We start from the raw sequence: 57671 nt of genomic DNA, 5'->3' as shown, positions 1-57671 counted from the left end.
TTAGATTACCTGCGATGGTAATTTCTGATACTGGGTATTGGATCTCGCCGTTCTCAACCCAGAAGCCTGCGGCACCGCGAGAGTAATCACCCGTTACCACGTTCACACCTTGTCCCATAACCTCTGTCACTAGAAGACCAGTACCGAGCTCTTTAAGCATTTGCTCGAAGTTTTGGCCTGTCGACTTCACGTACCAGTTATGAATCCCACCAGCGTGACCTGTCGGCGTCATCTTCATTTTACGTGCGGCATAACTGGTTAACAGATAAGTTGCTAGCACACCGTCGGTAATGATCTCACGGTCTTGAGTGTACACACCTTCACTATCGAATGGACTTGATGCCAAACCACGCAATACATGCGGACGTTCTGAGATATTGAACCATTCAGGAAGCACTTGTTTGCCTAGATGGTCAAGTAAGAAAGAAGATTTTCGGTACAAGTTACCACCGCTGATCGCCATAACGAGATGGCCAATCAAGCCTGTCGCAACATCAGCCGCAAACATGATTGGGTATTGACCTGTTTTTAGACGCTGCGCATCTAAGCGGTTAACCGTATTCTCTGCCGCCTTACGACCCACCGTTTCTGGGGTCCATAAGTCATCACGATGACGTGCCACGGTGTAGCTGTAATCACGTTCCATCTCGCCGTTTTGACCAACGCCAATTACACAACAGCTAGTACTATGGCGGCTAGACGCATAACTAGCTAATAAGCCATGGCTATTGCCATACACTTTCACGCCATAATGACTATCATAACTCGCGCCATCACTTTGCTTGATTGCTCTGTCATAACTTAGCGCTTCTTTCTCAGCGGCAATCGCCACATCGGCAGCATAGTCTGGATCGGGTGCGTCAGGGTGGAAAAGATCAAGCTCCGGGATCTCTTGCACCATGTATTCTTTTGCTGCAGGGCCTGCAAATGGGTCTTCAGATGTGTAATGTGCAATATCTAGCGCCGCTATAACGGTTTGCTCGATTGCCGCTTCACTTAAATCAGACGTGGAAGCACTGCCTTTGCGTTGACCTCGGTAAACGGTAATGCCCAGCGCACCATCGCTGTTGAACTCGACATTTTCTACTTCACCCATACGAGTTGAAACACTTAAACCAGTGCTTTTAGTAATTGCGACTTCGGCGGCGTCAGATTTTGCCGATGCAAGCTTTAAGGCTCTTGCGACGGCTTGCTCTAGCTCGGTACGTTGCTCAGCAACCTGCTGTTTAATATCCATTGTCTTTCACATCTTGTCTTTGATGAACAATAGGATAACAAGAATTTCGCTTTCTCCCCATGATTCTTGTTAAAATAGTCATAATATTAATCAAAACACAGGCAACTGAAATGGCACGTAAGAATCAAAAAGCGCCATGGGAACCAGAAGAAGAGATCATCTGGGTAAGTAAATCCGAGATGAAGCGAGACATGGAAGAACTGCAAAAGCTAGGTGAGGAGCTTGTCGGCCTCAAACCTTCAGTTCTAGAAAAGTTTCCATTGAGTGAAGATTTGCGAGAAGCAATTGCTGACGCGCAACGCTTTAAAAATGAAGCGCGTCGTCGCCAATTACAACGTATCGGTAAATTGATGCGTTACGAAGATCCAGAGCCAATCCAAGCCGCACTGGATAAAATTCGTAATAAGCACTCTCAATTAACGGCGGTATTCCACAAACTTGAAGCGTTGCGTGATCGCGTAGTGGAAGAAGGTGACAAAGCCATTGATGACGTAATGGAAATGTACCCAGAAGCGGATCGTCAGCGTCTACGCCAACTTGCTCGCCAAGCAGCGAAAGAGAAAAAAGCTGGGAAACCAGCAAAAGCGTACCGCGAAATCTTTCAGATCCTTAAAGGTCTAAACGAAGAAGAGTTTTAATTCGACGGCTCAAGCAATGAGCATTCGATTTAAACGCAAAAAGCAGACGTCAATGTCTGCTTTTTTTATCTTTGGTTTTACTGTCAGCGTTACACTAAGCGATTCACGCGGTCTCCGCGCTCGAAAGCGTTAATGTTCTCAATCAAGATTTCCGCTAAACGTTGGATAGATGAGTCGCTGCCCCATGCAACATGCGGTGTAAGTAACAAATTAGGTAAACTCATATTGGCAATCAGCGGATTGCTCTCATCAGCCGGTTCTTGTGTAAAAACATCAAAACCAGCCGCTGCAATTTCTTGCTGTTTTAAGGCATCCACCAGCGCGCTCTCATCCACCAAACCTCCACGCCCTGTATTAATCAAAATGGCGTTGGACTTCATTTGTTGCAACTCAGCTTGACCAATTAAATTCTGAGTACGATCGTTGAGCGGGCAATGCAAAGTCAGCGCATCGGAGCGTTTTAATACTTCCTCAAACGGCACATAACCTGGTCTACATTCTGCCGCCCCTTTACGCTCAGAAAACAACACGGTCATTCCTAACGCTTGAGCCAGATTCGCCGTCGCTTGCCCTAGTGCCCCACTACCAACAACACCTAACGTGCTACCACCAATATCCCCGATTGGGTGAGTAAAAAAACAAAACTGCTGGTTACGCTGCCACTCACCTGCGGCAATATCTTGGTGGTACCCAAATAAATTCCGTCTTAAAGCGAATAACATTGCCATCACGTGCTCGGGCACCGAACGCGTCGCGTAACCACGTACATTAGCAACCGCAATATCATGATTAGCACAGTAGTTCACATCGACGTTGTTAAAACCAGTTGCGGCAACCGCGATCATCCGTAATTTTGGTAGTTGCTCTAATACATGTTGGTCAAGCAGGACTTTATTGCTAATCACGATATCGGCATCTGCTAACCTTTCTATTACCTGCTCAGGCGCAGTTAGGTCGTACTCACGCCAGTGGTGCGGAAAGCCAGGTCGTGGGACCTCAATATGTTCTGGGATGGTCGCTCGGTCTAAAAATACGATGCTTGGCAAAGACATAACAACTCCTTGTTCACGGCTGAAAGACAGGATACATCAACCACAGTAACGAAATAGCCAAAAATAGCGAACTAGAAAGAACCGCTGTTGAGTGCAATTGGCATTAAGGGTGTGGCAACGTTTTATAATCAGGCAATGTACGCTCTGGCGAAAAATAGTTAAAGATCATCGCCTCGGCTTCAGAATAAAAGTCACAGGGTACAAAAATACTGCTCAGCTGATCCGTAGCTGGATGATAAAAACTTAGCTCCGCAGCGTGCAACTCTAAACGTTCTGAAAACTGATACGCCTCTTCGCTTGCATAAAACTCATCACCCACAATCGCATGACCAATCGCCATCAAATGCACGCGTAACTGATGCGATCGACCAGTAATGGGGAGTAACCGCACAACGGTTGTATGGGTGCCATCAGGGTGCACTTCACGCTTCACTACTTGGAATAAAGTTTGAGATGGTTTGCCGTCGTCAAAACATACTTTTTGTCGTGGACGATTTGGCCAATCACAAATTAATGGAAGATCAATATTCCCTTCTTGCGGCTCAACATGCCCCCAAACACGTGCGTAATACACCTTGTGAGTGAGGCGATATTGGAACTGCTTTTTTAATGCTCGCTCCGCGGGTTTGTTTTTCGCCAGCAACATCAACCCTGATGTCGACATATCCAAGCGATGCACAACTTGAATTTCTGGATGCAACTCTTTGAGGCGGCTCCACATGCTGTCGTAATGCTCTGCAAGGCGACCAGGGACAGACAGCAGCCCTGATGGCTTATTCACTGCCAGAATGTCGTCATCCTCAAAAACGATATCAACCCAAGGGTCGGTGGGAGGGGTATATTCAAGCATTGCCATGGGAGATCTCTACAAAATAAAAACGCCACGATTATATACCCAAATAGCACCCAGATGCAGGATTCTGAAGAAAAGTTCAACCCAATAAAACAAAGTCAATCCTTTAGCATAAAAACTAAAAATAGCACGTTGTAAATTTAGTTTGACAACAAGACGCATAACTGAATAGAGTGCTAGATGCACACAGCATGATATTCGCAAAGAATACTTAAAATAAATACACCAAAACACAGCATTTAAAAGACATTACCGTTGCGCAGTATAGGGCGTTCGCTCAGCTTGTCATGTACTGCGGTATGTATCTCTTTAGAAAGATACATAAGATAAAAAGGACAATAAGCAATGGACTCCGCCGTTATAGATAAACCCCAATCCAAACTTTCCTTATTTTTTCGTTCGCTAGGCCCCGGCATATTAATGGCATCTGCTGCGGTCGGTGGCTCTCACCTCGTGGCATCAACCAAGGCTGGTGCGATTTATGGTTGGCAATTGGCTGCACTGATTCTGCTCGTAAACCTGTTTAAATACCCTTTTTTCCGAGCGGGCGTACAGTACACCATGGGGACAGGGCTGACCTTGGTTGAGGGCTACGCGAAATTAGGTCGGCCTTATCTATGGCTATTTCTATTTCTGAGCGTGGTATCGGCCGTCATCAATACCGCCGCTTTGTTGATGTTTAGCGCTAGCTTGCTGGGCTACTTCATTCCGTTTTCACTATCAATGGCATCACTCAGCATCATTGTGATTGTCACCTGCCTGATCATATTATTTGCTGGCCATTACAAAGCGCTCGATACGCTATCTAAGGTGATCATGTCGGTGTTAACCATCGCGACTTTACTCGCTGTTTCTATCGCCTTTGGTAACCCTGTTGAGCAAGTAGCCAACTTCGAGCCGCCGTCACCTTGGTCTATTGCGGCTATTGGTTTTATCGTCGTGACAATGGGGTGGATGCCTGCACCGATAGAGATCTCCTGTTTAACCTCAGCGTGGCTAAAACGCCAATCAAGCCAGCAAGAAGTAACATACCGCTCTGCTCTATTTGACTTTAATGTCGGTTATATTGGCACGGCGTTTCTTGCCATTATCTTTGTATCGCTAGGCTCTTTGATGCTTTATGGTTCTGGCGTTGCGCTTGAAAGCTCTGGCGTTGGCTTCTCCCACCAATTGGTTGGCTTATATGCGGCAACGATTGGCGAATGGTCTCGTTACTTGATCGCGGTAATTGCGTTTTTCTGTATCTTTGGCAGCACGATTACCGTTATTGATGGCTATTCGCGCGTTATTTCGGATTCTCAACGCTTACTGCGCTCGCAACCAGACACTAACCCTAAAACCACTTCAGCGATCATGCTGGTAGTCTCCTTACTTGCATTGGGTATTGTGGTTTTCTGGGCTTCTGCGTTATTGCCTATGCTGAACTTTGCGATGATCCTCGCCTTTATGACCACGCCATTCTTTGCTCTGCTAAATTACACCTTAGTGAGCAAAACTGAGTTACCTGAGCCTTTGGCTGTTGGACCTAAACTAAAGTGGTTGTCGATTGCAGGCCTGATTTACTTGTTTGGCTTCTTGGCTGTATTTATCTGGTGGAAGTGGTTGATGTAAATGAGGTAGCTATCAGTGATTAATGCATTCCGCATAAAGAAACTAAACCGTAAATAAAGAAAAAGGTCTTCAACTGAAGACCTTTTTTAATGAGCAATAAATACTTACTTAGTTGTGGCTCACCACAATCAAACGCAGCGAGTCGAGCTGAACCTGAGCTTGGTTGATGTAACCAGTGAGCTCTTTAATTTGTGCGTCGATAGCTTCAATTTCTTCGTCACGAATATTTGGGTTCACCGCTTTCAGTGCTTGCAAACGCTCAAGTTCTGCATTCAAACTGTGCTGCATATCTTGATGAGCTTGTTTGCGTACTTCTTCAACCTTCTCTTCAATAAGAACATCACCGGCTTCAATTAAGCGGTGTACATCTTTCTGTACCGACGTAACCAACTTGCTACCTAAGTGACGGTTTACAGGGCTGAGCTGGCGGTTAAAGCTTTCAAACTCCACTTGAGCAGACAAATCATTACCACGCGAGTCCATCATTAAACGGATTGGCGTTTTCGGTAAGAAGCGCGCGATACCACTGCGTTTTGGCGCTTGCGCATCTACCGCGTAAATCAACTCAAGAAGAATAGTCCCGACTGGTAACGCTTTGTTTTTCAATAGAGATACCGCAGACGTCCCCACCCCTTCACTCATAAGAAGATCGATACCACCCTGGATCATTGGGTGTTCCCAACTGATAAAGTGCATATCTTCACGAGATAACGCTGTATCACGATCAAACGTGATCGTCGCTCCTTCGTATGGCAGACCTGGGTAGCTTGGCACCATCATGTGCTCAGATGGGGTCACAATCAGGGCGTTTTCACCTTTATCGTCTTGATTCAAGCCAATCGTGTCAAAAAGAGAAAGTGCGAAGGTGACCAGATTGGTATCGCCGTCAGTTGATTCAATTTTCTCAACGATTTGTTGTGCTTTTTCCCCGCCATTTGAATGCATTTCTAATAGGCGATCACGGCCTTGCTCCAATTGGGATTTCAGCTCTTTATTCATTTTTGCTGACGCTTCAATGATCTCATCTAGCGTGCTGGTATCACCAGAGGCAAGAATTTCAATCAGATCATCGGAGTACTTATCGTAAACAGCACGGCCTGTTGGGCAGGTTTCCGCAAAAGCGTTCAGGCCTTCATCGAACCAACGTGCTAGGATCGCTTGCGATGTGCCTTTCAGGTAAGGAACATGAATGTCGATATCGCGATTTTGACCGATACGGTCCAAACGACCAATACGTTGCTCAAGCAAGTCTGGGTTAAATGGCAAGTCGAACATGACAAGTTGGTTGGCAAACTGGAAGTTACGACCTTCAGAGCCGATTTCGCTACAGATAAGAACTTGTGCTCCACCTTCTTCTTGCGCAAAGTAAGCCGCCGCTTTGTCACGTTCAAGAATCGACATACCTTCGTGGAAAACGGTGGCGCGGATACCTTCACGCTCACGCAGTGCTTGCTCCAATTGCAGTGCGGTACTCGCACGAGAAGCAATCACGAGGATTTTCTCGCTGCGCTTCTCTTTTACTTTTTCAAGCAACCAATTCACACGCGAGTCAAACTGCCACCAGCTCGCGTCATCGCCTTCAAATTCTTGGAAAATTTCTTCCGGGTAAAGGTTCTTCATCGCACGTGCTTCAGAACTCATCTTACCGCCAATCATTCCAGCAACACGCATTGATGTAGTGTATTGCGGTGGAATATCCATTGGCATCAGATGCACGTTACGCGTAGGGAAGCCTTTGATGGCCGCGCGCGTGTTACGGAACAAAACACGCCCAGTACCATGACGATCCATCAAGTTATCGATCAGCTCTTGGCGTGCCGACGCTTTAGCTTCTTCGTCCGCTTCACTTTCAATAATACGGAAAAGTGGTTCTACGTCTTGTTCAGACAACAACTCAGTGATCTGGTTTTTTGCTTCATTAGGTAGCTTTTCACCGGAAAAGAGTGAAGTAATCGCATCTGCTACGGGCGCGTATTGCTCTTCTTCCTCAACGAATGCTTCGTAATCATAGAAGCGGTCTGGATCCAACAAACGCAGACGAGCAAAGTGACTCTCACGACCAAGCTGCTCTGGCGTTGCAGTCAGTAGCAACACACCAGGAGTACGTTCAGCCAAGCCTTCTACCACTTGGTATTCGCGACTTGGTTTGTCTTGACTCCACTCTAGGTGGTGCGCTTCATCGACAACCAGTAGGTCCCATTCACCTTCCAGTGCTTGTTCAAAACGCTTGCGGCTCTTGCGTAGGAAATCCAAAGAACACAGCACATATTGCTGAGTATCAAATGGGTTTTCTGCATCCGCAAACGCTTCGATACAGCGCTCTTCGTCAAAGATAGAGAAATGCAGATTGAAACGACGCATCATCTCAACCAGCCATTGATGCTGCAGTGTTTCAGGCACCACAATCAAAATGCGTTCGGCACGACCAGACAGAACTTGTTGGTGGATGATCATGCCCGCTTCGATGGTTTTACCCAAACCTACCTCATCCGCCAACAAGACGCGTGGCGCGTGACGACGGCCAACTTCGTGCGCGATGTAAAGCTGATGAGGGATCAAACCTGCACGCATACCACATAGGCCACGCATTGGGCTCTTATGCTGCTCAAACTGGTTGGTTAGCGCACGGTAACGCAGAACAAAGTTGTCCATACGGTCGATTTGACCGGCGTACAACTTATCTTGAGGTTTGTTAAAACGAATTTGGTTGCTAAGGAAAATCTCACGCAGAACAACAGCGGTTTCTTGCGTGTCTTCACGAGTACCGAAATAGGTGTAAAGACCTTCATCTTCCAGTACTTCTTCTACTTTTAGAGACCAACCTTCTTGGCAATCGATGACATCCCCAACATTAAAGGTGACTCGGGTAACAGGTGCATCGTTACGTGCGTAAACTCGGTTTTCCTCTGACGCTGCAAACATCAATGTCACAGTACGAGCATCCATTGCTACAACGGTACCTAAACCTAAATCGCTTTCCGTATCGCTAATCCAGCGCTGCCCCAAAGCAAATGTCATGAATTGACTACCTCGTTATTAGTTCTTGATTCGTATTTCTTGTTGGTCTACTCATGCCCGTAGGCATGGATAATAGTTTAGATCTGATTCTGGCTTCTGCTATGCCGGTAGCATTCGTCATTCCAGTATGAGCTGAGTATTTTTTAAGCCAGCTCAACATGATAAATCGGACGTAGCCTATACGCAGAAAAAGGTCGCTAATCTTACTTGAAGCTGTGATTTAGGTCACGCCGAAACCGCACCAAGCAGAAACTTTTTTTCCCAAACTCTAAATGCAATCAAATTGTAAAATACTCATGCCAATTATTAAGTTGTAGAACGTAAATATTACGTATACTTCTAATGAGGGGCGTTTAAAACCATTGCATATGATTTAAGCGCGTTAGTACACGATTAGGATCAACACGGGTTTGCAGTAAGTTGTCTTGCTACTCGGTTGCACACTAGCCGACATCAGCCCGACAACCTCTATTGCAAGCAATCAGAGTTAGGTCACTTCACACCTATTTGGAAACGACCTAACAACTCGCATGCAGAGCCGTACTACGGCAAGGAGACGCTATGGGCGATACCGATCGGAAACTGTTTGTACTCGATACCAACATTCTTCTTCATGAACCCTTTGCCATCTTCTCTTTCCAAGAACACGATGTCGTTATCCCCATGACCGTGTTGGAAGAACTCGACCGAATCAAAGACAGTAAGCGCGACGTTGCAAGAGATGCGCGCGTGGCTATTCGCACCTTGGAAGATTTGTTTAAAGAAGCAACGCCAGATGAAATCTCTGAAGGCATTCCTGTTTCTAAAGACAACCCCGACCAGGGTACTATTTCCATTTTGGCGGATTTTGAACTGCAGGAAACCGTCAAAGCCTTCGCCGACAAAGCCGGTGACAACCGTATTCTCAACGCGGTGCTTTATCTGCAAAATAAACGTGCACCACGTGAAGTGGTACTGATCACGAAAGACATCAACATGCGTCTGCGAGCCAAAGGGGCTGGTGTACGCTTTGTTGAGGACTATAGAACCGACCAACTGATTGACGACATTCAATACCTAACCAAAGGCTTTCAATTGCGTGAAGGGGATTTCTGGAGCGGTATTGAGGAAGTAGAAAGCTATGCACTGGGCGGAAAAACTTACCACAAACTCAGTCGCGAACCCTTCGACCCAACCTTTATCAACCAATACGTTATTGATGAAGACAGTGACTTTGCTGGTCGCGTAGAAACCATCAATGAAGACAAGCTAACGCTTCTCGACCTGAGCCGCGAACGCCTAATGCATCGCAAGGCTTGGGACATCACACCTAAAAATATCTACCAGGGAATGGCGTTAGATGCCTTACTCGATCCAGAAATTGACTTGGTGATTCTAACGGGTGCGGCGGGTAGTGGTAAGACATTACTGGCAATGGCAGCAGCATTGGAGCAAACCATTGAAAAAAGCATGTTCGATAAAATTATCGTAACACGTAACACGCCAGATATCGGTGAATCCATCGGCTTCTTACCCGGCTCCGAAGAGGAGAAAATGATGCCGTGGTTAGCGGCGGTGACCGATACCTTGGAAGCACTACATAAACACGATCACTGCACTGAAGGCTCATTGAAGTACATCTGCGATAAAGCCAACATTCAATTTAAATCGATCAACTTTATGCGTGGCCGTTCGATTCAAAATGCGTTTGTACTGCTTGATGAGTGTCAAAACCTCACTGCATCACAAATCAAAACCATCATTACCCGCTGTGGTGAAGGAACCAAAATCGTCTGCTCCGGTAACTTGGCGCAGATTGACTCTCATTACCTCACCCCAGTGACATCAGGATTGACGTACATGGTTGAGCGCTTCAAGAACTTTGAAGGCAGCGCAAATATTCACCTCAACGGCGTGGTTCGTAGCCGCTTGGCGGAATTTGCTGAAGAAAACCTGTAATTGACACCGACTCACAAAGCAAAAGAGCGCTCTAATGAGCGCTCTTTTTATAACGATTCGACTGAGTTACTCAGTGCCACCCACTGTCAGTGAGTCCAGCTTCAAGGTCGGCTGACCAACACCAACTGGCACACTTTGACCTGCTTTACCACATACGCCAACGCCCTTGTCGATACTTAGGTCGTTACCGACCATAGACACTTGCTGCATTGCTTCGATACCTGAGCCAATCAACGTCGCACCTTTAACAGGGCGCGTAATTTTACCGTTTTCAATCAAGTACGCTTCCGATGCAGAGAACACAAACTTACCCGAAGTAATGTCCACCTGGCCGCCACCAAAGTTTGGCGCATACAACCCTTTCTCGACCGTCGAGATAATTTCTTCTGGCGTATGTTCACCTGGAAGCATGTAGGTGTTGGTCATACGAGGCATTGGCAAGTGTGCATACGATTCACGACGACCGTTACCCGTTGGATTTACACCCATTAGCCGCGCGTTTAGCTTGTCTTGCATATAGCCTTTCAGCACACCATTCTCGATAAGCGTGTTGTACTGACCGTTTACCCCTTCATCATCCACATTCAGTGAACCACGAAGGTCTTTTAACGTGCCATCATCGACGATGGTACACAGCGGAGACGTCACTTGTTGACCCATTTTGCCAGAGAAAACCGAAGATTCCTTCCGGTTAAAATCACCTTCTAGGCCATGACCTACCGCTTCGTGTAGCAACACGCCAGGCCAGCCAGAACCCAATACCACTGGCATCATGCCAGCTGGTGCTGCTTCTGCTTCAAGGTTGATTAACGCCATGCGAATCGCTTCGTCTGCGTAATGAAAAGCTTGTTTCACACCATTGCTTTCCGTTAAAAAGAAATCGTAACCGAAACGGCCGCCGCCACCAGCACTACCGCGTTCACGTCGTTCACCTTTTTGTGCGAGCACGCTAATAGACAAACGCACCAAAGGACGAATATCGCCTGCATAAGTACCGTCTGTTGCCGCAACAAGCATCTGCTCATGCACACCGCTGATGCTGATCGAAACTTCTTTAATCAATGGTTCTTTAGTGCGGATGTAAGCATCTAGAGATTTGAGTAATTCTGTTTTTTGCTGCTTTTCCCATTCAGCTAGTGGATTCACAGCCGCGTAGTACGCTTGGTTTTCGGTGCGTTTAAACGCTTGGACTTTGCCATTTTGCCCTTGCTGAGCAATACCGCGCGCCGCCATTGCACTCTGCTTCAGGCCTTCAGGCTGGATTTGATCAGAGTAGGCAAAGCCTGTTTTCTCGCCAGTTACTGCACGGACACCAACACCACAATCAATGTTAAAAGAGCCATCTTTGATGATGCTGTCTTCTAGAACCAGAGACTCATGCCAGCTGGACTGAAAGTAAATGTCCGCATAATCGATCTGGCGCGTCGCAATGCTGGCAAGCGTGTCAGCAATATCTTGTTCTGTCAGACCATTTGGGGCAAGGAGTGCCTGTTCTATTTGGTTTGTGCTCATAGTTAGCTCTTTTATTTCCGTCTCAATTCATTTTGAAAGCGACTGTGTTGAGTCAGCGGCATATTCTGCCTTACTTGTTGGCTTTGTGACAAATCTATCTCAGTCACCAATAAACCTACTTCATCCTGAAGCTGTTTATGGATACGTCCCCAAGGGTCAACGACCATTGAGTGTCCCCATGTTTTTCGTCCACATGGATGCGTTCCAGTTTGTCCGCTTGCCAAAATCCAACATTGTGTCTCAATCGCTCTAGCTCGCAATAATACTTCCCAGTGAGCTTGCCCCGTCACAGCGGTAAACGCAGCGGGCACCACAATGATATCCGCCCCTTCTTGACGCAATACTTTATAAAGTTCTGGGAAACGTAAATCATAACAAATACTCAATCCAACACTGCCGATATCAGTTTCCGCAACGACTATTTGATTACCCGCCATAAACGTATCCGACTCACGATAACTACCATAACCATCGGCTACGTCGACATCAAACATATGCAGTTTGTCATAGTGAGCAATGCATTTACCGTGCGGCGGAAATACAAGTGTTGTGGTGGTGACACCTTTTGCGGTTTGAATGGGCATGCTTCCGACAATTAGCGTTAACTGGTTCTTTCTAGCGATTTCACAGAGCCGCTGTTGAATCATGCCACTGCCAAGTGGCTCTGCATGTTGATGATAAGCTTCGCGACTGGAAAATAGCACTGTATTTTCAGGAGTAAGAACAAGTTTGGCACCTTGCTTGCTCGCTAAAGCACACTGTTTTTCAATGAAGTCCAAATTCGCGTTAATATCCGGACCCGAAGTCATTTGAATAATGCCAACACGCTCCATGTGTTTCCTCCCTATTCCATTATATTCGGTGAGTTATTTGGCCTGTTCACGCAGTTTTTCTGGCAGCTTATATTCACCTTTACTTCGCGAAATTTCTTTCACCGTTGGTGAATCTAGTGGGCCTTTCACTTCATAATTGACTTGAGTGAAGACCTCAACCACCGGAGATATCACCGTAGAGATGGCCAAGACATACAAAGCAGTTTGAGGCGCAACGGCAAACGCGGTCAGCATTGGTAGGCCTGATGTGATGTCTGGTGTGAATTTCACTTCCGCATCAACCATTCTGCTGTTCATATTAGCGATGCCGCGGATTTGCATTTCCCCTGCTAACGCATCCATTACGATATCATTGGTGATAAACACACCGTCTTGGATTTTGCCCGTTCCCGTGATAGAGTTGAATGCCATGCCTTTATCGAATACGTCGGTAAAGTCGAGCTGCATCTTACGGATGATAGAATCCAAGCTGAACAAGCCTAACAAGCGTGCCGCACCACTAACTTCACTGATCACGCCTTTACCAAATTCCGTTGAGACGTTTCCTTGCAAGGTTTGTGTCTTCATTGACCAAGGTGCGCCGTCCCATTCCATATTGGCATTGATCTCAAATGGTGCTTGTTGAATGCCTGATGTAATACCAAAGCGCTCCATAAGATCGGTGTTGTTATCACCTTTCATTTTCATGGTTAATTTGGAATGACTACTCTCTTTCGTCAGGTCCCACCAACCACTCATATCAATGCGGTTTTTGCCGCTACTAAAGGTGATATTTTTCCACTCCAAGCGGTTCTCGCGACGCTGCAAATCAACATTCACTTTGCCCACTTTGTAGCCTTGCAGCCAAAAATCATCAATGTTCAAAGTTAAGTTTGGCATCTCTGCGTGAAACTTGCGGTCAAAATTGGTAATCAAAGGTGCGTTTTGATCTTCACTCGCAAAGATTGAACTGCGCTCTTTGGTCATCTCTTCAAACCCTGGGATGTACAGATGCAAGTGCTCTAAAGAGACCGATAGATCATAGGGTTTCAGATAGTTAGCTTTCCCTTTAACCTCTTGACTGTCCACATCGAGTTGCCAACTCAAATTTTTCTTGCTTGCTGAAAAATCCACATCATGAAACTCAATCCCACCGAGCCGTAAGTTTGGCGTTTCAACTTCAATGCGTGTCGGCAATGGAATGGTCGGCGTTTTCATGCTTGCCAAAACAGACGATGAAGGCTTGCTCTCAGAGACCTGCGCAAGCTCCGCCCATTGGTCTAAATTCAGTTCTTCGACACGCACCGAAGCATCGTGCCCGACAATAGGACTAATCCGGAAGCCACCTTTGCCAACCATTAAATGAGTCGCAGTCAGAACCGGGACATCGCCAGCGATATCTATCTCAGTTTGATACTTCACATTTGGGATCTGTAGTCTTGCTGAAATACTCTCTTGGTTGCCGGATGCTTGCAGTTTCGCTTGTCCAGACTCGCCAATTTGTTTCGCTAAAGGATAAGGATATTGACTAGCCAGACGATTTAGCTGCGCCAGCACTTCAAGCTGATAAGTGAAACCAACATCATTGAGTTGCAAGTCAATGTCCATTTGCCACGGCGCATGGCCAGAAACAAGGTTTAACCAACGCTCACCGACATAGGGTTTGAGAGGCTCGACATCCCAATCTCCTAATGTATTAATTGTCACGTTGTAGCCTTGCTCCGCACTCTCTCCATGGAAATCAAGAGAGATAGGCTGTTGTAATAATTCGGCCGACAAACCCGATGTGGTAACCACATCATTGTCGAAGGTGATACGCCCTGTGGCGTTTTCAAGCGTCATTGGCGGCGCTTCAATATCAACACGATTTTCTGTTAAATCTGCATAACCCCAAGCGCGAGACTCTTTCTCAAAATCAAACGGTATATTGAGTTGAAACTCAGAGTAAACGGGACCACTCACTTGCAGCGCTGTCAATGCGGCACCGACTGAATCCACTAATGGCGTCGCCATCATGTAGTCACGGACTTCATTACCCGGCGCGCTTGCTTTCGCTTCAATTTCGATGTGTCCACCTTCTGCCAACTCAGGGATTCGCCCAGTGATACGCTTAGCATGAACGCCATTTAGTGTGGCTGATTTTGAATCCAAATACATGGCATCATTTTCAAACAGCAAGTCTAGCTGCAAATCCGTGATGGTTGGCCATGCCGTATCAAAGCTAAATTTCGCGTCTTTTAATCCAACCCAAGCTTGGAACATGCCATTATGTTCTTTGTAAGGAAAATCACCTAACTCGCCATACCACAACAATTTCGCTGTATTCACTTTTCCGCCCTGAATCGCGGTCGAAAGATAGTCGGTCAAGTCTTGTCCAAGTGCCAGAGTCGGTAGATAGCGCCATGTTTCACCCGCGTTGTAGAGATCCGCTTCGGCATAGAACGATAAAAATGGGCTTTGTTCTTTTGGAAAATCAAGACGGAATGCCCCCAAGACTTGAAGATCAGGCGTTGCTGCCGTCACTTTATCCGCCCACAAACGCCAACCCGCATCATCTTGCTGCCAGATAATATCGACTTCACCTTGTTTGATATTCAGCGGAGCTTGGAATACATCGCCGTACGGAAAGACATCATCAATGACGGTGACTTTTGCTTTAGCTTGATTCACATCCCCCGATACGCTGCCCTGTACGTGATGAAACCCGGGTAGGAGCTCCCATTGTGTCATCGCGAGTTCATCCAGTTCAGCCGAGTAGCGTAAGGTGTCTAAACCACCGTTCATTGACAATCGGACATCTTCGACCCGACCTTTCGGTGCTAGTTTGTTAATAAGGTCACTGGTCGACTCTGACTCTGGAGCCAGCTTAATGAGCGGAATGAGTGCTTCAATGTCGAGTTGAGAGAGATTAAGCATCCAGCCGTTTGGTTGCCAATCAAACGCGACGTCTAGCTCTGGCCAAGGGGTATTATCGGTTCTGATCTGAAGTGAGTGGCCATTTACTTTCCAGCCTTGTTTATCTGGTCGAAGATTGAAAATTCCAGACTCAATAAACAGCTCATGATGTCCATCTTCATTCCACACCAACTCGGAAGGCAGCAATTCAACATAAGCATCATGCGGTTGGCTATGTTTGAGCGTTAGCCAAGTATTTAAGCTGACTTTACCCGACTCTGCTCCTGACTCTTCTTGCATGTAAGTGGTCAGCCAAGGTGTGACCGAGACATCTTGAGCACTCACGTAAAACTCACCAGATACATCGCGCAACGAGCCATGATCTTTAAAGTTAGCGCTTACTAACAATGAGTTCAGGCGAACATCGGCAATGCTAACCGTGCCTTCGGCTACGTGACGTTTCCCTTGATTGCTCCAACGAAGCTGCTCAATATCTAAACGGCGAGTTTCACCAGACACCGACTTATACCAAATCCGTGAATCGCTAATAGTGAAGTCTTCGAACTGACGTAAAAGAAGTGAGTCGAGTTGGTCAATGAGTTTCACTTCGCTCTTATCCACTTCAGGCTTCGGATCTTGACGATGAGAAGTCGGCAGAATGTCTACCGTGTGAATGTCTAAAGCGAGGTTATGAATGGTAAGGTCTGCAACTACAGGTTTAAGTTGAAAAAGAGATTGAATAAGGTCGAACTCAATTTGGACTTCTTCAACAGCGAAGCGTGCATCTTGCACGTTTGGTAGATTTGCCTCTAAACCCAGTAACGCAATTGAGGGATGATTATTGCGCCACGTCCCTGCGACATTAGCAATAGAAACGTCAAAACCTGTGCCTTGTTTGACCCAGGTTTTGATCTCATCTTGGAAATGGTTAAGTTGCGGCAGTGTGACGCGAAGCGTGGTTACTAATATGGCTAATAACACCAATACAGTAACTAAACTCCACGCACAAAAACGCCCAAAACGGTTAACACCAGAATTCACAAATGTTCCAAATTACATCATTACGACGTCAAACTGTTCCTGAATGTACAGGGGTTCAGCCTGAACTCGCACTTGCTTGCCAATAAATACTTCGAGCTCTGCCAACGCATGAGACTCATCGCCCAATAGCGCTTCAGCAACAAACGGCGATGCGTACACGACAAAATTATCGGCGTCGTAAGCACGGTTCACACGAGTAATCTCGCGTAATATCTCAAAGCATACGGTTTCGACCGTTTTCACGCTGCCACGGCCTTCACAAGTAGGACAGCCAGAACACAAGATATGTTCAATACTTTCTCGTGTGCGCTTGCGCGTCATTTCAACTAAGCCAAGCTGGGTAAAGCCGTTGATGTTGGTTTTTACTCGGTCTTTCGCCAGCGCCGTTTCCAGTGAGGTAAGTACTCGCTGACGATGCTCTTCGGATGCCATATCGATAAAATCAATAATGATGATACCGCCGAGGTTACGTAAACGTAGCTGACGCGCAATAGCTTGCGTTGCCTCTATATTGGTATTGAAGATAGTCTCTTCGAGATTACGACGACCAACAAATGCACCCGTGTTGATGTCGATGGTGGTCATGGCTTCGGTTTGATCGATGATCAAATAGCCGCCCGATTTTAGCTCGACCTTGCGCTCTAAAGAACGCTGAATTTCGTTTTCGGTGTCGTACATGTCAAAGATTGGCTTGTCACCTTCGTAAAGCTCAAGCTTATCTGTTAACTCCGGTACATACTCAGAAGTGAATTCTTTCAGGTTCTCGTATTCAAGGCGGGAGTCGACCATGATCTTATCGAGCTCTGTGCCAACAAAGTCACGCAGAATGCGTTGAGCTAAGCCGAGTTCACCGTAAAGTGTTGAACGCGTTTTGTATTTTGAGCGACGCTCCATGACTTTTAGCCACAAACGCTTTAGAAATGCCGCATCTTGAGATAGCTCTTTTTCATCAGCGCCTTCTGCCGCGGTACGAATGATAAAACCACCGTGCTCATCGCAGTAATGGTTCACCACCTTTTTCAAACGCTCGCGCTCTTTTTCACTTTCAATACGCTGCGAAACACCGACATGGCTGGCCCCCGGCATAAAAACAAGATAACGCGAAGGTAAGGTGATATCCGTCGTTAAACGCGCACCTTTCGTGCCGAGCGGATCTTTGACCACTTGCACAACAATGTCTTGTCCCTGGCGTACCAGTTCAGAGATATCACGGACTTGAAACTGCTGTTTTTCGTTTTCTGCCACACATTCGGTATGAGGAACAATATCTGACGCATGTAAAAACGCCGCTTTATCTAAACCAATGTCGACGAAAGCCGCCTGCATACCTGGTAACACTCGGCTTACTTTGCCTTTGTATATATTGCCTACAATACCGCGACGCGATTCGCGCTCGATATGTATTTCTTGTAGTACTCCACCTTCAATCATGGCCACACGAGTTTCACTCGGGGTCACGTTAAGCAGCAATTCTGCACTCATGTGCACACCTCAAAACAATTATAAAAATTCTTGAATTAGCTGATCGGTTTCGAACAAAGGTAAGCCTACTACAGCGTGATAACTGCCTTCGATTCGGGTGACAAATCGCCCTCCGAGTCCCTGAATACCATAACTTCCAGCTTTATCGCATGGCTCTCCTGACTGCCAATATTGTTCGATTTCTTCGTGAGTCAGTGGTTTGAACCACACGTCAGTGGTAACGACCACAGAATGTTGTTGTTCCGATGATACAACGCTCACCGCAGTCATCACTTGATGACGACGACCCGATAAGTCAGTAAGCATACGCTTTGAATCTTCAAAACTTTTTGGTTTTTCTAGCACACGGTCATCGCATACTACGACCGTATCAGAGCCCAATACAACGGAATCAGGCTTAGCCAACGCTAAGCCTGCCTGAGCTTTTTCCAAAGAAAGACGCAACACGTAATCTCGTGCTTGCTCATGAGCCTGTTTGGCTTCCTCAATATCAGGCAATACGATCTCAAAATCATAACCCAGTTGAGCAAGCAGCTCTTTTCTTCTCGGAGAACCCGATGCGAGAACGAGAGATAAGCTTTTCTTCACCGCTTTACCTTACGTGCCATGCACGACGAACTCGTCGCATTAATAAAAACATCCATGGCCAAAGTATACAGTTTATTGCCGCCGTCCACAGAGATAATGGATTAAATACTACGTCCTGGTTCAAATATTCCCCACAGAATATCAAAACTTCTAATAACGCAGTAAAAAAGGCAATTAAAATCGACTGTTGCCACAAAGCCATGTTACGAATCAACAGGAAATTCAGCGCCACGAGGTAGATAACGATCGACATCATCATGCCACGAATTCCAAGCGTTGAGCCGATCAAGATATCCCACAATAAGCCCAACACTAGCGCAGTTCCGACGTTCACTCGGTGCGGTAGTGCCAACACCCAATAACACGTAACAAGGAACAACCATGAAGGGCGTAACACATCTAACACACCTGGCCATGGAATGGTTTGCAGTACCAGCGCAACGAAGAAACTGACGCCAATCACCATTCGGCTGCTCAATACATTATTGGCCATCGGTTACCTCTTGTTCTTGCTCTAACCCTTCATCTACATTGGACCGCAGTACTTTGTGTTGACGGTCTTCATTCGGCCAAATCAGCAGTAGGTAGCGTAAGCGATCAAACTCCACAACCGGCCCAGCCTTGATTGAAGCGAACTCTTGACGCGTATCGTGATCCACATTGGTAACCGTCGCGACTGGGTATCCCTCAGGGTAAATACCACCTAAACCGGATGTCACCAATAAATCACCAACCTGAATATCTGTGCTGGTTGGAATGTGCTCCAGTTGGATTTCATCCATTTCACCATTGCCCGATGCGATCACTCGGATATCATTGCGGATCACCTGGACAGGAATTGCATTTTTCGCGTCCGTTAGCAGCAGAACACGTGCGTTGTGCGCTGCGACAAACGTAACCTGACCAACGATGCCTTTCTCGTTGATAACAGGCTGACCAACGTAAACACCATCAATACGGCCTTTATCGATCACCACTTGATGACGATAAGGTGAAGTATCAACCGCCATTACTTCTGTCACGACTTTCTTTTCATCACGGACAAATGAAGATCCCAACAACTTACGTAGGCGTTGGTTTTCTTCTTTATATTGGTCGAGCAAGATAAGCTCGCTTTTCAGGCGTAACACTTCTCGCTTTAAGCTGCGATTGCCTTCAACTAATGCCTGATGAGAATTAAAACGTTCAAATACGCCATCGAACATACTACGAGGCAAATTCGCTGCGTACTGAATCGGTGCAACCATACTGTTTAGTAGGTATCGAACGTTGGAAAACGTATCTAGACGACTATCGGCCAGCATTAAGCTCGCCGACACGATGACAGCAAAAAACAGACGTAATTGCAGAGACGGACCTCTGCCGAAAATCGGTTTCATCTTGTTTTTGACCTGATTGCTTCCATGATTATTGAGCCTTACTTGGCAACCTAAAAATACTTAACTAAATACTTTTAGGTATGGAGCATGTTTGAATTACAGAGAGAGCAGAAATGAAGGTGAAGCCCGACATGAGCTTCACCTAAACCTTTATTCTTCAGAGAACAGATCGCCACCGTGCATGTCGATCATTTCTAGTGCTTTACCGCCACCACGCGCAACACACGTTAGTGGATCTTCCGCGATAACCACAGGAATACCAGTTTCTTCCATTAGTAAACGGTCTAGGTCTTTAAGTAGTGCACCACCACCGGTTAGTACCATACCGTTTTCAGAAATGTCTGAAGCAAGCTCTGGTGGACACTGTTCTAGTGCAACCATGACTGCTGATACGATGCCAGATAGCGGCTCTTGAAGCGCTTCTAGGATCTCGTTTGAGTTCAAGCTAAAGCTGCGTGGTACACCCTCTGCAAGGTTACGACCGCGAACTTCAATCTCTTGAACTTCATCACCAGGGTAAGCAGAACCGATTTCGTGTTTGATCTTTTCAGCCGTTGCTTCACCAATCAAGCTGCCGTAGTTACGACGTACGTAGTTGATCACTGCTTCATCAAAGCGGTCACCACCGATACGCACAGACGATGAGTAAACCACACCGTTTAGAGAGATAACGGCAACTTCAGTTGTACCACCACCGATATCGACCACCATTGAACCTGTCGGCTCAGATACGCGTAAACCAGCACCAATTGCCGCCGCCATTGGCTCGTCGATTAGGTAAACTTCACGCGCACCAGCACCAAGTGCTGATTCACGAATTGCGCGACGCTCAACTTGGGTAGAACCACAAGGAACACAAACAAGAACACGTGGGCTTGGCTTTAGGATGCTGTTATCGTGCACTTGCTTGATAAAGTGCTGAAGCATTTTTTCGGTTACGTAGAAGTCAGCGATTACGCCATCTTTCATTGGGCGAATAGCGGAAATGTTGCCAGGTGTACGACCAAGCATCTGTTTTGCTGCGTGACCGACTGCAGCAACGCTTTTTGCAGAACCTACACGATCTTGACGAATAGCAACTACAGAAGGTTCATCAAGGACAATTCCTTGCCCTTTTACGTAAATTAGAGTGTTGGCTGTACCTAAATCGATAGATAGATCGTTAGAAAACATGCCACGAAGTTTCTTAAACATACTCTTCGCTCATCCTGCAAAAATATAGAAGACAAAAATTGCTCTAAATGTACCAATGCCTCGCTGTCACAGCAAGGTATTGGTACACAAACATGAGCAGAAAGCCTCAATTTCTTGCAGTTTCCTAACTTAAGGGCAAAAACCTAAGTTGTTACTGTCCGGTTAACCCTGGCTCACCACGGTAAATCACACGGTCATTACCACGGTGAATACCAAAGGTGACGACGGAGGATGGGTTTTCTTCACCAGCTTTCTTATTGTCCCAGTTGTACTTGAGCCAAGGTAAGCCATTTTTTGAATCATCAAGATCTAACCAAACGCGCGTTTGCTGGCGATATGGTTCAGCTTGAGTTGCAGTAATAGAGCGAGAAGAACCTGAAGCAACTTCTCCACCAGCTCCTAACGTGACTGCTTTGGGAGTGGCTCCAGCACCTGTTGGCCAAATATGCGTTTCAGCGGCAGTGACACCTTTCACATCGGTTTGATTGTCATTAGGGTTGGCGATAAAGCGGCTACCATTCCAGTATTCGATTCTTAGAGGAATATGTAAGGTCGTCCCCTGATTTCCACCAACATCATCTAGGTCTACACGACCAAGCCGGATATCAGGTTGTGCCAGCAACACTTGTGCCACGCTGGTAGTCAATTGTTCATTGCCGTTAACGCTACTTTTAAACCTGAATAATGTCGGGTCAACATAGCTACTGGTTTTACCACCAGAATTGCTCAGTGATAGGCTAATCGTGGTACTGGTAGATTTGTCCGCCACCACTTTCGAGTTAAACGGCCCATCGGGCAAAATTGGTTTGCTCCATTGAACCGAATTATCCCACTGCTTACGCCACACCGCGCCGCTCCAGTTTTTATCGCCGAGATCCGCATTCGCGATATTCAAGCGATCCGAATGTTCACCGGACAGATAGAAATCGGCTTTTAATCCACTAGCAAACAAACCGTAGTTTTGTGTCGCGCCGCCACTGGCATTATAGGCGGTCACAGCAAAGCTTACCGAATCGAAAGCCTGCCCCATGTAGGCCGACTCGCCCTGGTTATCCGGATAGTCCCAGTTGGTTTCCGTAACGTTAAAGTAAGCCGGATAGAAGCGACCTATTGTCGCTATTGCATCCTTAATTTTGAACGCGCTACTACCTAAATAGCTTGAGGTACCCAGCGGTTTGCCGTTTTCATCACTCGCAACTGGTGCAGCTACGCTAAATTCAAATGCGCCGACTTCCGAGACCGACTGCGGCAGCATCACCTTACCATTGGCCCATTTGCTCCCCTCCGGCAATGAGGTATTCAACAGCGTGGCTGACGCCCCCTCAGCCGGGTATTTCACGCTGTTGGCGATGGTAATGGCCGGCTCCTGGTAGTTTTTGGCGACCTTTTCTGTATTTTCATCCGCCGCCTGATAGGCGGTCACGGTCAGGTCAAACAACTCACCAGCGGCAACAAAACTGTTGCTACAGCCAGAAATGGCCTTGGTGCAGGTACCGTTTTTATCCGCTTTGGTTGCTGTTAGCTTCAGATACTCAGGGAAGCTGACAAAGCTGGCAAAGCCAGCAGAATCGCCCACACCATCGACGCTCGCATTGAGCTTCACTTTACCTGCTTCCGGATACTTAATTTTAAAGTACGCCTTGCCCTGCGAGTCAAAATACACATTATTCAACACTGTACTTTGTGTCTTAAGTAAAGTTGGCTCACTTGTCCAGTCGACCGTGTTGTTGCCGACCTTTCTCTTGTACCAGATCGACACCGACTGAGTTTTATCAACCGGTGCAACTTCATACGCCATCGACATTCTCACGTTGCGCGACTCACCGTCCGCATCTGCCTGAGCAGAACAGAACGACAAGTGATCCTCACCCTGGCTCTGGCGGTTGGCCACCACATCGGCCACGTTGACCGCTAAAACATTCTTAACGAAAGTCACCTCACAGTTCTCTGCCAAGAGCTCGCCGCCATTAATACGACAGCGTGCACCTTCAAAACCAAACTGCGGTACCGAGCTGCTGGCCACGCCCATGGTAATAGTGCCAGATTCCGAAGCCTGTAGCGCTAATTCCTTCTGGTTTTGAACAGTTACCTGTGTACCACCGACCCAGTTAGCAATGTCATGCCCCGCCGAAGGCGTCAGCGTCACATTGAGTGGCTTAAGCATCCCGTTATTGTATGCGTCGCGCGGATAGCGCTTGCTACAGTCCGCATTCATGCACGCTCGCAGCTCCACTTGAGAGGCCTGACAAGTGCTGCCTGAGCCCGAATAATCAAACTCAAAGTGGTGGATGCCTTCGGTCAGTGGGATGGCCTCATCGGCACAAACCTGGAAGTTATCAATCTCATGAGTATTGGTCGACCAACCGGTTGATGCGGTGACAGAAAGGCGGAAGTTCTCTGGCACCGTATTAAAGCTGCCCTGCTGAAGTACATCAAACTTCTCGATTAGTGTTTTCCATTCTCCTGTATCTATTTTTCTTTCGACCGTGAGATAATATTTACCTGACTCACGTGAGTTGAGCACGATTCTGTATTTATGTAAGCCACTGCGGGGACCATCAATATCTTCAACTGGCAGATCTTTTCGACTAGGTTCATAGCCCTTAATGTATTTATAGCCCTTAAGCCACTGACCATTTGAGTCCGTGTAGCCGGGACCACGAACACCTATCAAGTTCTGTTTTCGTGGTGAATATTTATCAACAACCTCTCCACCAGTACGATAATAGTTACCGTATTCATCAAGACCGATTCCTAGCCAACCTCCAGCAAAGCCTTCAATGTCTTTAGTCACTTCTTCGCTGTGGTTTTTCTGCAGCTTCATCCCGTAGCCCAGCGGGCCGCCAAAGGCACCGGTTTTCGGCAGCACATTGGCATCCGACAGCACCAGAGCTATACCATCAGCACCATCACCACCAAAGGCGTAATGATCAAACTCAATCTGCAAATAGTTTTGTGCCGATGGAAAGACATAATTGTAGGCCGACGCCGTGGCCTGACGACGTATACTTTCATTCAGCCTGAAACGCCCATTGTTCGTCTGCGGCTGGGTACTGCTTTCAAAACCCATCACTGACCAGTTGGCCAGGCTGCCGTTATCGAAGTTTTCGGGTGGTAATGGCTTACACTGCTTAGGCTGAGGAGGCGTCCAGCACGGCTGCGGATAGTCCGGTTTGACAACTTGAGTTGAGCCTCGCATATCAAGCCAACGGCTTGTGACTGCACCATAAATTTGTTCGCCGGTATCCAGCACCAGGCTCTTGGCAAGAATAAAGCCTTTAAACTGTTGTGACGTGGTGGTTTTGAAATGCACACTCGCCTGTGGCCCATAGATCACCGGCAATACCAAATCACTTTGTGTGGTACGGTAATCAAAATAGGCATCTTCGAGTTTAAAATCAGCATTGTTGCCGGCATACGAGCCGGGCGTCTGATTCGTACCCACCACATTCCAGGTAACGTTGCTACCAAAAATCAGCTTCGGCTTGGCGCCTAAATTTTTGAAAGTTTTCACTGTCAGGTTGGTGTTATCGGCCAAATATAGTGAGAGATTGGACTTAGACTCGTAAACCAACTCTTCTATTTTGCGTTCACCAGCGATCTTCAGCTCAACCTTTTGACTGTTTGCACTTTCAATAATCTTTAGTCGTTTAAGGTCGCGCTTCAAGCTGATGACAACGCGATCGCCGAATTCTTGGTAACTACAAACATCTGAACCATTACCACAAACCTTGCCATAGTATTTTTTTGCACTTGGATTCGTACGAATAACCTGTTGTTTAGTGGCGTTAAAGGTTGCGTTCAGAGCACTCGGTTTTTCCGCTTTGCGTCGCTCTGTCAGGCCATCACCACCCGCCAAACTGCCATCTCCCGCCAAACCATCTTTCGGGAAACAGCCAAACTCGTTATTACAGATATAAGGGGTTTTGTCCTTGTACAACTGTGAGGCCTGCTCACCGCTATCAAAGCCCACGCGCAGGTTGCGCCACTCGCTGCCGCTGTCCCAGTTCTGTTTGTAGGTGTAGAAGTTGCGGCTGTCCGCCAGATATTCGTCAGACCAGCCCAACGCCCTGACAGTTGAATTAGTCACAATCAGTTTGCTTTCTTCCTGCTGCCAGCCTTGGACAGGCTCAGGGAAAAGTTGACACACGTGATCCGGTACAGCAAAGCTTGATGCTGGAGGGATGGGAGGAGTAGGCCTTGCCCCAGGCTCACAATCTAAATCAGATAACCCATTACCGATTTCAAACAAAACGTCAGCGCTATCTGAAACTTGTGAAAAAGATTGGCCTTTAGCAGCAACTTCTTTTATAAGCAAGCCTTCTTTATAAAGCAGATAAGCCAAATCCGCCGTATACGTATGCCCGTGCTTCGTAACGTTATCATATTCAATACGAACTACGTACTTCTGGCCGGGTTCCAGGTCCTGCTCATGGAATATTCCTCGGTAAGAGCTGCGGGAGTAGTTTTCAACGGACCAGAGCGGATAGAGAGTGACGTTGCCCTTTCCCTGCTTTTTCAAGTAAATAACGCCATCACTCACTGCCACCTGGTAATTAGCTTCGACCGAAAATGACTCTTTTAGATGGACCGAACAAGACTCCGTAGCTTGCCAGGTATCCGCGTATGAAAAGGCAGACAGTGATAGCGAAATTAAAAATAGTATGGTCTTTTTCATTATTCTAATCCTTTACCCAAACCTCTTGCTGACGCTGTACCTGTATAACTCCAGAACCACACGTTGCCGTGGCCTGCACCTTAAAAAGAGATTCAGCGTCAGGGGCACCCTCATTGAAAGTACCTATATTTGTACATGCCATCGCATTAACCTCGCACCTACTTCCCACAGCTACCGGCGGAATGGCACCGCTGACCTCCCCACTGCATACGGCCGCGATATCTGTTGTACTGGCATTTAACGGATACATCTTGGTCAGTGCCCACTCATTTGCAGACTGAGCAACAAACCAAGCTTTTGTTCCCAAAAACTCTCTTGTTAATCCGCTTTGATTCGACCATGTCACTTTCATTAAAGAGGAAGCCAAATATCCCATTACAATAATGACGAACAACACGATGATTAGTACATTTCCGCTGGAGTTTCTTCTATGGGACATTGAGCACCTGCACATCTTGTTGATACACACTACGTTCACCATCCTGCTCAAACTCTAAATTGATATGAACTAAACCACCTCGTTGCAGAGTTGGCTCTAGATAACGCATACCACTTACGGACGTATCGACACTATCCGCAACCGTAATACCATTTCGCGTAACTCGCTTGGTATCAAAACAGTAGCGAATCTCCGACTTCTCTTGATAAATATAAAGACGGCTAGAAACAGAGGATCCCGTAATCGTACTTGCCCCCCCACTAACAACAAAAACCTTACCTGTTTTAGCTAAACCACCAATGGCTATATTTCGCGAAGAAGTTGATTGTAAATCTTCATATCGGCTCGGATTTATCACCATCCTGCGATTCGCAGGAATAGGATTAAGCGTTGAGTCATTACCTAGCAAAAACTCTAAGTCGTTATTCTTAAACATGTAAAAACCAGAATATTCAATCGGCACAAACTCTAGACAATTAGTTGTTCCTTTTGGCACATGAAAACTATTAGGTACAGCATGGCGGATTTCACGCGTCATCTTTTCTAAAACAAACTGAGCCTGTGTTTGTATTCGTTGGCGATCGATAGTATCAGCGTAACCTTTCATTCCTAACTGGACATACCCAGCTATCCCCAACATGATGAAGCTGCCGACCACAATCGTAACTATCATTTCCATTAAGGTGAAACCACGATCTTTCATCAGTAGTTCCCCTTAATAGCTGTTAAAGTAAGGGGCTGCGTGTTCCCCGCAAAAATCCTTAATGTTACTTTTTTGTATTCGGTTATTTCATCGGGAGCTTTATCCGTCAGATCATCATAGGCAACGCTAATTTCTAATCTAAAGTTTTTGTACTGCTCAGTACTGTCCGCACCAAGTACATCACTAATATTCCCTCTAGGGATACCATCACACTGAGAAACCGTTGTAGATGTGCTCCAACACCCGATATAGTCATCGACATCATTGAAATCACTAGGCGTTGTTTCCAAGGAACCGTCTAGTTTTTTATCCGCACCTAATTTATTTACGTCAGTGCAGCTCACTCCATTCTCACCACACCGAACGGTGCCACCATCAAAGTCGCTGTTTTCATCGAAGCCTCGCGCCAATATCTGAGACATGAAACCTTGGCCTAATGCGGCCGCGCGGGTTTGATAATGAGGTATAGCTGAGTCTCGAATTTGAGGGACAAGAAAAGAAGTAAACGCCACCATCGCAATGCCCATTAAAACAATCGCGATGATCATTTCTATTAAAGTCATGCCACTAGATTTCTTCATGAGCATGTACCTTTAGAAACATAACCTTGAGAATTAATTTCAACTTGGCAGCGGCTTCGACCATGTTTATCTTCAATTAAGATGTTTACAGCACCGCTTACAGGATTGCCGAGAAGGTTAAAATTAACTGTATTTGCGGCACCGCTGATAACAGAAAAATTTGCGGACTTATCGATAACCACATCACTACGAGCATCTTGTACACTGCCTGTTAGTGCGCAGGCAGCAACTGAACCAACACATGAGCTAGAAACTAGCAAACGAAAGTTGTTATCCGGACTTGCAACATTCGACTGCATACGATTCACCTGCACTTGGCGAATTACAGAAATCACGCGTTCTTGTAATGCATATGCAGAGAAACTGCCAGAGCCCATAAAACGGCTGGCTGCAAAAAGTGAAAGGATAGAGAGGAGAACAATCATGAGGATTAACTCCATTAACGTGAACCCTAATGCAGAGCTGCGAATTTTCATAACCCAACCTTAGGCTTAGAACAGGCGAGATAAGTATACGATGATATTATGAGATTAATGATAGGTTTATAATTTTTCGATTCGAAATGTGAACAGACGAACAAATGACCAATATCTAGTTATTTTGCCCTTTTGAACGGCCAATCTCTTCTTCTATTCGATCTTAAGTTTCTTTATTGCTCAGCGTCTCAGAAACATGCTCTGCGGTCTGCTTAGTTTTCTCCCACTTCGCTTCGTAAGTTTCTGGCTCAAAGCTGATAAATCTTGGTAATACCACATAACCGACACACCTAAGATCATCAGCACAACTACAAACTCTATTGCACTAAGACCCGATGATTTACGCATATGAACTATTCCGAAATTCACCAAAGTAGAGAGATAAAGGCCAGACTAGCTGGCCTTTTATCAATGTATTACTTAGTACATACTGCAGAACTAGCAACAATCTCAGTTTTCGCTGGAGTGTTATCACCTGTAGCAGCAGTGTATCTAACACAGCTCTTACTGTAGCCTTTAATGCCGTATACCATGTTTGCAGGATCTTTATCGCTATTGTCTGCAATAAGCTCCCAGTCTCCAGAATCAATACCATCGACCGCTAGCTTAAGAGCCTCTGTAGTTGCTTCAGGGTAACCATAATCCAGCTGTAAAGTTGAGCCAGCAACACTAATCGCTCCATTTTCACCAGTTTCTTGGCTCTTGATTGCTGCCTTACCATATACAATGCCTGAAGCCCCATCAATCGCGCCTTTCAGACCTTGAAGTGCAGAAGCTCGAGCATCATCTTGTAGGTTAAGGAAACGTGGTGCTGCAGTTACCGCTAGAATACCTAGGATTACAATTACCACTACCAATTCGATAAGGGTGAAACCACCTTGTCTTTTCATTGTTTACTCTCTCTATGTAAGCATGCAGTACAACTGCAAAGTTTCGTTTAGGTCACGCGACCATTTTGGATATTGTCAAAACGGTTTGGGGCAGCAACGTTCACTAAAACTGACCGTGAAGTGGATACTGTATCTACCGCTTGAGCAGAATGACGATTCGCCATTATTCAGTTCATGCTGCAATGAGAAAAACACATTATTGTTTACCCACTATTACAGCCTGTTACTTATGGTAATGATTGCATTATACCGACTTTCATTACCAATTATAGTGCTTAGGTGTCAAAAAATTCACTCCGCCGACATTTCGACGTCTATTTTCAGTTGATTAGCAGTTGAGATAACTACAATCGACTGACCATTTTCATAAGTGTAGTGACAGACATAACGATCAGTTTTGATGGCTCCACTGATATCTATTAACTTGTTGGTCATTATTTTACGTTGGGGGTAATGCACCGCTAGCCAATAACCACAATCTAATACACCTTGCTGAGTAAAGGGAGACACTAACCCGTCCTCAGTCATAGTAAGGTTAAAACCATCCATCAGCATATGTTCTGGCTCGCCTTGTACTAGCCAAGCTTGACGATAACGCTGAACACTGTCTTGCATCCAAACTCTCGCTAACTTCGCTCCAGTTACTTGTGCTTGCTCGGTAACAGGACGTAATTTGACCGCCAAACCCACCGCCATAATCGTAGCAATAACCCCAAACACAATAAGCGTTGCTCGGCTTTGATTTTCAACCACCTATTAGCCGCCTTTGATGATGTCGAGCATTCCCCACATTGGTAAGAAGATACCCAATGCCAGCACCATGACCATGCCTGCGACAATCACCAAAAGTAATGGTTCTATTCTTGCGGTCAGCGTTTTTAGATCGTAATCGACTTCTCGATCGTAAAAGTCCGACACCTCCAGCAGCAACTCATCAATACGACCAGTTTCTTCACCTACTGCAATCATCTGAATCACCAATGGGGTGAATATTTTACTGTTGATGGCCGTCACTGAAATGGTGCTACCCGCTTCAATTGCGGACTTCATCTCAAGAATTCGGTTTTCTAAAAAACGGTTCCCTAAGGCTTCCCCGGCCAAAGCCAAAGACTGGTTAAGTGGCACACCTGATTTCAGCATCAACGAAAAGGTTCTGGCAAAACGAGAAAGCTGCGCACGATTAACGATATCGCCTACAATTGGCAGCCGAAGCCGAAACTTATCGAACTTCTCCCGACCATCAGCCGTCGCCACCCACGCTCTGAACACCGTAAACGCGCCAATCATTGCCACAACCAGCAACACCCAATAATTAACAAAGAAATTAGAAGTCGCGATCAAAATACGCGTCGGCAATGGTAGCTCAACACCAAAGCGCGTGAACATCGATGCAAACTCAGGGATCACCAAGATATTCAATACAAACATGGCGATGGTGATAAAGATAATGACAAACGTTGGATAACGCATCGCCGCTTTAATGCGTTTGCGAGTCTCAAGTTCCTGTTCGTAGTAATTCGCCAGTTGCAATAGCGCTTGGTCAAGCCGACCCGTATTCTCACCGACGTTGATCATAGAAACGAACAGTGGGCTGAATACTTTACTGTGTTGCTGCATCGCAGAAGACAAACCTCGGCCATTACTCAGTTCAGAAACGACATCTTCTAGCGCCTCTTTGAGCTGTTTGTTTTCGCAATTTTGCAACAAGCCACGCATAGAGCGCAGCAAAGGTACGCCAGCTTTAGTCAAACTAAACAACTGACGAGAGAAAAGAATAATTACTTCCAACGGAATAGCAGGCACAAACAGCTTAGACAAGCTCACTTGGCTTTTTGCCGACTCTTTCTCTAACCGTACATTGAGCGGGATGACCCCTTTGTTCATCAATGCTTCCGCCGCAGCTTCTGAGTTCACTGCTTCGATTTTGCCGTTAGTGGATGAGCCGTCTAGCGTGCGACCTTGATAACGAAAAGTTGGCATTCACTTACCTATATGAAAATGGGATCAGTCTTACCAGAAGCATCACCCTCACCTAGGGTCATCACTTCATCCAAACTGACGGTGCCTTGTAGCGCCAGTTCCATTGCAGAAGCAAGCAGTGGCTTATAGTTTTCTGAGCGGCGCGCGGCTTGCGCAAAGCCAACCGCATCATTGGCGCGCAATTTATCCATCATCTCTTGCTCAAGTTCGAGCATTTCAAACACACCGATCCGGCCTCGATAACCAGTCAAGTTACAGTTTTGGCAACCTGCGCCTTTATAAAAAATGGTGCTAACTTGATTTGGGAAACGCCCAGCTAACCACTGCTGGCGAGACTCATCTAAGTGGTCTTCTGTTTTACAATCAGGGCAAACTCGGCGCACAAGACGCTGCGCCACCACGGCTCTGACTGCACTAGCAACCAAGTACCCCGGCGCACCCATATCGATCATACGTAACGCACTGTCGACAGCATCGTTGGTGTGGAGAGTACTCAATACTAAGTGACCCGTTAATGCAGCTCGCAGACCAATTTCTACCGTCTCTTGATCACGCATCTCACCAACAAGAATGATGTCTGGGTCTTGACGTAAAAAGGTTCTAAGAACACGCGAGAAAGTTAGATCGATCTTACTGTTAACCTGTACCTGAGTGATGCGAGGCAGACGATATTCAACCGGATCCTCTGCTGTAATGATCTTTTTCCCAGGTTCGTTGAGCTCACTCAATGCACCGTAAAGCGTGGTGGTTTTACCGGAACCTGTCGGCCCGGTAACCAAAATCATGCCGTGCGGACGCGCCAACTGTCGACGTAAGCGAGCAAGCAAGTCTGGCGGCAAGCCCGACTCTTCTAACGGACGCAAACCAGCGGACTGGTTAAGCAGACGCATTACCACAGATTCTCCGTACTGCGTTGGTAACGTCGACATACGAATATCAATTGATTGCCCACGAACTTTGATATTGAATCGGCCATCTTGTGGCAAGCGCTTTTCAGAAATATCTAGGTGTGCCATCAACTTCAGTCGAAGAACCAAAGCCGATGCAATGTTTACTTCATTTAAGAGCGTTTCATGCAATACGCCATCAATACGCTGGCGCAAACGCAATACTTGATCGTCTGGCTCAATATGAATATCCGAAGCTCCAACCTGTACCGCATCCTCAAACATGGAATTAACCAGCTTTACAACGGTAACCTCTTCACTGTCGGCCTCATCAATACCGTAATCAAAGCTTTGTACATCTTTATGCTCTTCATGCAGCTGCTCAGCAAAGGAGGCGATCTCTTTAGTACGGCGGTAATAACGGTCAAAGCTTGAAATAAGCTGACGCTCTGAAGCCACAATGAACTCAAGGTTGTATTGACCTAACAAGTTCATCAATGATTCTTGGATGAACAAGTCCGCAGGGTCACTCATAGCAACGCGCAGTGTGTCCCCATTTCGAGCAACGACCATCGCACGTAAGCGACGTGCGTGTACCTCAGGTAGAATCTGCACGGCTTCGGCATCCACAGGCGCACGACCAAGATCGATCAGTGGCAAGCCAAGCTGCTGAGACAAGAAGTCCAACATCTGCTTTTCGGTAATAAAACCAAGGTCAATTAACGCATCCCCTAGCTTCTGCCCGGTACTGCGTTGTGCGTTTAGTGCTTGCTGGATTTGTTCTTCAGAGACGATACCTTCCTCTACCAGAAGATCGCCCAAGCGTTTTCTCAACTGAATTTTCATTGTGCGCTCTCCAACTCTTTCAAGATGCTCAAACGGTCACGGATAAATGCTTGCGATTGATTCGAAATGCCAACTTTACCCAGAGCTTGGTTGTAAGAGTTGATCGCGGTAGTAAAAGCCAGGGCACGCTCTTGTTGAATCGCTAAACCTAACCACCAGCGCGCGTTTTCCGGTTCACGCTGAGTGAGGAGTTGATAGCTCTCAAGCGCAATGTCATTTTGCTTGTGTTTTTGTGCCAATGCCGCACGCATCGCCAAGTAATCTCGACTTGGTACTGGAGGCAAATGAACAAGCGGGCTCAGCGCCGCTTCAGGTTGATTAGCTTTCACTAACAACTTAGACAAGGCCAAGCGAAGTACTTGGTTGTTCGTATCTAGGTTAATGCCTTCTTGAATAATCTCATATGCTTTACGCGTGTCACCTTTACCAAAGTACAACGCTGATAACTTTTGACGCGTGTCTGCATTCATTGGCTCATAACGCAACGCCTCGGCATAAGCCGACAACGCTGTTTGCATATCGTTAGCATCGAGTGCTTTTTCCGCTCGACTAACTGCCTTAAGAGAAAGCTGACGATGTGTAAGCTCAACCTGCTCAATACGCATTGAGCTGTTTTCTGATGTCGTGCGGGTTACGTGATTAGATTGTTCCTCGCTCGGCATCGTTGCTAACTGCGCGAGTAAAACTGCATCTTCAGAGGCGATATTTATCTCAGCTCTTGGCGTGAACCTATCAGTCTCTTGCATGTGAAGCTGTTGCGCTACCGGCTGTGTGGTTGGTTTAGTGTAAACCACTTGAGTTGTATCGGGCGTCATTTTACTCGTTGGCGAGTGAGTGCGCTCCGATGAAACAATTGGTGAGACATTCACAGACGACAGTGGCATAGCGTCGGTTTGAAACTGTGATAGCTCGCCTGAAGGGACAGGACCGCGAGAGACCGCCCAGCTACCAACCGCAAGGCTTAACGAAAAACCGGCGACAAGCCAAAGCCAAGGTTTACTACGTGAGACACTTGGAATCTCCGCACGAGTAAGCTCTGACGGCGATGTTTTTTCAGCAAGTTCTGATAATGCTTTATTGATGGCACTCAAGGTTGACTCCATCCCCAAAATACGGGTGTTTTAAACTTAGGTTTACGGGCATCAAACGTATCGTGCATAGCGGCGTAAACGTGATGATTTTTCAATAGTGTGCAACGCTCATTAAATGCAGCAAGCAACGACTTGTGGCTAATTTGGTTTATCAAGCGCGGAATCCCCATGGATGAACGCCAAATCGCTTTTTTCTGTTCAATAGAAAAAATGTGCGCCCCATTGCCTGCTTTATCTAAACGATTATTGATGTAAGCCACGCCTTCATCGATAGAGAGAGGACGTAACTGGCAGCTAAACGTAATGCGTTGACGAAACTGCCTTAGCTCATGGTTAGCCAATCTTTCATCCAACTCAGGTTGTCCGAATAACACCAATTGAATGAGCTTATCTTGTTCCGTTTCTAGGTTGCCAAATAGACGCAATGTTTCTAAAGCTTGTGGGGAAAGAACTTGCGCTTCATCAACGATCAAGACGGTTTTCTTTCCCAAGGCATGTACTTGAATCAAGTGCTCTTGAATGAGGGAAACGATGCGCAGCGGATCATCGTTCTCGATACCTAACTCTCTGGCGACAGCAAACTGCAACTGTTCCCCATTCAACACTGGATTGGGTAAGTAAATAAGCTCAACTTCAGATTCAATCTGCTCGATCAGCTTACGGCATACCATGGTTTTTCCAGTGCCGACTTCTCCCGTCACCTTAATCACCCCTTCTCCCATTTGCACGGCGGCTAGGATGGTTTGGATCGCCTCATAGTGAGGGACTAACCCCAAGAACATTTCTGTATTTGGGGTTAACGAAAAAGGCTGAACTCGGAACCCAAAGTGTGACAAGTACATACTCGAATCACAAACCTATTGAAAAACAGAACCTTTCCCAGCGCTTATTGCGCATCTGGGAACCACTCTTGCAGCAGATCACGAGAGCGCTCTAGCTCTTTCTGCCAAGAGTTCACGCCAACTACGGTCGGTTTTAGCAAGATGACCAATTCTGTTTTCTCAGTTACGTTATTCACGTTGCGGAACAAATGCCCCAGTGCTGGTACATCGCCCAAAAATGGGACTTTAGAAACAAGCTCACGATTTTGCTGTTTCATCAACCCACCGATAACCACAACATCGCCATCTTTAGCACGAATAACCGAGTCTGATTCACGAATAGAGCTTTTCGCTAATGGCAGTTGGATGTTTTGGAAATCTCCGCCCAAGTTCAATTGCTTCACTTCTTCCGTGACTTCAATAACTGCGGGGTGAACATGCAGGAACACATTGCCTTTGTTATCAATTTGCGGAGTCACATCAAGGGAAATACCCGAGAAGAATGGCGTCAGTTCCACTTCAGGAACCGCATTTGAGTTTTCACCGTTGCCTGCATTGCTCGATAGCTCGGTAACAAAGTACTCATCGGTACCCACTTTGATAACAGATTTTTGGTTGTTGGCAGCGGTAATACGAGGGCTCGAAAGGACGTTCAAGTCACCTTGCGTAGACATGAAGCTCAATACAGCATTGAAGTTACCATCCGAAATAGTCACGTTAGTTTGACCGCCCAATAGCGTGCCAATCGCATCCAATGGTGGTAATGTCGACGCAGGGCGGTTGACTACGATACTACCCGAGTTACCAATTGATGCCGATAAGTTTGACCAGTTGATGCCTTGTTGGTAGCCATCATTCAACGTCACTTCTAGGATTTTAGCTTCAAGAATGACCTGGCGCTGCATGCGCTCCTGCGATACACCTAAGAACTCGCGTACTTCGCGAATATCATCTGGAAATGCTCGAACCGTAATAACTCCCGCTTGTGGCGTTACAACCACACTTTGCCCTTTGCCTGAACCAATTAGATTCGCAACGGCTTGCTGTAGCATAGGCCAGAAGTCACTTTCAGTGATGGTTTCGATGCGTGTACCACCCGTAGATGTGGTTGAGCTATCGTTGTTGTTTCCATTGTTAGAGTCTGACGAGTCAGAACTGTCTGAGCTACCACCAGAATTAGACGTACCAGCCGAGGTTACAGAGCCCGTAACAATGCTGGTTAACGAGCGACCAGAACGCTTGAACTGTAGGTAATCGACTGGAATGGTCACAGTACGCATACCTGCTGGGTAGATTTGAATAACTTTGCCAGACTTCACCACGTCATAGCCATACATATTCTGTACGACATTCAGAACTTCATCCAATGTCACATCTGACAAGTTGACGGTGATATTACCTTGTACCGATGGGTGAATCGCCACGCTGTACTCTGTGCCTTTCACCAACGAGGCGAAAAAGCTTCTTGCATCGACCGCATTCGCTTGAATACGAAAACGCTTCGAGGTGCCTTGCTCTGATGCAACGTTCGAGTCTAAATTTGGCATCAAGTCTGCCTCAACAGAAGAAGGGATTTCTTCCAATGTGCGGCTGTTCGCTTGATTGATCGATTCATTGAGCGCTTCTTTAACTTCCACTGGATTCCGATGACCCATTGAACATCCCATTAAAGAAGCAATCGTTATTCCTACAACTAATTTGCGCATATCTGATCGGGCTCTGGTTATTATTGTTTTACGTTTAAATCAAAAAGCTCTAGGTCCCACTGACGGTTACCACGCTTTAAAGTTACAAATTCACTATTAATGCTCGCGACGCGATAACCCTTAAATAGCTCGCCTTTTTCGACAAGTTTGTTATCCATAATCGCAATACAATCAGTACTTGGCTTACACACAATACTGTTGAGCTTAGGCAGTCGATACCGTTTAACTTTTGGTTTCGCTGACGTTTCAACCGCTGGCTTTTCCCAACCAAGTGGGGCCGTTGGGTCCTGGTTTGCCCAAGCGGTTCCTGCCGCTGCCATAACAAGCAATGAGATGATGAGTTTGTTAACCACCAATAAACTCCTCTCTAGATCCTAGTGTGTAGACTTCTAACACAAGCTTCGCTTTCGGGTACTTTTCGACTTTATAACTAAAGCTGCGCCAGTAATAACTCGCAGGAAGGCTCTCCAATTTATTCAGATAATTAGCAATAGAAAAATAGTCACCAGTCAGTTCCATACGAACAGGATGCACGTAGTAACCAGAGTATTGCGATGCTTCTTTATCTTCCGTTATTGGCTCAGATGGCAAGGTTTGCAGAGACAAAAGGTGAATGCCACTTTGCTGCTCCAACACATTTTCAAGCAGCTCAGCCATTTGCGAAGGTGTAATAAGATGCTCGATGATCTCCGCTAATTGCATCGAAAGATGCTGACTCTCAGCTAACAGATTAGATATCGCGCGATCAATCTCAGCATTTGGATCTTTCTTAAGTTGCGCCTGAATACGTAGCGTATCGATTTCAATCTTTTGATTGGCTTGCTTTAAATTACTTAGTTGCCTCTCATTACTGATGATCTCGTTAAGCTTTGGCTCCAATACCAGCGTAAAGAGCAACATGATCACAACAACTAAACCGCACAATGCGGTGAGCACTTTTTCACGCGTACTCATTTCGCCAAAGCGCCCTTCTAATGAGAGCCAGAATTCGTTCATTTCTCTTTATCCTCGCGCGTTTTTAGTTCAAACGTCACAATATCCTTATCATTTCGACCTATTTTGACGTCGTCAAACGTTCGACCAACCAAGCTAATTTCGTTTTTAAATTGGCTGACCCAATTTGGCACTGAGCTCGGTTTTTTCGCTAGCCCCTTCAGGTCTAAGGTATGGGTATTGATTCGAATTTCGGACAAAGAAATTTCTTGGTTTCCTAGCTTCGCTAATGATTGCATCACGCCAGAGTAACCCGTGCGTTGCGAGTCATCGTATTTCCCGACAGCTTTAAGCGAGTCTCGCTTCGCCTTGACTTCACGCTCTAAGCGGGCTTTAGCTGCCAGCTTATTATTGTCAGGTTGATGTTTACGTAGCTTGACTTGATAACGTTCAAGCTCTGACTTCATGATATCGCCTTTACTTTTTACAATAGCAATCTCATCTTCCAAACCGCTGCTCTGCCAAGTGACATAACCGTAAGAAAATAGAATTGCAGCCGCCGCAACGCCCCAAGATAACGCGATATTTTTTAGCGTCAGGAGCTCTTTTTTCGGCTTTAAGTAATCGGGATATAAGTTGACGCGTCGAGTATTTGAAGTAGCCGCAGTGTCAGCCAAAACATGTCCTGATAGCTCATGTTCTGGTGGTAATAACGGTGAAACCTTAGTACTTAAACGGTAGTTCAGAGCCTGAACAAGCTCGCTCTCATCCTCTTCATCACAGCACACTTTCAATTGATGTAATTGCACGTGGCGTAACTGAGATGAAAGATAGTCAATCGAACGTTGCAGTTCTAACGACAGACTGTCCATCTGTAAATCGCTAGACGGAACCCCCGTTAACGGTGGCGTCACACTGCGAATAGAGCGGTGGAACGCAATAGTATTTTCGACAAAAGCGCTTATACGGAAATGACCACGCACACTGCGTTGTAATAATAGGAAGTTTCCTAGTTCACCAGCAGTCTCTCCCCAAATATCGTCTTCAGGAAGAATGGCTTCTAATGGTAACTGGGCTCGACTGGCCAGTAACACAATCTTATCCAATATTTTTCGCGATAAGACGTATGCTTGCACTTTGGTTGAATTCGGTAACTCGACCGCATCGGCAATAATGTCGATAGCACGCTCAGAGATCAGTTCTTTCAACAAAAACGGTAATGCGGCTGGCCATTCTTGACGCGGCATGACCGGTTTGTCGATTTGGTACATCTGGTAATAGTTATGAGAAAGAATAACCGTTAATGAATCATACGCACTCGCTGCAACGCTCAATGCTTGCTCAACGGCTTTTTCCCAATTGGACTCAGAAATATCAAATTGGTATGGACGACTACTTTTGATTGAAGATGATAAATAAACGGCGTCTGGCTGAATAACCAAAAAGCAGGAGCGATCACCACTAGATGATCGCTTAAGCTTGTCGAATAGTGCTTTGAAATCCATGATTATTATCTTTATTTTTTCCGCCAGCGATTTCGTCTTCCCAATTTAACTTGGGATTCTGATTGAGAATTCGGCAACGCTTGGGGACGAGGAAGAAACTGCTGCTCCGCAGAAAAGTAACGCCCTTGACCACCATAAACCCCGAGCTCAATTAATGTGTTGAGCTCGTTCTGATTCTCAATTCCCACTGCTATAATTTTAGTTTTACTGTTTGCCGCCGCACCTAGCATACTGCGGACAAATAGCTGGTTTTCATGTCGTTGGTCGATTTTTGCTACTAAACTGCGATGAAGTTTAAGGTAACGAATATCCACTTCTTTTAAATAGTGAGTGCTGACGATGGTACGCCCAGCCTGCCCAACCATTAAGTGGCACCCCAAACCGGCCAGCATTTTAGCGACTGGTCGCATAAAGTCTAAGTGTCTTACAAATTGTGCTTCAACAAACTCAAAACTGAGACACTTTCTCTGCTCACGTGACAACTGTAAGAGTTCATCACGAAACCATTTAAAGTACTCTCGGTTAGAAAATGGCGTTACATTCAAATTGAGCGCATACGATCTTGAGTTATCAAAATTATCCTTAAACTCTCTTAAGAATTTATTAATAACCGACTTATCCATTTGCGCTTCATAACCAACCTGTCTGATCGCAGAAATGAACCGAGACGCTTTAACAATCCCATTCTCAGGATCGCGAATCCGACATGTTAACTCTTCATATAATGATTTTTTATGCGTCGCGTCACTTATTGGGTGCACAGATTGTGCGTAGAGTATCACACTTTCAGGTGTAAGTGCTGTGTCAAATAACGTTCTCCACCTCACACTTCCGCGAGCTTCTTCATCGTGGTTCCATTTTTTGAAGCGACTCCAATTATTGTTATTTTGTAGTTGCGCACTACGCAAAGCAGTCTCGGCTTCATCAATGATTTGGCTGTGTCGCTCACCTTCTTTATAAGTGGTGATGCCAATATGGCACCAGTTGTCTGGATCAAGTGGCTCTGGCGGCATTAACTTTTCTAACTGGCGAATGCATTGCGAGGCAAGGTTAGCCACATCTTTCGCACTTTGGTGCGGTAGAAAAAGCGCAAAATCAGCATCGTAATAACGGGAAAATACAACATCTGGGTATCGTTGAACTAAATTGGACAATAAACTCCCAACTTCAACAATAAACTCATCCGTAATTTGCTTATCTTGCTCTTCTTCAACCAGTTTCCAGTCTTGAATACGCACTAGCAACACGGCGCCGCGAGCCCCACTTTCTAGTAACGCCGATTCCAACTTGCTATCAAATAACACTCGGTTAGCGGTACCGGTTAGCTTATCAAGGAAGGTTTGAGTTCGAATAAAGGTATCAAATCGGCTTCGCTCTTGACGCGCATCTTGTAACTCTTCGATTAATACATCGAGCGCTTCACTGGCGGTGTAAGGCCATTCTTTTTTGTCACCTTTGGCATACTGCTCCACCCTACCAGCCAGGATCATTCTGCCTCGCTCTTCGAGCATTTCAGAGCCTTCTAATTGCTCTTTAAGCCATGCCACGCCGCGCATTAAGCAGAAGATGATCAATATAACGGCAAGCGTGATCGACCAAAGCGCCTGCATTGAGTAGCTGTAACCTAAGTAAGGGGGAATTGCTTTAAAGTGAATCGTGTAATCTTGATTGTGAGTCAACTGGTACTCAGCCTCAAACAAGACTGACGCTTCCATTTGATGAGAAGTATCTTTGAAGCGATAAACAACGGCGTTGTTGGTCGACAACGTCATTTCGACAATATTGGAAGCCTGCAGCATTTTCGGCATCCAGCGCTGCATAGAATAAGCGGCGTCAGGATCTTCCATCTCCTTGTCGACCACCTCTACGATCCCTTCTAAATAATGGGTGAGATATTCCTGCCCAAGACGTTTAAAAGAGAGGGTGCCACCGACAAACAAGATAAACATGGCGCAGATAACGATCATGGTGACAAAGGCCACCAGCCGTGTGCTTAACTTAAGAGTTGGGGTATACCTCATGAATACCAAATTCCTTTTTTATTCATCATATACCTTATTGAAATATTTATACTTGATAAGAGTTCATCAAACAATCGGATTAGTCTGATAGTGAGAGGCTGGAGCATAAAGAAAATCACACTCATTGATAAGTTTTATTGTTACGCCTAACCTTGCCAAGAGAAGCCTGTGAAATCATTAGATTGCGACAATAAAAAAGGCCGCGATATTCGCGGCCTTTTCGATTCAAGCATAAGCAGAATTTAGAACGGGATATCGTCGTCAAAATCCATTGGTGGCTCATTGTACTGCTGCTGTGGTTGCTGCGGAGCCTGTTGTTGTGGTTGCTGTTGCTGAGGCGCATTGTACTGCTGCTGAGCTGGCTGTTGAGGCTGACCCCATCCACCTTGTTGCTGCTGTTGACCGCCCATTGGTGCGCCGCCACCTTGAGCACGACCGCCAAGCATTTGCATAACACCATTGAAGCCTTGAACAACTACCTCAGTTGAGTAGCGATCTTGGCCACTTTGATCTTGCCATTTGCGAGTTTGCAGTTGCCCTTCAATGTAAACTTGAGAGCCTTTACGCAAGTACTCACCTGCTACTTCCGCAAGTTTGCCGAACAACACAACACGGTGCCATTCCGTTTTTTCGCGCTGTTCGCCAGTCGCTTTATCACGCCATGAATCAGAAGTCGCAATAGTAATGTTTGCTACTGCACCGCCATTCGGCATGTAACGAATTTCAGGGTCGTTACCTAGATTCCCCACCAAAATAACTTTGTTAATTCCACGGCTGGCCATGATGTGCTCCGTTTCACTCTGGATATATAAAATTTTAGCGCATTAGAATAGCACGCTTTAATGTTTTGATTAAAGTCTAATACCATTGTGATCTATTGAGTCATCCTCTAGAACCCAAATCGTATTTCAACTTACGTGTGTAGCATTTTTGATTCGCGTTGCAGACATCGTTTCGTGAAGCTTTGAATTCGAACGCATTTATTCAGTAAAGCGATGGTTATGGCCTCTCTTTAATGCCAGTTTATGGCTTCTATTGAACCCAGGGAGATTGGAACACGTGAGAAAGTCGGCTTACGCAAGAAAGCTATTTCTGATCAGTATGGAAGATAATGCGCAAAAAAAAGTGGCGGCACTCGAAAAGTACGTTGATATGAGCATCCCGGTGATTTCAACCGCAGCACTCATGGAAGCCAAGCCACAACACCGTAATAAAATTCTACTGATCGACTTCAGTGAACATAAATCACTTGTTCAATCGATCAAAAATTTGCCTCTTGTATGGAAAAACTTTGAAACCGTTGTCTTCAACGTGCCTAAAAGACTAACCACAGATGAACTTCTTTCATTTGGTCAATTAAAAGGTGTGTTTTATTCTGAAGATACGCTAGAGCAAATTGGAGAAGGGTTAAAAGGCATTGTTAACGGTCAAAACTGGCTGCCGCGTAATGTAACCAGTCAACTTTTACACTATTACCGCAATGTCATTAATACTCATACTGCACCAGCTACGGTAGACCTAACCATTCGTGAGCTACAAGTACTGCGTTGCCTACAAGCTGGCGCCTCGAACAGTCAGATGGCCGAAGAGTTATTCGTCAGTGAATTCACCATCAAATCGCACTTGTATCAGATATTCAAAAAGCTATCCGTAAAGAACCGAGTACAGGCAATCGCCTGGGCAGACCAAAACTTAATGTCGTGATGCAATGTTAGCGGCTCTGATAACTGAAATGACGAGTCGCTCATCTTTTTTCCGCACCGAGTCTCACATTTTTTCCTACTTTATTCATGATTCATTGATACCTCTCGTGTTAAAGTTATGCGCAGATTCTTGATAAAAACGAGATAGGATATTCCCCCAATGATAAAAAAATGTCTGTTCCCTGCTGCAGGCTATGGCACACGCTTCCTACCGGCAACGAAATCTATGCCAAAAGAGATGATGCCAGTCGTTAACAAACCGCTTATTGAATACGGTGTCGAAGAAGCAATCCAAGCTGGTATGAACGGCATGTGTATTGTGACAGGTCGTGGCAAGCACTCGATCATGGACCACTTTGATAAGAACTACGAACTGGAACATCAGATTAGCGGTACCAACAAAGAAGAGCTGTTGGTAGATATCCGTGAAATCATTGAATCTGCAAACTTCACTTATATACGTCAACGCGAAATGAAAGGCTTGGGCCACGCGATTCTAACTGGACGAGAATTGGTAGGCGATGAGCCATTTGCTGTTGTTCTTGCTGATGACCTTTGTGTGAACGAGCAAGAGGGCGTACTGGCTCAGATGGTGGCACTATTTAAGCAGTTCCGCTGTTCTATCGTTGCAGTACAAGAAGTACCAGCCGAAGAAACGCACAAATACGGCGTTATCTCTGGTGAAATGATCAAAGACGACATCTATCGCGTAGACGACATGGTAGAAAAACCAGAGGAAGGCACGGCGCCTAGCAACCTTGCTATCATTGGCCGCTACATCCTGACTCCCGATATTTTTGAACTGATCGAAAACACCGAACCTGGTAAAGGTGGTGAAATTCAAATCACTGACGCGCTGCTGAAGCAAGCAAAAGCGGGCTGTGTGTTGGCTTACAAATTCAAGGGCAAACGCTTTGACTGTGGTAGCGTTGAAGGTTACATCGAAGCAACTAACTATTGTTTTGAAAACCTGTATCTAAAAGATGAAAAAACCTCTGAGCTAGGTAAGCACGCAACACAAAAAGCTGTATAAAGCATCGTCGTAGTACGAAATTACTGTATCGAAAGCCCAGCACAACGCTGGGCTTTTTACTTTACTGTTTTTTTATCCAGTAATTTTCTTTGCACATTTCTCACACTATGTAATACTTGCCCCACTTGGTTATACATAGAGCAAAAACGATGGATAAAATAGAAGTTCGCGGTGCCCGAACCCATAACCTTAAAGACATTAATCTTACAATCCCTCGCGATAAACTGATTGTCATTACTGGACTAAGTGGCTCCGGTAAATCCTCTCTCGCTTTCGATACATTGTATGCAGAAGGCCAACGACGCTACGTAGAGTCTCTCTCTGCCTACGCTCGTCAGTTTTTGTCTCTGATGGAAAAACCCGATGTCGACCACATTGAAGGGTTATCACCCGCGATTTCTATTGAACAGAAGTCTACTTCTCATAACCCGCGTTCAACCGTCGGTACAATTACCGAAGTCTACGACTACTTACGTCTATTGTATGCTCGTGTGGGCGAACCCCGCTGTCCAACGCATCATGCTCCTCTTGCTGCGCAAACCATCAGCCAAATGGTGGACAAAGTCCTAGAGATGCCGGAAGGCAGCAAAATGATGCTATTGGCACCTATTGTCAAAGAACGTAAAGGTGAGCATGTTAAAACGCTTGAGAACTTAGCGGCTCAAGGCTTTATTCGTGCGCGTATTGATGGAGAAACTTGCGATCTTTCCGATCCTCCAACCCTTGAACTACATAAAAAGCACACCATTGAAGTTGTGGTAGACCGCTTTAAAGTTCGTCCAGACTTACAACAGCGCTTGGCCGAATCTTTCGAGACAACACTCGAATTATCAGGCGGAATTGCAGTTGTCGCGCCAATGGATGGCGACGGTGAAGAGATTATTTTCTCCGCCAACTTCGCTTGTCCACAATGTGGTTACAGCATGCAAGAGTTAGAGCCGCGACTTTTCTCATTCAACAACCCTGCTGGAGCATGTGGCACTTGTGATGGCTTGGGTGTTCAACAATACTTCGATCCAAGCCGAGTCATTCAAGATGATTCATTAAGCTTGGCACAAGGTGCGATTCGCGGTTGGGATCAAAAGAACTACTACTACTTCCAAATGCTCACCTCATTGGCCGATCATTATGGTTTTGACCTCCATGCCCCTTTTAATTCTCTGCCAAAGAAAACGCAAGATGTCATTCTAAAGGGCTCTGGTCGTACTGAGATTGAGTTTAAATACATCAACGATCGTGGCGATATTCGCGTTAAGCGCCATCCATTCGAAGGTATTCTGAATACCCTAGAACGTCGCTATCGTGATACAGAATCCAACTCTGTCCGTGAAGAGCTCGCGAAATACATCTCCACTAAATCTTGTTCAAGCTGTGGCGGTACTCGTCTACGCCTTGAAGCACGTAACGTGTTTATTGCTGATACGACACTACCTGAGATTGTTGAACTCAGCATTGCTGATGCATTGGAATTCTTCCATTCCTTGAAACTGGAAGGTCAACGCGCCCAAATCGCTGAAAAAGTGATGAAGGAAATCAACGACCGCCTGCAATTCTTAGTTAACGTCGGTTTGAACTACCTAAACTTATCACGCAGTGCGGAAACCTTATCAGGCGGTGAAGCTCAACGTATTCGTTTAGCAAGCCAAATTGGTGCAGGTCTTGTTGGTGTGATGTATGTTCTGGACGAACCGTCGATTGGTCTCCACCAGCGTGATAATGAACGCTTATTAAAAACGCTCACTCACTTGCGCGATTTAGGTAATACCGTACTTGTGGTAGAACACGATGAAGATGCGATTCGCTGTGCAGATCATGTCATAGATATTGGTCCTGGTGCTGGCGTACATGGTGGTAATGTTGTTGCGGAAGGCACCATGGAAGAGATAGTCGCGAATCCGAATTCTCTGACAGGTCAGTACTTAAGTGGTGTTAAAGAAATCGCAGTACCGAAAGATCGCACGCCGCGAGATCCGAAAAAAACGGTTGAGCTATTAGGCGCAACAGGTAATAACCTTAAAAACGTTAACCTTTCAATTCCTGTTGGGTTATTCAGCTGTATTACAGGGGTATCTGGCTCAGGTAAATCAACGCTGATTAATGATACTTTCTTTAAAATTGCGCATACCCAACTTAACGGAGCGACAACGGCTCAGCCTTCACCTTATAAATCGATTAAAGGTCTAGAGCACTTCGATAAAGTCATCGATATCGATCAAAGCCCAATAGGCCGTACACCTCGCTCTAACCCTGCAACCTATACGGGGATCTTTACACCAATCCGTGAACTGTTTGCAGGAACACAGGAGTCGCGTTCTCGCGGTTACAAGCCGGGCCGTTTTAGTTTTAACGTACGCGGTGGTCGTTGTGAGGCCTGTCAGGGTGACGGTGTTATCAAAGTAGAAATGCATTTCCTACCAGATGTTTATGTGCCATGTGATGTGTGTAAAGGTAAACGCTACAACCGTGAAACGCTCGAAGTACGTTACAAAGGTAAAACTATTGATGAAGTGCTAGAAATGACGGTCGAAGATGCACGCACCTTCTTCGATCCAGTTCCTGCCATCGCTCGCAAACTACAAACACTGATGGATGTGGGTTTGTCGTACATACGATTGGGTCAAGCGGCAACAACACTCTCCGGTGGTGAAGCACAGCGTGTGAAACTGGCGCGAGAGCTATCCAAACGTGATACAGGAAAAACCTTGTACATTTTGGATGAACCAACAACCGGCCTTCACTTCCATGATATCCAGCAGTTGCTCACTGTACTGCACAGACTTCGCGACCACGGAAATACTGTCGTGGTGATCGAGCATAACCTGGACGTCATTAAGACTGCGGACTGGATTATCGATCTTGGTCCTGAAGGGGGTCAGGGTGGCGGCGAGATAATCGCTCAAGGCACTCCGGAAGATGTGTCGCAAATCGAGGGTTCGCACACAGCTCACTTCCTCAAGCCTATGTTGAAGTAGAAAAAACAGGTAAAGTATCGAGACCAGCAAGTGCTGGTCTTTTTTCATTCAAAACAACGCAATAACTATGGCTACTATACATGTAAGTGGAACAAAGCTTTCTCCCGAAAAAGTACAGGTTCCCCTCAATCGCAAGTTTCTCATTGCCTTGGCAACACTATTTGTGTTGGCAATGCACTTTTTCATGCCCAACCCCGGCGGTTCGGGGCTTTCGCTTTCGTTCAATGCGACAACTTGGATTGCTTTTAGCTTTGCATTAGGCATTGGGTGTTACCAACTTGCGAATAATCGAGTACTACGTTACTCAAAACTAACCATCGGCTTGTTCATTAGTGCTCTTATCATGACGGTGCCCATTCTGTACCCAAATGCGAATAGCAGTTTGGCAGCCAATAAGCTCATTGGCCTGTGGTGTGGTGTCCTGTTCTTTATTGTCTTACAACAATTTCATTTCAGTAATAAACATCGCCAACGCCTATTATGGTTCATTGTCCTTGCGGTTGTTATCGAAGCCATTTTTGGTTTGACACAATATCTGTATCTCAAACCAGGCAATCCGTTTGGTTACGACACGGTGGCCAATCGTCCTTATGGTATTTTCCAACAGCCCAATGTAATGGCCAGCTTTCTTGCGACAGGGTTGGTGATTGCCAGCTATTTACTTGCACGTCAGCCCTACAAATACGATCGTAAGTTAAGCGATGTTTACCTTCTCTATGCCGTACCAGTTTTAACTTTACCACTAATTGTGGCGTTGGCTTCACGCACTGGTTGGTTAGCCTCGGTCATCGCCGTGTTGTTGGTCATTCCATACATGTACCGCTTTGCAACCAAAGGGCGCTTTATCCGCTGGGTTGTGTCACTTGTAAGTGGGCTCTTACTCTCAGTCGTTGTCATGCATCTTGCCTTTCCTGATGGAGGTGGGTTAGCCGCAGAAAAAGTAAATATGGAGTCTCCTCGAGCGTATACTTTTCCGCAAACATTAGACATGGTGATTGAAAAGCCTTTTACTGGTTATGGATATGGCAAGTTTGAATCTGAGTACATGCTGTATACGGCTCGTCAACATGCCCTAAATGAGAATTACCCAGCTGGTTTGCCAGCCATGGATCATCCGCATAACGAGCTACTTTACTGGGGAGTAGAAGGTGGCTTACTGCCAATACTCGGCATCTTCTTAGCGATGGCACTGGTACTGTATCGAATCTATCAAGCCAAACGCGGAACTCGTCTTGCGTTGCTGGCCTTGTTTATACCTATCGTATTGCACTCACAACTGGAATACCCTTTCTACCACTCTCTCGTGCATTGGTTGATCTTCGTTATCCTACTGTACTGGGTCGATCAGCGCGTCTCTCGTTATCGACAAGTCGGCTTTAGTAATGTGACCAAAAGCTTGCTGCGTGTTTTTAGTTTGGTACTTCCCGTTGCGTTTACGTTTTACATGGTAAGCGCATTACATACGAACTATGTATTGACGAAGTTTGAGACCACTAGACCAACTAACCCTGATATTCTGAATCAAGTCAGTAACCCTGTGGTTTGGAAAGACAGGTTTGATTGGGATGTCTATAGCACGTTTTTAAACCTTGGGCTGTACCAACAAGACGCAACCTTGATTCAGCCTTATATCGATTGGTCGCTAAAAATCATCAAAGATAAGCCTCGTCCTGCATTTTATAATAATTTGATTTTGGCCTACCAAGGCTTAGATGACTCAAGTAAAGCGGAGCAAATTAGAGCTGAAGCGCAGTTTTTGTTCCCGAAGATTGATTTCAGTGACGTCAATTACCAACCACCTTCTCAAGCAATCTCTGCCTCACCAGTCCCCACTTCAGGAGCTGAGTAATAAATACAAAAAAAGCGAAGGGATGACCTTCGCTTTTCTTTATCTCATTGCTGTATGATTTTATTCAGTGAGTGACTCTTCTAACGCTTTTAAGCACAGCGCAACGTTTTCAGATCGAGCGCCGTAACCCATTAAGCCAATACGCCACGCTTTACCAGCTAATGCCCCAAGGCCTGCACCAATTTCTAGGTTATAGGTTTCTAGCAAGTGAGCACGAACTTTTGCTTCATCAATTCCTTCAGGCACGTAAATCGCATTTAATTGTGGCAACCGATGGGCTTCGTCCACAACAAATTCAAAGCCTAACTTTTGTAAGCCATTTTTGAGTTTTTCATGCATCAGTTGGTGACGAGCCCAAGCGTTTTCTAATCCTTCATTTTTCAGTATCAATAAAGCTTCATGAAGCGCATACAAGCTATTAACTGGCGCCGTATGATGGTAACTACGCTTGCCTTCTCCACTCCAATACCCCAAAACTAAACTCTGATCGAGGAACCAACTCTGTACTGGTGTTGTTCTTGCTTGAATCTTTTCAATCGCGGCAGTAGAAAACGTCACTGGTGAGAGCCCAGGTACACATGACAAACATTTTTGACTACCAGAGTAAACCGCATCCAGTTGCCATTCATCCACTTTTAACGGCACACCACCAAGTGACGTCACCGCATCAACAATAGATAATGCATTATGCTGTTTCGCCAGCTTCCCCAATGCTTGAGCATCACTGACTGCACCAGTTGAGGTTTCCGCATGCACAAAAGCAAGAATTTTTGTATCTGGGTGCTGTTCGAGTGCTTGCTCGACTTTATCAATGGAAACAGGCGTCCCCCATTCATCATCGACGATAACAACTTCGCCACCAGCACGGACGACATTTTCGCGCATGCGTTCACCAAATACACCATTACGACAGACGATCACTTTATCGCCTTTCTCGATCAAGTTTACAAAGCAGGTTTCCATCCCTGCACTACCTGGCGCTGAAACCGCAATAGTGAATTCATTGTCAGTTTGAAAGGCATACTTCAATAGCTGCTTGAGCTCATCCATCATACCGATAAACAGAGGATCAAGGTGACCTACAGTAGGACGGCTTAGTGCTTGTAACACTTGAGGATAAATATCAGAAGGACCAGGTCCCATTAAAATACGGTGAGGCGGAATAAAGCTTTGGATCGACATGTCAGCTCCTTGATTATCTTTTATCCTGAGCATTCTAAAAGTTCTATTCAATAACATGGCTCAGGTGTAGGGTTCTTCACCCTAATAGATTTTTCCTCTATCAGCAATTAGCCGTAAGTATGGAGGTCAAACCAGTGTCACAAAATCGTTAATAAAAAACACCATAAAGGTTGAAATATTGATTGACATTAAGGCCTCAAAACCGTTCAATGTTTGAGCTTTATGTAGAAGAGGAGCGCTACCCAGGTAGATGATTTGTGGAACCGCAATTCCAACACCAATCATTGAGGGGGAGTAGTGCCGAGGTAAGTCAAAGTTGCAGGATTTGACTTGTCGGTTGAATTGGGCTGAATCCCATCAACTGTCATCAGCGCAGTCTGATGAAGGGCTTCTGAGGGTAAATTTTTCAAATAGCATTCTAAATACCTCTCTTTTTGCTCTGTTCCTTTTCTCACTAAACATTGGATGTACAATTTTTTAGGAAGTCGTGGGAGAACGCAGTGAGCGCATTTAACGTAGCTAAATTCGGTGGAACCAGTGTTGCCAACTTTGAGGCAATGAGTCGTTGCGCCACCATTATCGAAAACAATCCAAATACTCGCCTGGTCGTGAGCAGCGCTTGCTCTGGCGTCACCAACCTATTGGTAGAACTCGCCAACGGCGTTCAGGATCAAACGCACCGTACTGAGCTGCTGCAAAATCTGGCCAACATTCATGACGCCATTTTAACTCAGCTCGAAGACAGCACGAAAACTGCTGCCGAGGTGTATGGCATATTAGATACCGTAACCAGCCTGGCCGAGGCTGCATCTATCCAAGCTAGTGCGAAGTTAACCGATCATTTAGTCGCATGTGGTGAACTCATGTCGACGCACATTCTAACTCAGTTAATGTGTGAGCGAGGCATTCAAGCAGTGCGCTTTGATATCCGCGATGTGCTGCGTACTGATGACAACTTTGGTCGCGCGGAGCCAAACATTGAAGCAATTTCGACGCTTGCGCAAGATAAACTCGTACCACTTTGCCAACAATCCGTTGTTGTTACTCAAGGCTTCATAGGATCTGACGAAGCCGGTAATACAACAACATTAGGTCGAGGGGGCAGCGATTACAGCGCCGCCTTAATTGCTGAGAGCGTTAAAGCGGCAGGGCTAGAAATCTGGACTGATGTTCCGGGTATCTACACAACAGACCCGCGAATTGCACCAAAAGCCTCACCAATTCCCGAGATCAGCTTTAGTGAAGCTTCAGAAATGGCTAACTTTGGCGCTAAAATCCTTCACCCTTCTACGCTAGTACCTGCATTGCGCCACGACATTCCGGTATTTGTGGGGTCATCGAAAGAGCCTGAAAAAGGGGGAACTTGGATTCGCCACCAAGTCGAAAGCTCACCGTTATTCCGTGCGCTAGCTTTGCGTTGTAACCAAACCATGGTAACGCTACGCAGCGCCAATATGTTCCACGCATACGGCTTCTTAGCAAAGGTCTTTGAGATCCTTGCAAAGCATAAGATATCTGTCGATTTGATCACAACATCTGAAATCAGTGTATCGTTAACACTTGATCAAACCGATACATCCGGCGGCGCGCCGCAGCTGCCGCAAGCTGTACGAGAAGAGTTAGAAGAGTTATGTAAGGTAGAAGTTGAACGTGACCTATGCCTCGTTGCCCTAATTGGTAACAACATGAGTGAGAGTAAAGGCTACGCGAAACAGGTTTTTGGCACGCTAGAAGATTTTAACCTACGCATGATTTGTTATGGCGCTAGCCCTCACAACTTATGCTTCTTGCTCCATGAATCAGTATCGAAACAAGCCATACAAAAACTCCACACTGAGTTGTTTGAGAAGTAAGTTCAACTCAATAAAACAAAGGGCTGCGTATCTGCAGCCCTTTGTCGTTTCATTAGTTGTTACATTTGGACGAGGTAAACATCAATTTAACCGTTAATGTTTGGCCCTAACCATTTTTCAGCCTCGATCCTATCCCACCCCTTACGATCGGCGTAACTCTCTAGCTGATCTTCTTGGATCTGTGCGATCGCAAAGTAACGTGAGTCAGGATGAGAGAAATACCAACCAGAGACTGACGCGCCCGGATACATTGCATAGCTGGAGGTTAGAGTCATGCCAATATTCTCTTCCACATTAAGTAGCTCCCAAAGCGGTCCTTTTTCAGTATGCTCAGGGCACGCTGGATAACCTGGTGCAGGGCGAATACCTTGGTATTTTTCACGAATGAGATCATCGTTAGATAAATCTTCATCCGCAGCATAACCCCAAATTTCTTTACGGACACGCTCATGCAAATACTCAGCAAACGCTTCGGCTAGGCGATCCGCCACCGCTTGAATCATAATTGCGTTGTAATCATCTCCCTGTGCTTTGTATTCATCAGCAAGCTCTCGTTCACCAATACCACCAGTGACAGCAAATGCCCCTATCCAATCATGTTTACCCGACTCTTTAGATGCGATGTAGTCGGATAAACAATAGTTGAATCCTTTTGGTTTCTCGGTCTGTTGTCGCAAGTTACGTAATACTTTCACAACGTCGGTACGAGTTTCATCAGCATAAACTTCAATGTCGTCCCCCACGCTCGCAGCAGGGAATAAGCCACACATTCCACGCGCTTTTAACAGGCCTTCTCGCTCAACTCGATCAAGTAACTCGTTGGCATCTTCGAATAAACGTTTTGCTTCTTCACCAACTTCTTCATGTTGGAAAATTGTTGGATACTTACCCACAAGTGACCAAGTCATAAAGAATGGTGTCCAATCGATGTATTGACGTAATATAGCCACATCAAAATCATCGAAGATATGAATGCCAGGCTTAACAGGCACTGGAGGGGTGTAAGCTTCCCAATCGATAGCAACTTTATTCGCTCGAGCAGCTTCTAATGTCACTGGTTTGGTTCTCGGTTTCTTTCGATTATGTTGATCACGTACTCGTTCGTAATCAGCTTCAAGTTTTTCAACAAATTCAGGGCGACGTTCATCTGACAATAGAGAAGTACATACGCCCACTGCACGTGAGGCGTTGTTCACGTAAACCACTGGATGCTTGTAATTTTGCTCAATCTTAACTGCTGTATGGGCTTTTGACGTTGTTGCGCCACCGATGAGAAGAGGTAAGTTAAAGTCGAGACGCTCCATCTCTTTTGCAACATGCACCATTTCGTCTAATGAAGGCGTGATCAACCCTGATAAACCAATAATATCGACGTTTTCTTCTTGCGCTACTTTTAAGATCTTTTCGCAAGGAACCATGACACCAAGATCGATAATTTCGTAGTTATTGCACTGCAATACAACGCCAACGATATTTTTCCCGATATCATGTACATCACCTTTGACCGTCGCTAGCAAAATCTTACCGTTTGTTTGTCCCACCTGCTTTTCTGCATTGATGTAGGGCTCGAGATGCGCGACTGCTTGCTTCATCACTCGGGCAGATTTTACGACCTGAGGAAGGAACATTTTACCTTCACCAAACAAGTCTCCGACGACGTTCATCCCATCCATTAGTGGGCCTTCTATCACCTCTAATGGCTTTGAAGCATTGACACGAGCTTCTTCGGTATCATCAACGATAAACTCGGTTATTCCTTTCACTAACGCGTGTTCTAAACGCTTTTCAACAGGCCAGGTTCTCCACTCAAGTGCAGAGGCATCCTCCTCTTTACCTACCCCTTTGCCTGCGTATTCCGCCGCGATATCTAACAATCTCTCAGTGGCGTCATCACGACGGTTAAGAACGACATCTTCCACAGCCTCACGCAATTTTTCAGGCACGTTATCGTAGATTTCTAACTGACCCGCATTCACAATCCCCATATCCATACCATTTTTAAAACAGTGGTAGAGGAACACCGCGTGAATCGCTTCACGTACATAGTTATTGCCACGGAAAGAGAATGAGACGTTAGAAACACCACCAGATATCATCGCATGTGGTAAATCACGTTTGATATCGCCAACGGCTTCAATGAAATCCACCGCGTAGTTATTATGCTCCTCGATCCCCGTAGCAATGGCAAAAATGTTTGGGTCAAAAATGATGTCTTCTGGTGGAAAGCCCACTTCATCAACAAGAATTCGGTAAGCGTTGGTACAAATTTCTACTTTGCGCTCACGTGTATCTGCTTGCCCAATCTCATCAAACGCCATCACAATCACAGCCGCACCGTAACGGCGGATCAACTTAGCTTGTTCAACGAATTTCTCTTTGCCTTCTTTGAGAGAGATCGAGTTAACAATGCCTTTGCCTTGGATGCACTTAAGACCGGCTTCAATAACCTCCCACTTGGAAGAGTCAACCATGATTGGTACTTTTGAGATTTCAGGTTCTGACGCACAAAGGTTTAAAAAGCGAACCATACAAGCTTGTGCATCCAACATGCCTTCATCCATGTTGATATCGATAATTTGAGCGCCATTTTCAACTTGTTGACGAGCCACATCGAGCGCTTCATCGTACAGCTCTTCTTTAATTAAGCGCTTAAAACGCGCAGAACCGGTTACATTCGTACGCTCACCGACATTGATAAATAAAGAGTCTTTATCAATAGCGAGTGGCTCCAGGCCAGACAAGCGACAAGCAACGGGAAGTTCAGGTAATTGACGAGGGGCGATATTTTCAACCGCGAGTGCCATTTGGCGAATGTGCTCAGGAGTTGTACCACAACACCCACCAATCAAGTTTAAAAAGCCACTTTGAGCCCACTCTTTAACATGCTTAGCCATATCTTCTGGCGACAAATCGTATTCGCCGAATGCATTCGGAAGCCCAGCATTTGGGTGAGCGGAAACAAAAGATTCTGATATACGAGAGAGCTCTTCAACATAAGGACGCAGCTCATCTGGACCAAGTGCACAGTTCAAACCAAACGAAATCGGTTTAACATGACGTAATGAGTTGTAAAACGCTTCTGTGGTTTGACCGGATAATGTCCGACCGGAAGCATCAGTAATAGTCCCCGAGATCATCACAGGTAACTCAATCCCCATCTCTTCAAACACACTTTCAACAGCAAATGAACAAGCCTTAGCGTTAAGCGTATCGAAGATGGTCTCGATAAGAATAAGGTCAGAACCACCTTTAATTAGAGCACGAGTCGATTCAGAGTAAGCCTCAACTAACTCGTCGAAAGAAACATTTCGATATCCGGGGTCATTTACATCAGGAGAAATAGAACAAGTTCGGTTCGTCGGCCCTAAAACCCCTGCGACATAACGCGGCTTATCGGGTGTTTTTGCGGTCCATTCATCTGCAACTTCACGTGCAAGATTGGCTGCTGCAAAGTTAATTTCTTCACTCAGGCTTTCCATCTCGTAGTCAGCCATCGCAATGGTTGTTGCGTTAAACGTGTTGGTTTCGAGAATATCTGCACCCGCTTCTAAATATGCAGCGTGAATTTCCTTGATAAGTTGAGGCTGACTTAGAACCAACAGGTCGTTGTTACCTTTTAGATCACAATGCCAATCCGCAAAGCGCGTTCCTCGATAGTCTTGCTCTTCAAGTTTGTACCCTTGAATCATGGTTCCCATACCACCATCAATCAAAAGAATACGTTGCTTCATTTGAGCTTCAATCTGTTGTCTTACGTTACTTCCCACAGTACAGCCTCATTCCTTTAGTTATCTTTCCATCCTATCACACAAACTTCAGGAGTCTAGACGTCTAAACGTAGAATTAATGATTATTTTATCTCCTTCTTAACTTGCAAAATAATCACGAAAAAACGTTTGCTATTTAAGCAGCATCAGCCGAGAATTCCATTCATAAAATGTTACAAATAGAGAGCTCTATGTCGGTCTATCATACTTTATGTTTTCTATCCGCAGCTGCGATGCTAATTGCTTTTGTAAACAGCAAGATAGGAAAGATGCAAACCACCATTGCGATTACCGCAGGTTCAATGGTGCTTTCACTTCTAATCTTAATTGCGGGTCAAAACAACTGGTTCCATCTCACCGAAATTGCGACGGAGACGGTCACAAGGATTAACTTCGAAGATTTCTTGCTCAAAGGCATTCTTGGCTTCTTACTATTTGCTGGTGGACTAGGCATCAAACTCCCGAACCTTAAAGATCAAAAGTGGGAGATCACTGTTTTAGCTCTTGGAGCCACACTGTTTTCCACGTTCTTTATTGGATTTGCGCTGTATGGGTTTTGTCAGTTAATTGGCATCCAATTTGATTTGGTCTACTGCTTACTATTTGGTGCTCTAATATCGCCAACTGACCCAATCGCTGTATTGGCTATTGTTAAAAAACTCGATGCTCCCAAACGTATCTCCACTCAGATTGAAGGAGAATCGCTCTTCAATGATGGCTTCGGTTTGGTTATCTTCGTCACTCTATTTACGATTGCATTTGGCACTGAGGCACCAACTGTAGGTAGTGTCACCTTACTCTTCATCCAAGAAGCTATCGGTGGTATCACATATGGTTTAGTCCTCGGTTTGCTATTCCACTACTTGATCAGTGCCACCGATGATCACTCAATGGAATTGTTACTTACCATTGGTGTCCCAACGGCAGGTTACGCATTTGCTGAATACATCCATGTATCAGGCCCACTCGCAATGGTTGTATCCGGTATTATGATTGGCAACTGGACACGCTTTATTGGCTTTTCAAAAGAGAGTGAAGATCACCTTGACCATTTTTGGGAGCTTGTTGATGAATTCTTGAATGGCGTGTTATTCCTACTGATCGGTATGTCGATGCTGCTGTTTGAATTCCACAAAGAAGACTGGATCATGATGGCTATTTCAGTCCCTCTTGTACTAGCAGCTCGCTATTTAAGCGTATTTCTCTCGTACATTGGCTTTAAGCGTTACAGAAAATATAACCCGTGGTCAGTACGTATTTTGACGTGGGGCGGCTTACGCGGGGGCCTTGCATTGGCAATGGCACTTTCCATTCCATCTGGTATTTGGGTGATTCAAGATAAGTTAATCGATGTAAAAGAGATTATTCTTGTAATGACCTACTCCGTCGTTGTTTTCTCTATCCTCATTCAAGGCTCAACAATCACTCCAATGATTGAAAAAGCAAAAGCAGAAGAGAAGAAGATGGAAGAGAACAACCAAGCAATAACCACTCCGGAACATACGGAGCCAGTGGACTCTTAAAGACACGTAACTTAATAAATAAAAAGCAGCTACCTAGCTGCTTTTTTCATAACTAATTTTCAGACTCCCCTTCAAGGACGAATGCTCCTTATTCTTTGATATACCTTCAAATATACTAAGAATCGCTACGCTACATTTTCATAGATACTAACTATTGCCGATAGATAGTATTCATAGACGAGCCTTTTAATTTACCCATTTTCATCTGTATCCTTCTCTTCCCTTGGCAATATAGGCTCCTCGCAAATATCAAAGCTAAACTTCCACAATACTTAGCAATGAGCGAGTTTGTATTTTTATGAGAAAGAGACATTTAGGGTGAGTGCGTTCAGAACCCAAACAGGTTAGCAATCCCACCAAGATAAAACTGAGCTAGCATTCAGGTAGATCAAAGCCTTAACAGAAATGTAGCCCCTCTCCCTCTTGATCTCAGTGAGACTAAACTTGTATTCAAAGTCGTCCTGTTTTCAAATTAGAAACAAACGACACTTCAAACAATTAAACTCTGTCACATAACTAGATTTTCTAATATCGAATAAAAGGAGCTTTGGTGAATGAAGAGGCTCAAAACTAGCGCTCGAGACTGCAGGAACCACACAAAACTGCGTTCCACTTCACTCATACAGGGCTTAGAAAGCATAACCAGAGGGAAGCCTGCCTCTCGATGCAAGGTTTCAATATGAAAGTGGGTTTAAGCTAAGTCGGGGAACCAAAACGAAAAAAGCCTCAGTCTTTCGACTGAGGCTTAATATAAGTGGCGGAGTGGACGGGACTCGAACCCGCGACCCCCGGCGTGACAGGCCGGTATTCTAACCAACTGAACTACCACTCCGCAGTGGTATCACTCGCTTTAATAAGCAAGCGTCCGCTTTTGTCTTCACTTTTCGAAAAAGTGAAAATAAAACTAAAGCCTGGCGATGTCCTACTCTCACATGGGGAAGCCCCACACTACCATCGGCGCTATTTCGTTTCACTTCTGAGT

At 45.6% G+C, this 57671-nt stretch carries 40 protein-coding genes, 1 tRNA gene, 1 pseudogene and 1 riboswitch (1 of these 43 running past the window's edge); of the genes and pseudogenes, 9 read left to right on the top strand and 33 right to left on the bottom strand.

Translation table 11 applies throughout. The features are described 5' to 3' along the window. Positions 1-1237: the 5' portion of a metalloprotease PmbA gene (gene pmbA / locus R7Q48_RS20070; RefSeq protein WP_042523482.1), read on the bottom strand. Its footprint begins 107 nt before the window's first position; the window shows 1237 of its 1344 coding nt (coding positions 1-1237); the start codon lies at positions 1235-1237; the stop codon falls past the left edge of the window. Between the two features lie 110 nt (positions 1238-1347). Here pmbA and yjgA point away from each other — a divergent pair, with 110 nt between their 5' ends. Further along, entirely contained in the window at positions 1348-1875 is a 528-nt protein-coding gene (gene yjgA / locus R7Q48_RS20065; protein WP_005381124.1) for a ribosome biogenesis factor YjgA, read from the top strand. Between the two features lie 89 nt (positions 1876-1964). On the opposite strand, the gene R7Q48_RS20060 is transcribed toward yjgA, so the two are convergent. Then, the gene (locus tag R7Q48_RS20060; RefSeq protein ID WP_151514342.1) at positions 1965-2927 is read right to left on the bottom strand and encodes a D-2-hydroxyacid dehydrogenase; all 963 of its coding nucleotides are present in this window, start codon (positions 2925-2927) and stop codon (positions 1965-1967) included. A gap of 103 nt (positions 2928-3030) precedes the next feature. Further along, positions 3031-3783 carry a bifunctional tRNA pseudouridine(32) synthase/23S rRNA pseudouridine(746) synthase RluA gene (rluA, locus tag R7Q48_RS20055; RefSeq protein WP_042523486.1) on the bottom strand — a complete coding sequence of 251 codons (753 nt, stop codon included), beginning with the start codon at positions 3781-3783 and terminating at the stop codon, positions 3031-3033. A 342-nt stretch (positions 3784-4125) separates the two neighbouring features. Here rluA and R7Q48_RS20050 point away from each other — a divergent pair, with 342 nt between their 5' ends. After that, positions 4126-5391, top strand: a complete 1266-nt coding sequence (locus tag R7Q48_RS20050; protein WP_005381130.1) for an NRAMP family divalent metal transporter — start codon at positions 4126-4128, stop codon at positions 5389-5391. Between the two features lie 108 nt (positions 5392-5499). On the opposite strand, the gene rapA is transcribed toward R7Q48_RS20050, so the two are convergent. Further along, a complete protein-coding gene (gene rapA / locus R7Q48_RS20045; RefSeq protein WP_005388434.1) occupies positions 5500-8409 on the bottom strand; it encodes an RNA polymerase-associated protein RapA in 2910 nt (969 codons plus the stop codon). Between the two features lie 561 nt (positions 8410-8970). Between rapA and R7Q48_RS20040 the strand changes: the two genes are divergently transcribed. Next, positions 8971-10347 carry a PhoH family protein gene (locus R7Q48_RS20040; protein ID WP_005381133.1) on the top strand — a complete coding sequence of 459 codons (1377 nt, stop codon included), beginning with the start codon at positions 8971-8973 and terminating at the stop codon, positions 10345-10347. Positions 10348-10413: 66 nt separating this feature from the next. On the opposite strand, the gene tldD is transcribed toward R7Q48_RS20040, so the two are convergent. The 26 genes and pseudogenes from tldD to R7Q48_RS19910 form a co-directional block, all read right to left on the bottom strand. After that, positions 10414-11859, bottom strand: a complete 1446-nt coding sequence (gene tldD / locus R7Q48_RS20035) for a metalloprotease TldD (protein ID WP_206954742.1) — start codon at positions 11857-11859, stop codon at positions 10414-10416. 11 nt (positions 11860-11870) lie between these two features. Next, positions 11871-12692, bottom strand: coding sequence for a carbon-nitrogen hydrolase family protein (locus tag R7Q48_RS20030; RefSeq protein ID WP_005381136.1), 822 nt, complete (start codon positions 12690-12692; stop codon positions 11871-11873). A gap of 33 nt (positions 12693-12725) precedes the next feature. After that, the gene (locus R7Q48_RS20025; RefSeq protein ID WP_256903342.1) at positions 12726-16607 is read right to left on the bottom strand and encodes a YhdP family protein; all 3882 of its coding nucleotides are present in this window, start codon (positions 16605-16607) and stop codon (positions 12726-12728) included. Between the two features lie 12 nt (positions 16608-16619). Then, complete coding sequence (gene rng / locus R7Q48_RS20020; RefSeq protein ID WP_005381138.1) at positions 16620-18089, bottom strand: ribonuclease G; 1470 nt, start codon at positions 18087-18089, stop codon at positions 16620-16622. An 18-nt stretch (positions 18090-18107) separates the two neighbouring features. After that, entirely contained in the window at positions 18108-18677 is a 570-nt protein-coding gene (locus tag R7Q48_RS20015) for a Maf family protein (RefSeq protein ID WP_005381139.1), read from the bottom strand. A gap of 4 nt (positions 18678-18681) precedes the next feature. Next, positions 18682-19170 carry a rod shape-determining protein MreD gene (mreD, locus tag R7Q48_RS20010; RefSeq protein WP_005381141.1) on the bottom strand — a complete coding sequence of 163 codons (489 nt, stop codon included), beginning with the start codon at positions 19168-19170 and terminating at the stop codon, positions 18682-18684. Next, positions 19160-20056 (bottom strand): rod shape-determining protein MreC, encoded by an 897-nt coding sequence (gene mreC / locus R7Q48_RS20005; protein WP_064354324.1) that lies wholly within the window; start codon positions 20054-20056, stop codon positions 19160-19162. Before mreC ends, mreD begins: the two co-directional genes overlap by 11 nt. 150 nt (positions 20057-20206) lie before the next feature. Continuing rightward, a complete protein-coding gene (locus R7Q48_RS20000; RefSeq protein ID WP_005381144.1) occupies positions 20207-21250 on the bottom strand; it encodes a rod shape-determining protein in 1044 nt (347 codons plus the stop codon). Positions 21251-21401: 151 nt separating this feature from the next. After that, entirely contained in the window at positions 21402-25928 is a 4527-nt protein-coding gene (locus R7Q48_RS19995; protein WP_154205005.1) for a DUF6701 domain-containing protein, read from the bottom strand. A gap of 4 nt (positions 25929-25932) precedes the next feature. Next, positions 25933-26367 carry an MSHA biogenesis protein MshP gene (locus tag R7Q48_RS19990; protein WP_262656762.1) on the bottom strand — a complete coding sequence of 145 codons (435 nt, stop codon included), beginning with the start codon at positions 26365-26367 and terminating at the stop codon, positions 25933-25935. Continuing rightward, positions 26357-27070, bottom strand: a complete 714-nt coding sequence (locus R7Q48_RS19985) for a PilW family protein (RefSeq protein ID WP_318132421.1) — start codon at positions 27068-27070, stop codon at positions 26357-26359. The genes R7Q48_RS19990 and R7Q48_RS19985 overlap by 11 nt, the downstream gene beginning before the upstream one ends. Further along, the gene (locus R7Q48_RS19980) at positions 27070-27651 is read right to left on the bottom strand and encodes a type II secretion system protein (RefSeq protein ID WP_318132420.1); all 582 of its coding nucleotides are present in this window, start codon (positions 27649-27651) and stop codon (positions 27070-27072) included. Before R7Q48_RS19980 ends, R7Q48_RS19985 begins: the two co-directional genes overlap by 1 nt. Further along, a complete protein-coding gene (locus R7Q48_RS19975; protein WP_318132419.1) occupies positions 27648-28127 on the bottom strand; it encodes an MSHA biogenesis protein MshC in 480 nt (159 codons plus the stop codon). Before R7Q48_RS19975 ends, R7Q48_RS19980 begins: the two co-directional genes overlap by 4 nt. A 163-nt stretch (positions 28128-28290) precedes the next feature. Next, positions 28291-28475 (bottom strand): annotated as a pseudogene (locus R7Q48_RS19970) (Tfp pilus assembly protein FimT/FimU). Between the two features lie 68 nt (positions 28476-28543). Continuing rightward, positions 28544-29017 (bottom strand): type II secretion system protein, encoded by a 474-nt coding sequence (locus R7Q48_RS19965; protein WP_115386317.1) that lies wholly within the window; start codon positions 29015-29017, stop codon positions 28544-28546. Positions 29018-29308: 291 nt separating this feature from the next. Then, positions 29309-29770 (bottom strand): hypothetical protein, encoded by a 462-nt coding sequence (locus R7Q48_RS19960; protein WP_031781206.1) that lies wholly within the window; start codon positions 29768-29770, stop codon positions 29309-29311. A gap of 3 nt (positions 29771-29773) precedes the next feature. Next, positions 29774-30997 carry a type II secretion system F family protein gene (locus tag R7Q48_RS19955; RefSeq protein ID WP_005381186.1) on the bottom strand — a complete coding sequence of 408 codons (1224 nt, stop codon included), beginning with the start codon at positions 30995-30997 and terminating at the stop codon, positions 29774-29776. An 8-nt stretch (positions 30998-31005) separates the two neighbouring features. Beyond that, on the bottom strand, positions 31006-32730 hold the full coding sequence (locus R7Q48_RS19950; protein ID WP_005381188.1) for a GspE/PulE family protein: 1725 nt from the start codon (positions 32728-32730) through the stop codon (positions 31006-31008). Continuing rightward, positions 32727-33821 (bottom strand): tetratricopeptide repeat protein, encoded by a 1095-nt coding sequence (locus tag R7Q48_RS19945; RefSeq protein WP_318132418.1) that lies wholly within the window; start codon positions 33819-33821, stop codon positions 32727-32729. The genes R7Q48_RS19950 and R7Q48_RS19945 overlap by 4 nt, the downstream gene beginning before the upstream one ends. Beyond that, a complete protein-coding gene (locus R7Q48_RS19940; protein WP_104979765.1) occupies positions 33818-34663 on the bottom strand; it encodes an ExeA family protein in 846 nt (281 codons plus the stop codon). The genes R7Q48_RS19945 and R7Q48_RS19940 overlap by 4 nt, the downstream gene beginning before the upstream one ends. A 44-nt stretch (positions 34664-34707) precedes the next feature. Then, the gene (gene mshL / locus R7Q48_RS19935; protein ID WP_005388471.1) at positions 34708-36348 is read right to left on the bottom strand and encodes a pilus (MSHA type) biogenesis protein MshL; all 1641 of its coding nucleotides are present in this window, start codon (positions 36346-36348) and stop codon (positions 34708-34710) included. Positions 36349-36368: 20 nt separating this feature from the next. Continuing rightward, positions 36369-36701, bottom strand: coding sequence for a hypothetical protein (locus tag R7Q48_RS19930; RefSeq protein ID WP_005381196.1), 333 nt, complete (start codon positions 36699-36701; stop codon positions 36369-36371). Next, positions 36694-37344, bottom strand: coding sequence for a type II secretion system protein GspM (gspM, locus tag R7Q48_RS19925; protein WP_256903345.1), 651 nt, complete (start codon positions 37342-37344; stop codon positions 36694-36696). The genes R7Q48_RS19930 and gspM overlap by 8 nt, the downstream gene beginning before the upstream one ends. Next, the gene (locus tag R7Q48_RS19920; RefSeq protein WP_005387799.1) at positions 37341-38786 is read right to left on the bottom strand and encodes a hypothetical protein; all 1446 of its coding nucleotides are present in this window, start codon (positions 38784-38786) and stop codon (positions 37341-37343) included. Before R7Q48_RS19920 ends, gspM begins: the two co-directional genes overlap by 4 nt. 11 nt (positions 38787-38797) lie before the next feature. Then, the gene (gene csrD, locus R7Q48_RS19915; protein WP_005381201.1) at positions 38798-40807 is read right to left on the bottom strand and encodes an RNase E specificity factor CsrD; all 2010 of its coding nucleotides are present in this window, start codon (positions 40805-40807) and stop codon (positions 38798-38800) included. A 242-nt stretch (positions 40808-41049) separates the two neighbouring features. Further along, entirely contained in the window at positions 41050-41589 is a 540-nt protein-coding gene (locus tag R7Q48_RS19910; RefSeq protein ID WP_005387798.1) for a single-stranded DNA-binding protein, read from the bottom strand. A 277-nt stretch (positions 41590-41866) separates the two neighbouring features. Here R7Q48_RS19910 and R7Q48_RS19905 point away from each other — a divergent pair, with 277 nt between their 5' ends. From R7Q48_RS19905 to R7Q48_RS19890, 4 genes are all read left to right on the top strand, one after another. Then, complete coding sequence (locus R7Q48_RS19905; protein WP_005381237.1) at positions 41867-42511, top strand: LuxR C-terminal-related transcriptional regulator; 645 nt, start codon at positions 41867-41869, stop codon at positions 42509-42511. 159 nt (positions 42512-42670) lie between these two features. Beyond that, entirely contained in the window at positions 42671-43543 is an 873-nt protein-coding gene (gene galU, locus R7Q48_RS19900; protein WP_256903346.1) for a UTP--glucose-1-phosphate uridylyltransferase GalU, read from the top strand. Positions 43544-43692: 149 nt separating this feature from the next. Beyond that, on the top strand, positions 43693-46515 hold the full coding sequence (uvrA, locus tag R7Q48_RS19895) for an excinuclease ABC subunit UvrA (RefSeq protein WP_005381241.1): 2823 nt from the start codon (positions 43693-43695) through the stop codon (positions 46513-46515). Between the two features lie 67 nt (positions 46516-46582). Then, entirely contained in the window at positions 46583-48364 is a 1782-nt protein-coding gene (locus R7Q48_RS19890; protein WP_021707781.1) for a PglL family O-oligosaccharyltransferase, read from the top strand. Positions 48365-48424: 60 nt separating this feature from the next. Here R7Q48_RS19890 and R7Q48_RS19885 read toward each other — a convergent pair whose 3' ends face one another. Next, positions 48425-49546: a pyridoxal-phosphate-dependent aminotransferase family protein gene (locus R7Q48_RS19885; protein ID WP_005381245.1), complete on the bottom strand. Its 1122-nt coding sequence runs from the start codon at positions 49544-49546 to the stop codon at positions 48425-48427. A gap of 220 nt (positions 49547-49766) precedes the next feature. Beyond that, positions 49767-49945: riboswitch (Lysine riboswitch) on the top strand. Between the two features lie 101 nt (positions 49946-50046). Between R7Q48_RS19885 and lysC the strand changes: the two genes are divergently transcribed. Further along, on the top strand, positions 50047-51399 hold the full coding sequence (lysC, locus tag R7Q48_RS19880; protein WP_053350596.1) for a lysine-sensitive aspartokinase 3: 1353 nt from the start codon (positions 50047-50049) through the stop codon (positions 51397-51399). 86 nt (positions 51400-51485) lie between these two features. Here lysC and metH read toward each other — a convergent pair whose 3' ends face one another. After that, entirely contained in the window at positions 51486-55166 is a 3681-nt protein-coding gene (gene metH / locus R7Q48_RS19875) for a methionine synthase (RefSeq protein WP_256903347.1), read from the bottom strand. Positions 55167-55357: 191 nt separating this feature from the next. Here metH and R7Q48_RS19870 point away from each other — a divergent pair, with 191 nt between their 5' ends. After that, entirely contained in the window at positions 55358-56689 is a 1332-nt protein-coding gene (locus R7Q48_RS19870) for a cation:proton antiporter (RefSeq protein WP_256903348.1), read from the top strand. A 755-nt stretch (positions 56690-57444) separates the two neighbouring features. On the opposite strand, the gene R7Q48_RS19865 is transcribed toward R7Q48_RS19870, so the two are convergent. Next, positions 57445-57521: transfer RNA gene (locus tag R7Q48_RS19865), tRNA-Asp, on the bottom strand. Between the last annotated feature and the right edge of the window lie 150 nt (positions 57522-57671).

It is taken from the genome of Vibrio sp. 378 (assembly GCF_033339435.1).
The sequence above is the reverse complement of the archived record's forward strand: the minus strand, read 5'-3'. Positions and strand labels throughout refer to the sequence as shown.

What these genes read in the sequence shown, in the direction of transcription:
- yjgA (WP_005381124.1), top strand. Translation starts at nt 1,348, where the DNA reads ATGGCACGTAAGAATCAAAAAGCGCCATGGGAACCAGAAGAAGAGATC.
- R7Q48_RS20060 (WP_151514342.1), bottom strand. Translation starts at nt 2,927, where the DNA reads ATGTCTTTGCCAAGCATCGTATTTTTAGACCGAGCGACCATCCCAGAA.
- rluA (WP_042523486.1), bottom strand. Translation starts at nt 3,783, where the DNA reads ATGGCAATGCTTGAATATACCCCTCCCACCGACCCTTGGGTTGATATC.
- R7Q48_RS20050 (WP_005381130.1), top strand. Translation starts at nt 4,126, where the DNA reads ATGGACTCCGCCGTTATAGATAAACCCCAATCCAAACTTTCCTTATTT.
- rapA (WP_005388434.1), bottom strand. Translation starts at nt 8,409, where the DNA reads ATGACATTTGCTTTGGGGCAGCGCTGGATTAGCGATACGGAAAGCGAT.
- R7Q48_RS20040 (WP_005381133.1), top strand. Translation starts at nt 8,971, where the DNA reads ATGGGCGATACCGATCGGAAACTGTTTGTACTCGATACCAACATTCTT.
- tldD (WP_206954742.1), bottom strand. Translation starts at nt 11,859, where the DNA reads ATGAGCACAAACCAAATAGAACAGGCACTCCTTGCCCCAAATGGTCTG.
- R7Q48_RS20030 (WP_005381136.1), bottom strand. Translation starts at nt 12,692, where the DNA reads ATGGAGCGTGTTGGCATTATTCAAATGACTTCGGGTCCGGATATTAAC.
- rng (WP_005381138.1), bottom strand. Translation starts at nt 18,089, where the DNA reads ATGAGTGCAGAATTGCTGCTTAACGTGACCCCGAGTGAAACTCGTGTG.
- mreD (WP_005381141.1), bottom strand. Translation starts at nt 19,170, where the DNA reads ATGGCCAATAATGTATTGAGCAGCCGAATGGTGATTGGCGTCAGTTTC.
- mreC (WP_064354324.1), bottom strand. Translation starts at nt 20,056, where the DNA reads ATGAAACCGATTTTCGGCAGAGGTCCGTCTCTGCAATTACGTCTGTTT.
- R7Q48_RS20000 (WP_005381144.1), bottom strand. Translation starts at nt 21,250, where the DNA reads ATGTTTAAGAAACTTCGTGGCATGTTTTCTAACGATCTATCTATCGAT.
- R7Q48_RS19995 (WP_154205005.1), bottom strand. Translation starts at nt 25,928, where the DNA reads ATGAAAAAGACCATACTATTTTTAATTTCGCTATCACTGTCTGCCTTT.
- R7Q48_RS19990 (WP_262656762.1), bottom strand. Translation starts at nt 26,367, where the DNA reads ATGTCCCATAGAAGAAACTCCAGCGGAAATGTACTAATCATCGTGTTG.
- R7Q48_RS19985 (WP_318132421.1), bottom strand. Translation starts at nt 27,070, where the DNA reads ATGAAAGATCGTGGTTTCACCTTAATGGAAATGATAGTTACGATTGTG.
- R7Q48_RS19980 (WP_318132420.1), bottom strand. Translation starts at nt 27,651, where the DNA reads ATGAAGAAATCTAGTGGCATGACTTTAATAGAAATGATCATCGCGATT.
- R7Q48_RS19975 (WP_318132419.1), bottom strand. Translation starts at nt 28,127, where the DNA reads ATGAAAATTCGCAGCTCTGCATTAGGGTTCACGTTAATGGAGTTAATC.
- R7Q48_RS19965 (WP_115386317.1), bottom strand. Translation starts at nt 29,017, where the DNA reads ATGAAAAGACAAGGTGGTTTCACCCTTATCGAATTGGTAGTGGTAATT.
- R7Q48_RS19955 (WP_005381186.1), bottom strand. Translation starts at nt 30,997, where the DNA reads ATGCCAACTTTTCGTTATCAAGGTCGCACGCTAGACGGCTCATCCACT.
- R7Q48_RS19950 (WP_005381188.1), bottom strand. Translation starts at nt 32,730, where the DNA reads ATGAAAATTCAGTTGAGAAAACGCTTGGGCGATCTTCTGGTAGAGGAA.
- R7Q48_RS19940 (WP_104979765.1), bottom strand. Translation starts at nt 34,663, where the DNA reads ATGTACTTGTCACACTTTGGGTTCCGAGTTCAGCCTTTTTCGTTAACC.
- mshL (WP_005388471.1), bottom strand. Translation starts at nt 36,348, where the DNA reads ATGCGCAAATTAGTTGTAGGAATAACGATTGCTTCTTTAATGGGATGT.
- gspM (WP_256903345.1), bottom strand. Translation starts at nt 37,344, where the DNA reads ATGAACGAATTCTGGCTCTCATTAGAAGGGCGCTTTGGCGAAATGAGT.
- R7Q48_RS19920 (WP_005387799.1), bottom strand. Translation starts at nt 38,786, where the DNA reads ATGGATTTCAAAGCACTATTCGACAAGCTTAAGCGATCATCTAGTGGT.
- csrD (WP_005381201.1), bottom strand. Translation starts at nt 40,807, where the DNA reads ATGAGGTATACCCCAACTCTTAAGTTAAGCACACGGCTGGTGGCCTTT.
- R7Q48_RS19910 (WP_005387798.1), bottom strand. Translation starts at nt 41,589, where the DNA reads ATGGCCAGCCGTGGAATTAACAAAGTTATTTTGGTGGGGAATCTAGGT.
- galU (WP_256903346.1), top strand. Translation starts at nt 42,671, where the DNA reads ATGATAAAAAAATGTCTGTTCCCTGCTGCAGGCTATGGCACACGCTTC.
- uvrA (WP_005381241.1), top strand. Translation starts at nt 43,693, where the DNA reads ATGGATAAAATAGAAGTTCGCGGTGCCCGAACCCATAACCTTAAAGAC.
- R7Q48_RS19890 (WP_021707781.1), top strand. Translation starts at nt 46,583, where the DNA reads ATGGCTACTATACATGTAAGTGGAACAAAGCTTTCTCCCGAAAAAGTA.
- R7Q48_RS19885 (WP_005381245.1), bottom strand. Translation starts at nt 49,546, where the DNA reads ATGTCGATCCAAAGCTTTATTCCGCCTCACCGTATTTTAATGGGACCT.
- R7Q48_RS19870 (WP_256903348.1), top strand. Translation starts at nt 55,358, where the DNA reads ATGTCGGTCTATCATACTTTATGTTTTCTATCCGCAGCTGCGATGCTA.